Raw genomic sequence first — 56,970 nt, 5'->3', positions numbered from 1 at the left:
GCGCTTGACCGTTGGGCAGGCCGGCGCAATGGCCTTCACCAACGGGGCAAATGTAGAATCGAAAAACAGCGTGGTGTCTTTGGCATGGTTGATGATGTACACCAACTGCTCAGGAAACAGGCGAGGGTTCAGGGTGTGCACCACCGCGCCCATGCCCGAAACCGCGTAATAAACTTCGACGTGGCGGTAGCCGTTCCAGGCCAGAGTGGCGATATTCTCACCGGCCTGCACACCCGCAGACTGAAGCTGACTGGCCAACTGGCGGGAGCGCTTGGCCACCTGCCCCCAGTTCGTTCGATGAATATCACCCTCGGTGCGGCGTGAAACAATCTCAATGGTGGGGTGATGCCGCTCCGCATGGTCCAGAATGGACGAAATCAGCAGGGGCATGTTCATCATCAAACCGTGCATCTTGTGGGTCTCCTCGCAATAAGATGGTCTCTGTGGACATCACACCGGGTCTACAATGACCTCTGGCGGGTCTGCCCATGCATCACGTGCAGACTCCATGTTTGGCACACTATATCGCAGGACTGGAATTTGTTTCGCCTTAACCACACTGTTTTGGTTCATGAATACGCAAGCTTGGGCGCGCCCTTCGTGACCCGCGTCCCGGCCACCCCATGGCGCACGCCAGCACGCTTGCTTCACGCCAACGGCAAACTGGCCGATGAGCTGGGTATTGACGACCTTTTGAGCAACCCCGGCACCTTGGGCGTGCTCAGTGGTTCACACCCACTTGCTGGCTATGACGCACTGGCCAGCGTGTACTGTGGCCACCAGTTTGGCGTGTTTGTTCCGCAGTTGGGTGACGGCCGCGCACTCCTGATCGGCGAGGTACGCAGCCAGGGTGCGTACCACCAACTGCAACTCAAAGGCGCAGGGCCCACCCCCTACTCCCGCCACGCGGACGGCCGAGCCGTGTTGCGCTCATCCATCCGGGAATACCTCGCCAGCCACGCAATGCATCACCTGGGTATTCCCACAACCCGCGCACTGAGCCTGACCGCCAGCCACGACCCGGTGTTCCGCGAAACCACCGAGACTGCGGCCATTGTGTGCCGGGTCAGTGAAAGTTTCCTTCGCTTTGGTCACATTGAATTTTTTGCCTATTCCAACCAGCATGCGGCCCTTCGTGAATTGCTGGTTTGGCACATTGCACAACATCACCCGGAACTGAATGCCCCGGACAACCCTGAAGCCGACATCACTCAAGTGGCCTTGGACTGGTTTGAAACGGTGGCACTGCGCACGGCCCGCATGGTAGCCCTGTGGCAGGCCGTGGGTTTTTGCCATGGGGTGATGAACACGGACAACATGTCCCTGCTGGGTTTAACCATTGATTATGGGCCCTACGGGTTTCTGGACAACTTTGACATCAATCACATCTGTAACCATTCTGATGACCGTGGCCGTTACAGCTACCGCAATCAACCTGCCGTGGCCCACTGGAACCTGCATGCCCTGGCCCACGCGTTGGCGCAGATTGTTCCCGCAGAACAATCCGAGTACCAAGCCCGCCTTGACCGCTTTGCCGAAGAATTCCATCGGGTTCACAGCCAAGTGTTTGCGGCCAAACTCGGCCTGTGGCGGAACACTGACGGCCCAAGGCCCGATTTTTCATCCCACCCTGCGGCGGCCATCGAGTGGGTGCACAGTTTGGCCAATACCCCGGCCAAACCCGAACATGACGAATTCATTGAATACACCTTGAACTGGCTGCATGAAAACACCTTGGACATGACCCGGTTCTTCCGCTCACTCAGTGCCCTGAACCCCCGCTTGCCGATGGCTGAAAACTGGTCCAGTTGGCAGCGGCACGGCGCGTTTGCGCTGAGCCTGGGTAACCAGGCCCATGTTGAAAATGGCCAGGCCTGGCTATCGCGTTGGCTGGCTGCACAGCAGGCTTTCGGTGCAGACAGCACCACCACAGGTGAACAACTTGACCACATCAACCCTGCGGTGGTTGCCCGCAACCATCTGTTGCAGGAAGTGATTGAGGCTGCCCAGCAAGACCAGCTTGAACCACTGAACAAATTGTTTGCTGCGCTGTCAGACCCTTACGGCAACACGCAACCGGACGAATATACGAATGCGCCGCCGGAATGGGCACGCAGCCTGGTGCTGAGCTGTTCGTCCTGAGCAGCCTTAAACAAAGGAAAAACCATGACCGACAAAGTCACCAAAACCGATGCCCAATGGCGCGAAGAGCTTACCCCGATGAGCTACGAAGTCACCCGCAAAAAGGGCACTGAACGGGCCTTCACCGGACACTACTGGGACCATCACGAGCCCGGCATTTACCGATGCATCTGCTGTGGAACCCCTTTGTTCGCCTCCGACACCAAGTTTGACGCTGGTTGCGGATGGCCCAGCTATTTCGCACCTTTGAACCCAAACCATATCGAGGAACACGTGGACCGCAGTTATGGCATGATTCGCACGGAAGTGACTTGCCGCATCTGTGACGCCCACCTTGGGCATGTCTTCAACGACGGACCGCCACCGACTGGGCTGCGTTACTGCATCAACTCCGTCAGCCTTGCTTTCGAACCTTTCGCCAACGACCAGTCAGCCTGACTGGTCCACTATTCAAAATACACCGTGAAATTATTGCTCGATTTTCTACCCATTGTTCTGTTCTTCGTCAGTTTCAAATGGGCCGGCCACCAACCCGATCAAGCCCTGGCACTCATCGCCCCCGTAGTGGGGGCCGTGTCCACAGTCACACTGCAGGCCTCGCAGGTGCCCATCCTGCTGGCCACAGTCGTGGCCATCGCTATCACCGTGGTTCAAATTGTGGTGCAACGCCTGATGGGCAAACCGGTGGAAAACATGCAATGGGTGGGCTTGGCCCTGATTGTCGTTTTTGGGGGTGCCACGCTGGTGTTTCAGAATGAGACCTTCATCAAGCTCAAACCCACCGTGCTTTACGTGGCTATGGCGCTGGGTTTTCTGGTGGCTTATGCCCTGCGGAAAAACCCGGTGGAGTTGATGATGAAGGGTCAGGTTGACCTGCCCCCCGCTGCCTGGGGCAAACTGCTGTGGTCCTGGGTGGCCTTCTTCCTGTTGATGGCGGTGCTCAATGTGTTGGTGGCCTACAATTTTTCAACCGACATCTGGGTGGATTTCAAACTCTTTGGGTCTCTGGGGGCCACCATCCTGTTCGTGGTTGGGCAAGGGGTTTACATGTCCAAACACATGGCAACGCCGGGGGACAACGCCCAATGAGCATCTCCGCAGAGCAGTTGAAAGCCCGTGTCATGGAACGGCTGCAAGCCACTTGGGTTGAAGTGACCGATGAGTCGCATCTGCATGCAGGCCATGAAGGTGCAAAGTCTGGCGGGCGACATTTCCGCATCAAAGTCAAAAGCCCCCGGTTCACCGGGCTGGCCACTTTGGCCCGGCATCGGCTCGTGTATGATGCGGTGTCAGATTGGATGAATCGAGAAATTCACGCGCTGGCCATTGACATGGCTGGAATCGACGACAACACCAAGACAATTTCCTGAGAAGACACAAGGTTTGATTATGTTGAAACACACCCTGAAGGCCACTGTGCTGGCCACATTGATTGCCACTGCAGCCCCAGCGTTTGCTCAAAACGCAGCCTTGGTCAACGGCCAGTCCATCCCCAGCGAAATGCTGGACTTCATCGTGCGCGAGCAAGGCAAACGAGGCCAAGCACCCACGCCTGAGATGCGCTCCATGATTCGTCAGGAACTGATCAAGCAGGAAGTTCTGAAGCAAGAGGCGGTTAAAAAAGGCCTGGCCAGCAAAAATGACGTGAAATATCAGGTTCAAATGATGAACCAAGCCATTTTGGCCAATGCCCTGCGCGAAGACTACTTTGCCAGCAACCGCCCCAGCGATGCTGAAGTGAAAGACCAGTACAAAAAGATCGCTCAAATGATGGGGGGTTCCGAGTACCGCGCCAGCCATATTCTGGTGCCCAGTGAAGACGCAGCCAAAGCACTGATCGCCAAGCTCGACAAAGGTGCAAAGTTTGCGGACCTGGCCAAGGCCGAATCCAAAGACCCAGGTTCAGCACCCAATGGTGGTGATTTGGACTGGGCCAACCCCAACAGCTTTGTGCCCGAGTTCAGCCAAGTCATGGTGACCCTGAAAAAAGGTGAATACACCAAGGCACCGGTCAAGAGCCAATTCGGTTATCACGTTATCCTGTTGGCTGATGTGCGCGACACCCAGCCTCCTGCACTGGAGCAAGTTCGCCCACAACTCGAACAACGCATGATGGAAGAAAAGTGGCAGGCTTATCAGGAAAAACTGATCAGCAGCGCAAAAGTCAAGTAAGCCAAGCAAGTCACAGCAAGCAGCGCTAGCTGTCCAATAAAAAGCCCGCCCGACAGGTGTCGTCGGCGGGCTTTTTCTTTGGAGGCCCAGGCCAGTTGACGGGGCTCCGCAAAAGACCCATCACACCTGTGAAATGCGCTCCAAGGCGGACTGGTAGCTGTAGCTGGACCGCAATTCCGCCCAGTTCATGGAGGGTTGTGCACCCAAAAGGCGGCCCAAGCGGCGCGTGCGCAAAGCCACGTTTTGCTGGGTTTCGGGCACAGGGTCGTTCACAAGTGCTGCGATGTCGTCAAAGTTATTGCACGCCAGCACTGCATCACAGCCGGCCTTCAGGGCCGCCGATGCGCGGGCGCGGATATCACCCTCGCCGTGGGCACCCACCATGTCCAGGTCATCGCTGATCACAGCACCGTCATAACCCAACTTCACGCGCAATACATCCTGAATCCAGATGCGCGAAAAACAGGCCGGCTTGTGATCCACCTCGGAATACACCACATGCGCCGGCATGATGCTGGCCATGTTCAATGCATTGTTGTACAGGTAAGGCAAGGCGTCGGCCGACAGAATGTCGCTGAGCGCCCGGTTGTCTTGAGGCAAGGCAAGGTGACTGTCCAGCTTGACCCACCCATGGCCGGGGAAATGCTTGCCGCAACCCTGCATACCTGCCAGCGCCATGCCATGCATCAGGGCCGAAGCCAGTCGGGACACCACGCGGGGGTCCGAGCTGAATGACCGGTCACCAATGATCTCGCTGTTGCCCCAATCCAGGTCAAGTACAGGCGCAAAACTCATGTCAATCCCGCAGGCCCGCAGTTCTGAAGCCATCACAAAGCCCGCTTCACGCGCCAACTTCAAGCCATCGTCAAAATCGGCCTCCGCACGCCGCCCAATGGCACGCATGGATGGGATGGCTGTGAATCCATCACGGAAACGTTGCACCCGCCCCCCTTCGTGATCGACGAACACGGGCTTGCCAACACCCCCGTGCTGGCGAATGGACTGAACCAACTCGATCAACTGATCACGGGACTGAAAATTGCGCGTGAAGAGAATCAAGCCGCCCACAGAGGGGCTCTGAATACGCTCAATGTCTTGTCCACTCAACTGCGGACCAGTCAAACCGATGATCAAGGGTCCCAGGTTCATTGCTCTTCCTTTCTTGTAGAGAGTTGTTCATGGTTCAATCGAGGCCTGTCCGATTGGGGCACCAACATCACCGTGGCCATCACCATGGTTTGCTCGTCACTCAGGGACACCAGTACCTCACAGCCCCTTTGGGCCAATTTCAACTTCAATGCATCAGCGGGCACACACACAGGGCGCCCTGCCTCGTCGTTCAGAACACTGACATCCTGAAACGACAACTCCTTCCCGATTCCCGTGCCCCACGCCTTGGCCAAGGCTTCCTTGGCTGCATACCGCGTCGCGAGGTACAACACACCACGACGGCTTTGTGCACCGCCGCGCCGCTCAAATTCGCTGCGCTCAGCGTCAGTCAAAATGCGTTGAACAAACCGCTCACCATGGTCGTTCAACAGTGCATCCACCCTCGCTGCGTCCAGCAAATCACACCCCAAGCCGTACAAGGTACTCATAGTCAGCGAGGTCGGATTTTGGCCACCCGGGCCTCGATCATCAACCGCTTCATGGTTTTGATGGCATTCTCCCACCCCATGAACACCGCGTTGGCCACAATGCTGTGCCCAATGTTCAATTCGGAAATCGTTTCAATGGCTGCGACCGGCTGAACATTCTGAAAGTTCAAACCATGCCCCGCATTCACCCGCAAGCCTTCCGATGCCGCAAAGTTGGCAGCTTTCACCAAACGGTCCAGTTCATGTTGCACCTGCCCGCCAACGGCATGCGCATACCGGCCGGTGTGCAACTCAATGGCTTTGGCACCAGTCTTCAAAGCCGCTTCAATTTGCGCCAGGTCTGGGTCGATGAACAGCGACACCCGCATACCCTGGCTCTGCAAACGGGCCACTGCGGCCCCCACGGGGTGGAATCCACCAATCACATCCAGCCCACCTTCGGTGGTGACCTCTTCGCGGCGTTCAGGCACCAGACAAACATCCTGAGGCTGAACTTCCTCAACCAGCCTCAACATTTCCTCCACCACCGCGCATTCAAAATTCATGCGTGTGGCCAACTGGGGACGAATGGCCCGCACATCTACATCCTGCATGTGCCTGCGGTCTTCACGCACATGCACAGTGATTGCGTCTGCACCATACTGCTCGGCCAACAGAGCGGCTTGCAACGGGTCAGGTTCGTGGCCACGCCTTGCTTGGCGAATGGTGGCCACGTGATCGATATTCACACCCAGTTCAATCATGATTTCAACAACTGCTCCATCCAATTCCTGGCCAGCAAACCGTTTGGCGCCACATGGGCGTTCAACAGTTTCCGAGTCACAGGTTTCAGGGCCAAGGCTTCGGTTTTACCCACACCATGCTGCCCTGCATTCACGATGACTTGCCCGGGCACGGCCTGTTCAACGACCAAGGCCTGCTGCTCGTGCACACTTAACCCGTTTGTGGGGGTCCAACCCCGCTCATTGAACCAGACATAGTCTGACTCAGCGCTGATCGGTTGCCCCTGCGCATCGCTCTCCCAATCCAGACCAAACCCCAGTTCCCTGAGCAATTCAATCTCAAAGGTTCGCACGCACACAGTCACATCCACACCCTGACAAAGGTTCGCCAAAGTGTTGGAATACACATCGAACAGCCCTTCATGGCTGTCCTCGCGGCTCAAGCCACGCATCAACAATTCATTGAGGTAGTAGGCGGAGAACAAGGCTTTGTCCACAGGCGGCAACATTCCACCCAGCCATTCGGCATGGGTCAGGGTTTTGACTTCACCACGCCCGCTAAAGCGCACCTGCAAAGGCTGAAAACTCACCAGAACCGAACGCAACGCGGAATGTGGCCTTTTCGCACCTTTGGCCACCACCGGCAAACGGCCATGCTCACGGCAAAACAGCTCCACAATCAGGCTGGTTTCCTTGTAAGGCACACTGTGAAGGACAAATGCCGTGTCAGCGCCCTGCAAAGCCACGATCGCACCCCGGGTCAAACCGCTTATTCATAACCCAGGCTCTGAAGCAAACCGGCGTTGTCGGCCCAACCGCTGCGCACCTTCACCCAGGTTTCAAGGTGTACAGACCCATCGAACAGGCGTTCCATGTCGGCGCGTGCTTCCGACGCAATGCGTTTGAGCTTTTCTCCACCTTTGCCGATGATCATGGCTTTGTGGTTGTCGCGGTCCACCAGAATAGACGCATGAATAACCCGACGCCCTTCTTCGATGACAAATTGGTCAATCACCACCGTGCAGGTGTAAGGCAACTCGTCGCCCACCAAACGAAACAGTTTCTCGCGAATACGCTCGGCGGCCAAAAACTTCTCGGGCCTGTCTGTCAGCATGTCTTCTTCAAAGAAGAACGGCTGTTCCGGCAGCTCTTTGGCAATCGCACTGCGCAGGCTGTCCAGATTTTTTTCGGCTTGTGCACTCACCGGAACAATGGCGGCAAACTCACGCAACCCACTGATCTTTTGCAGAAAGGGCAACACCTCGCCTTTGTCTTTGAGCAGGTCAACCTTGTTGACCACCGCAATCAGCGGCACCGACTTTGGGCACAGCTCCAGCACCTTCAAATCCGCAGGCCCAAGCTTGCCTTGCTCAATAACCCACAGCACCACATTCACATCCGCCAAGGCTGTAAGCACCGAGCGGTTCATGGTTTTATTCAGTGCGTTGGAATGTTTGGTCTGAAAACCAGGCGTGTCTACGAACACAAATTGGGTGGGGGTTCCGTCCACAGGCTCGGTCACTACACCGGTCACTCGGTGACGGGTGGTCTGCGGTTTGGACGAGGTGATGGACAAGTGCTCACCAATCAAGCCATTCATCAGCGTTGATTTGCCCACATTGGGGCGGCCCACCACGGCAATGGCGCCACATTTGCTGGTCGTCTCTGAGTTCAACTTGCCTGTTTTCCTTCCAATTCGTTAAGAACAGCTTGCGCTGCGCTCTGCTCCGCAGTTTTTCGTGAGGTACCTAAGCCCTCCGACTTCAGACCCAAGGCTTGAACGTCACATTCCACCTGGAAATGAGGCGAGCTTTGGGTACCCCCTTCAACAAGCACCCGGTAGACGGGCAACTCCAGTCTGCGGCCCTGAAGCAACTCTTGCAAGCGGGTTTTTGCATCTTTACCCAAGGTGTTCAGCGGGGTCGCATCCAGTACCGGTGTCATCAGTGCCAATACGCACGCGCTGGCCGCGTCAAAACTGCTGTCCAGCGCCACGGCACCAATCAGGGCCTCAAGGCAGTCGGCCACTATGCTGTCTTTGAGCTCAAAACCCTGTCGCCTCTCACCGGCCCCAACGCGCATGCATTCAGGCAGATTCAAACGGCGACCGAGGCTGGCCAGCGTGTCCTGCCGAACCAGATGCGAACGGACACGGGACAACTGCCCTTCGTCAAGATCCACATGACGTCGGTACAACAGGTCCGACACTGCACAGTTCAGAATGCTGTCCCCCAGAAATTCAAGCCGTTCGTAATGAACGGCGCCAAAGCTTCGGTGGGTCAACGCTTGAAGGAAGAGGTCTGTTCGGGCGAACCGGTGGCCCAGGGCCTCCTGCAGCGCCTGTTGGGCTGCATTCAGCAGAGGTTCAGCCACGGTACGCGCCCAAGTTAGTGGAAACGCCCAATGCGGGACAAATCATTGAAGTTCATCCACACCATGAAGGCCTTGCCCACAATCTGGCGATCCTGCACAAAACCCCAAATCCGGCTGTCACTGGAATTGTCCCGGTTGTCGCCCATCATGAAGTACTGCCCTTTGGGCACTACGCAGCGGAACCCGGTGACATCGAATGTGCATTGGTCGCGGTTGGGAAAGTCCTGAGCGCCCATCACGTAAGGTGGAACATCTTCATCGTTCAACACCCGGTGAGTCACCTCGCCCAGTTTTTCTCGGTACTGGATTGAATAAGTGAAGGTGTCCGGGTCGTAATACTTGTCCATGGGCTGTACGGCCAAGGGTTTGCCATTGATCAAAAGCCGCTTGTTTTTGTACTCCACCACATCACCGCCCACACCAACCACGCGCTTGATGTAGTCCAGAGAGGGGTCCATCGGGTAGCGGAACACCACCACATCACCACGCTTGGGGTCGCCCAAGGGCACCACTTTCTTGTCAATGATGGGCAAACGAATGCCGTAGGCGAATTTGTTCACCAGAATCAGGTCACCGATCAGCAGCGTGGGAATCATGGACCCGGAAGGAATCTTGAACGGCTCGACCACGAATGAACGCAACACGAATACAAACAGGATGACGGGGAAAAAACTCGCGCTGTACTCCAGCCACAAGGGCTGGCGCATGTGTTCGCTGACCAAGCGCTTTTCGACATCAGCAGTCATGTTCACGCCACGCGAGGCTGTCTGAACAGCCTGCTGCGCCGCCAGCCGCCGACGGGGCTTGAACACCATCAGGTCCAACACATAGAAGAACCCGGTGAACAGAACCAGCGTGAACAGGATCAGGGAAAAATTCATGTTTACTTGTCTTCCACTTGAAGAATGGCCAGGAATGCTTCCTGAGGAATTTCAACGTTACCCACCTGCTTCATGCGTTTTTTACCCGCCTTCTGCTTCTCAAGCAGCTTCTTCTTGCGGGAAATATCGCCGCCATAACACTTGGCCAGCACGTTCTTGCGCAAGGCTTTTACGGTTTCACGGGCGATGATGTTGGCACCGATGGCCGCTTGAATCGCCACATCAAACATCTGACGGGAAATGATTTCACGCATTTTCGCGGCCACGGCCCGGCCACGGAACTGCGAGTTGGCCCGGTGAACCATGATGGACAATGCATCCACTTTTTCACCGTTAATCAGCATGTCCACCTTCACAATGTCGGCAGCCCGGTATTCCTTGAACGCGTAGTCCATGGAGGCATAGCCCCTTGAAGTGGACTTCAGCTTGTCAAAAAAGTCCAGGACGATCTCCGCCATGGGCATGTCAAAGGTCAGACGAACCTGCCGGCCGTGGTACACCATGTTGGTTTGAACCCCACGGCGCTGCTGGCACAGTGTCATCACCGAGCCAACGTACTCTTGAGGCATCAACAGATTCACCGTCACGATAGGCTCGCGAATTTCATCAAGGCGGCTCAGGTCTGGCATTTTTGAGGGGTTGTCCACACGAACGATGGTACCGTCTCGCTGCACCACCTCATACACCACAGTGGGGGCTGTGGTAATCAGGTCCATGTCGAACTCACGTTCCAGGCGTTCCTGAACAATGTCCATGTGAAGCATGCCCAGAAAGCCGCAACGGAAGCCAAAGCCCAGCGCCTGCGACACTTCAGGTTCGTAATTCAGGGCAGCGTCGTTCAGTTTGAGCTTGTCGAGCGCCTCCCGCAGCGCTTCATACTGGTTCGCTTCCACGGGAAACAAACCTGCAAACACCTGAGACTGCACCTCCTTAAAGCCGGGCAAAGGCTCTTTTGCGGGGTGCTGGGCCAATGTGACTGTGTCCCCCACCTTGGCGCTGGCCAATTCCTTGATGCCTGCGTTGATGTAGCCCACTTCGCCGGCAGACAGGCTGTCACGGGCGACCGACTTGGGCGTGAACACACCCAAATCCTCGGCCAGGTAGGTGTCGCCTGTGGCCATCAGTTTGATCTTGTCTTTGCGGTTCAGCACACCGTTGACCACACGGACCAACATGACCACGCCCACGTAGTTGTCAAACCAGCTGTCGATAATTAGGGCTTGCAGGGGCGCCTCGCGTGAACCACGGGCCGGGGGTACCTTGTTGACCACCAGCTCCAACACATCTTCAATGCCCATGCCGGTTTTGGCGGAAATGGGCACAGCCTCAAGGGCATCAATACCGATCACATCCTCAATCTCGGTTTTGGCAGTGTCAGGGTCCGCTTGAGGCAAATCCATCTTGTTCAACACAGGCAACACCTCTACACCCAACTCAATGGCGGTGTAGCAATTGGCCACCGTTTGTGCCTCCACGCCTTGGGACGCATCCACCACCAGCAATGCCCCCTCACACGCCGACAGAGAACGGCTGACTTCGTAGGAAAAGTCCACGTGCCCCGGGGTGTCGATCAGGTTGAGCAAATAAGTGTTGCCGTCCTTGGCCTTGTAGGTCAAAGCCGCAGTCTGTGCCTTGATGGTGATGCCGCGCTCTCGCTCAATGTCCATCGAATCAAGCACCTGCTCGTCCATTTCGCGGTCGCTCAAGCCACCACATTTTTGAATCAAGCGGTCGGCCAGCGTCGACTTGCCGTGGTCGATGTGGGCAATGATGGAAAAATTCCGGATGTGCTGCATCTGCATCATGAAGAAAGGGGCATTGCTGCCCCCAAAGAATCTCGAAAACTCTTTATTTTACTCGATCCCAGCCATTCACGGGGTCACGACCACAAAGAAAGAGTTGTCACCACGGCGCACCAGAACCGGGACGGGTTGCCCTTTGGCCAGGCCTTTGACTACCTCATTGAATTGTTTGGCCGAGGCAATGTCCTGCCGCCCCAACTGAAGGATCAAATCACCCGAGTTGATGCCTGCCGCAGCCGCTGCGCCTTGCACAGCGCGCACCACAACCCCGCCCGTGGCGTTCAAGGCTTTGCGTTCTGCATCGGTTGGGTCAGTGACCGACAAGCCCAAGCGGTCAGCCTCGGCAGGCTCAGGCTTTTTGGGTGTTGCAGCAGCCTTGGCAGTGTCCGTTTCAAACTCGGCCACAGTGATGGGCAGGGTCTTTTCAGACCCTTTACGCCACACAGTGATGGTCACCTTGGAACCAGGCTTCGTGTCCCCAACAATTCTCGGCAAATCAGAGGCTTTGTCCACTTTCTTGCCATCGAATCGAGTAATGATGTCCCCTGCAATCACGCCGGCTTTGTCAGCCGGACTGTCCTTGGTGACCGAGCCTACCAAGGCACCTTGAGCATTGGCCAAGCCCAGTGCCTTGGCAACATCTTTGTCCACTTCACCGATTCCCACACCAATGCGGCCACGGCTCACCTTCCCGGTTTCACGCAATTGCTTGGCCACACGCATCGCTTCATCGATGGGAATCGCGAAAGAAATGCCCATGAAGCCGCCGGTTCGACTGTAGATCTGGCTGTTGATACCAATCACATCGCCATCCAGGTTCAACAAGGGGCCGCCGGAGTTACCGGGGTTCACCGCCACATCGGTTTGAATGAAGGGCAAATACTCCCCGGTGTCCCGCCCTTTGGCACTGATAATGCCCGCGGTCACTGAACTTTCCAGACCAAAAGGCGAGCCGATCGCCACCACCCATTGACCTACTTTCGTCTTGGTGACATCGCCAATGCGCAAGGTTGGAAAGCCTTTGCCTTCAATCTTCACCAAAGCCACGTCGGTGCGCTGGTCCGACCCAATCACTTTGGCTTTGAATTCCCGCTTGTCTGGAAAGGTCACGATGATGGATTCCGCACCATCGACCACATGGTGGTTGGTCAGCACATAGCCTTCGGCATCAATGACAAACCCCGACCCTACCCCGCTGGGCACCTCACGCTCTTGACGGCCGCCACGAGGGGCCTGCTGCGCACCAGGGGGCATGAAACGACGGAAAAATTCGAAAAACGGGTCATTGGGGTCCATGCCCGGGATGTTGGGTACCGCTCCCCGGGGGTTCTCGGCCATTTTCTGCGTGGTGCGAATGTTCACCACAGCAGGGCCAACACGCTCCACCAAATCGGCAAAATCGGGCAGGTCACGGGCTGCGGCCTGAACGGGCTCAGGAATGGCCATGGTCAAGCCAGTCAGGGCAACGGCCTGCATCAAACAGGCGCCCAGTACAACACGTCGAATCTGAAACATGAATGTGATCCTTATTCTTATTGGGACTTCCAACGCACTGATTTCATGAATAAATTGATGGTTTTTTCCGGCACTTCACCCATCACCGTCACCCGGTGCTGGGATTGAACCTCGGATTTTGAATTCACAGCACCGTGACTCATCGGCGCAGTGGGTGCAGCCTGACCGTCGGGGGCCCGCTGCACGAACACCGACAAAGACGACAGGCCATCACTGAACACGGTCTGTTGAACCTGCTTGTCCGAACCCTTGATGCGGCACAAGGTGCTGGCCCTTTTGAAACCCGCCAAAATGTCAGGCAGGGAGTAAGCCAGTTCAGCATCCTTCACGGGAACCACTTCAGTCGTGGCCGTCCTCCAGCCTTGGCCAGCAGGAAACTTCTCGGGCTTGAGCGTTTCATCAGGCTCAAAGTCAATCTCGGTGAAGCCCACATGCTCAAGCAGATCACCGCGAGACGAATAGAGTTCAGTGCGCATCAGCAGGCTTTTCTGACGGTCCAGATAAAAACGGTACTCATAACGCATGTCATCCCGGGGTTTAAGTTGAATGACTCGGGATGAACGCCCTGCCACGCGCCGAGAGGGCAACTCGGAAATGGTGTACAGCTTGTCCAGCTCGGAAATTGAATCTTTCAGGGATGTAAGCCGTGGAAACAAAGACGCACTGCTCTGCCGGCGTTCGGTCAGCACCAACTTTCGGTCGGGCAATACGCATTGAATCTCGTCGTTCTGACGGATCCAGCGGGCAGGCTGACCATCCAACCGTTCTAGCACCTCAAACTCACCGGTCTGGGTCACTTGATGGTGCAACTTGCTGGATTGAGAAAACTCGCCGGACTGGTTGAGCAGCAAACCCGAGTAATTCAGGGCCTTCGCCTGCTCCTGACTTTGGAGAAGAACCACCCACAAATCGGGCTGAGCATGCGCAGGGGCCACAAGCGTGACCAGCGCAAGCACACCGGCCGACAGAGACACTCTCAAGGCAGACATGATCATGGATTTACTGCCCAAAAGCCGCCGGACGAATCTGCGGGCCAGCCGATGCAGTCGAGTTGGCTTGCCACACATTCATCCAGTCAGCCGACTCGTCGGGGGCGGCGCTGCTTGCCCGGCCGCCCTGAAATTGTGGGTTTTCAGCCTCAGCCCGAGCGATGGGAGACACCACAGCCAAGCCACCACGTGCACCGTAATGCTGGTGCGCCAGGAAGTATTCCTGCCACAGGGCCAATTCATCGTCTGACACCGTCTGCTGGACAGCCACGTGGCCGTGTGCCGCGACGGATTGATTGTCCAGTGTGGGCACAAACTGATGAACAGCCAGCGACACAAAACCGACGGCTGCCACAGTGGCCACTGCACGGGCATTCAGCCAGTTGCGGCGAACACCAGTCAAAAAACGGGACCGCAGCCTGTTGCGGGCCTCCGGGGCAATGACCACGGGTTCTTGGGCCAAACGCGCCTCAAACCGGCTCATGAAACCTGCGTCATCGAACTGGGCCAGTTCAGTGGATCGCAGCAGATCAGCGGTTAAAGCCATGGTACGCCACACTTCGTCGCACTCAGTATCCCATCGGCTCAACAGCCCGTCCAACTGAGAATCGTCCAGCTCGCCATCCAGCAAAGCGGAAACCATTTCCTGAGTGCTCATGTTCAATCCAACCTTCACCAACGCTTGCCCCCCTTGGGGTCCAACAGGGGCTTGATTCGTTCGGCAATTGCCTCTCGCGCCCTGAAAATACGTGACCGCACAGTGCCTATGGGGCACCCCATAACCTGAGCAATCTCGTCATAACTTAAACCATCTATCTCGCGCATGACAATTGCCGTCCGTAAGTCCTCTGGCAAATCTTCCATGGCCGCATTGACCGCCTCACCGATCTGCTTCGTTTGGTAGAGCGATTCTGGCGTGTCTATGTTGCTAAGAGCGAGATTGTCTTCAAAAGTTTCACCATCCTCATCAACCCCCTCTTTTAAGGTGGTTGGCCGCTTGCCCTGGTTGACGAGCAGGTTTTTGGCCGTGTTGATGGCGATGCGGTAAATCCAGGTGTAGAAAGCGCTGTCACCCCGGAAATTACCAATCGCGCGGTAAGCCTTAATGAAGGTCTCCTGGACGACTTCTTCAATGTCTTCCTGATTTTTAACCATGCGGCTGAGCAAACGCCCAACCCGTCTGTGGTACTTGGAGACCAAGAGGTTGAAGGCCTTTTGATCACCCGCCTGCACCCGTTGAACAATCAGGAAGTCTTCGTCTTTATCGGAGGACATGCAAGCCCTCCCAGACACGCAAACCCCATGAGGTGTTTGACTCATGGCGTTCGAATTGGCGGGACAACAAACGCAGGCGACCACTCACGCCCCGGGAGGCCGGGACGTGGAGAAGACCTAGGGAAGTGGAGACAAAAGTGTGGCCTGCGACGAACCAGAACCCGTTCAGGCGGATTCTGCTCCACACTGACGCACGGTGAGACGGGGCAACAAAAAGCTTGGGACTCAAACCACCGCCCCACTCAAAGCGCAGGTGTCTGGAACGCAAGCCAACCTGAATGCCCAAGGGAGCCAACGCCCAGCCCGCCAACCGGCGGACTGCAGACCATTGATCCATCTGGATTTCCAGAAACTCAGGGGGTAGAGGGTCCAGGGTGTCAATGGTCACAGTCAACAACAATCAAACGCGAGCCACGGCCAAAGTACCGTTGGTACCACCGAAACCAAAAGAGTTGGACAAAGCCAGCTTGATGGTCATGTCACGCGCAGTGTTGGCGCAATAGTCCAAATCACACCCTTCGCCAGCCTCCAGCAGGTTGATGGTGGGGGGCGACACTTGGTGATACACGGCCAGGCTGGTGAACACAGCCTCAATACCGCCCGCAGCACCCAACAGGTGACCGGTCATGCTCTTGGTTGAATTGACCACGGTCTTGTAGGCATGGTCACCCAAAGCCCTCTTGACGGCCATGGTTTCAGCCACGTCGCCGAGCGGCGTTGAGGTGCCATGCGCATTCAGGTAATGCACGTCCTGCGGATTCATGCCGGCATCGCGAAGTGCAGCCGACATGCAACGCGCAGCGCCATCACCGTCAGCGCAGGGCGCCGTCATGTGGCTGGCGTCTGCACTCATGCCGTAGCCAACCAATTCACCGTAAATGCGCGCACCCCGGGCTTTCGCATGCTCATACTCTTCAAGCACCACCACGCCTGCGCCCTCGCCCAGCACAAAACCGTCACGGTCTTTGTCCCACGGGCGGCTGGCGGCCGCCGGGTCGTCATTGCGTGTGGAAAGCGCCCGCATGGCCGCAAACCCACCAATGCCCAAGGGTGATACGGTCGACTCAGCACCACCGGCAACCATCACGTCGGCATCGCCGTACTTGATGATTCGGGCCGCTTCGCCAATCGAATGGGTACCTGTGGTACAGGCCGTCACCATCGCAATGTTGGGCCCTTTCAGCCCGTGCATGATGGACATGTGACCGGAGATCATGTTGATGATGCTGCCGGGAACAAAGAAAGGGGAAATGCGGCGATAGCCTTTGTTGATCAATTCAGAATGGGTGTCTTCAATCATGGGAAGACCACCAATGCCCGAGCCAATGCTCACGCCAATGCGTTCTGCATTCAGCTCAGTTACTTCAAGGCCAGAGTCCTTGAACGCTTGAATGCCTGCGGCAAGCCCGTAGTGGATGAAGGTATCCATCCGCCCGGCTTCCTTGCCCGGAATGTATTGAGCCACATCGAAATTGCGGACTTCACCCGCGATTTTGACGCCCAAAGGCTCAACATCGAATTTGGAAATGGTTGAAATGCCAGAACGACCTTCTACGAGGTTCTTCCAGGCTTCATCCACGCTGTTACCGACCGGACTGACTATACCCAAGCCCGTAATTACTACACGTCTACGGCTCACAGTCCCTCCCGTGTTTTTACGTGTATCAATAGCAACAAACCCGACCTGTTCAGGCCGGGTTTGGACACCACAAAGCCGAAATCAGGCTTTGGAGTTGGATTTGACGTAATCAATCGCCTGTTGAACGGTCGTGATTTTCTCGGCTTCTTCGTCAGGGATCTCGGTCTCAAACTCTTCTTCCAGAGCCATTACCAGTTCCACTGTGTCCAAGGAATCAGCGCCCAGATCATCGACGAAAGAGGATTCGTTCTTGATTTCCTCTTCTTTGACGCCGAGCTGCTCGGCCACAATCTTTTTAACGCGCTGTTCAATGTTTTCCATTACGGAGCCTCCGTGGGTTTAAATAAAAATCGAAAGAGTGTAACCAAGCAATGTGACGTTTCTTATTCCACCGCCTGGCCATCAGCCCATCCACATGCCGCCATTGACGTGCAACGTGGTGCCTGTGACATACCCCGCCTGGTCACTGGCCAAGTACAACACCGCTGCTGCGATGTCTCCAACCTGCCCCATCCGACCCAACGGAATTTGTTGTTTCAACTGCTCCACCTGATTCTCGGACAGCGCATCAGTCATGTCTGTCTGGATAAACCCGGGTGCGACACAGTTTACAGTGATATTGCGGCTTCCAAGCTCACGGGCCAACGCTTTTGTCATTCCCGTGACACCAGCTTTGGCCGCCGCGTAATTGGCTTGCCCCGGATTACCCGAGGTGCCAACCACCGAAGTGATGTTGATGATCCGCCCATGACGCTGCTTCATCATGGGCTTCATGGCCAACTTGGCCAACCTAAAATTGGCCGTCAAATTGGTTTGAATGACAGCATCCCAATCGTCGTCTTTCATTCGCATGGCCAACTGGTCACGGGTGATGCCCGCATTGTTGACCAAAATGGCCAAAGGCCCGAATTCCGCCGCAATGCGTTCAAACAGCGCTTCAACTTGGGCTGGGTCAGTCACATTCATGACCGCGCCAACCCCTTTGAAACCCTGCCCTTGCAGGGCTTCGGTGATCGACGCTGCGCCGCTTTCCGAGGTTGCGGTGCCGACGACCACAGCACCAGCTTTGGCCAGTGTCATGGCTATTTCACGCCCAATGCCCCGACTTGCGCCGGAGACCAGAGCAACCTTGCCGTTCAAATCAAACATGGATCAGATTCTCCTGAATTGGGCGGTCCGCTTACGCGAACAAAGCAGCTTGAATACTGGCGGGGTCATTGATGCTGACCACAGGCACTTGGCTGATGCGCTTGACCAGACCGGCCAGCACTTTGCCAGGGCCGCACTCGACAAACAAGGTGGCTCCCGCTTTCTCCATGGCCTGAATGGTTTCAACCCAACGCACAGGGCCGTAGGCTTGGCGCACCAAAGCGTCGCGGATTTGCTCCGGCACTGAGGGCGTGGCCACGTCGATGTTGTTGACCACAGGGTACGCTGGGGAGCTGATTTCAACACCTGCCAAATGCACGGCAAGGCGGTCTGCGGCAGGCTTCATCAAACTTGAATGAAAGGGGGCAGACACCGGCAACTCCAAGGCACGCTTGGCTCCTAGGGCCTTCGAAGCTTCGCAGGCCACTTTCACGCCTTGTGCACATCCAGCAATCACGACCTGACTGGGTGCATTGAAGTTAACGGCCTGAGCCACCAACCCACGCTCAACGGCTTGCGCACAAGCCTGAATCACTTGCTCATCACTCAACCCAAGAATGGCTGCCATGCCACCTTCACCAACCGGCACTGCATCCTGCATGGCCTGGGCACGTACGCGTACTGTGCGCAGCCCCGCATCCAAAGTAATGGCCCCAGCGGCCACCAAAGCAGCGTACTCACCCAGAGAGTGACCTGCCACCATCGCGGGCAGCGAACCGCCAGCCAGCTTCCAGGCTTCGAACACCAGCACATCAGCCAGCAACATGGCCGGCTGGGTGTTCACTGTCAGATTCAGGGTTTCTGCGGGGCCTTGCTCAATCAGGGCAAGCAAGTCTTGACCCAATGCACTTGAGGCGGTTGAACCCAATTGTTGAAGCAGGCCAGAATATTCCGGCGCTGCGGCAAATGCCCCCAGCATACCCACCGATTGGGAGCCCTGCCCGGGAAAAAGAAACGCGATGCGTTGACTCATGCTTTTGAGGATGTGAATTTAGTCATTTATTGTGGCACTATTTTACATGCGAACGAGGACACTTCCCCATGTGAAGCCCCCTCCCACGCCTTGCAACAGCACATGGTGACCCTTCTGAATTCGTCCCGAACGCACGGCGACGTCCAAGGCCAACGGCACAGAAGCTGCCGAGGTGTTGCCATGCTGATCGACCGTGACCACCACTTGCTCAGGCCTTAGGCTCAGCTTCTTGGCCACGGATTGCAGGATACGTACGTTGGCTTGATGAGGCACAATGAAATCAAGGCTTTGCAGCGGAAAATTAAGGCTCTCGCAAAGCGTTGTAGCGCTGTTGCCCAGCACCGACACCGCCTGCTTAAACACAGCCTGACCATCCATTCGCAGGAAAGGGTCTCCCACAACTTGTCCGCCTTCGACGCGACCGTCCGCATTCAGAATACAGCCCAGCTCGCCATTGGCATGCAGGTCACAGCCCAGAATGCCAGGCTCGGGGGTGGCCTGAAGGTACACGGCCCCGGCGCCATCTCCAAACAGAACACAGGTTGTCCTGTCGCTCCAGTCCATCAGGCGGGTAAACACCTCAGAACCGATGACCAGGGCATTGGCGACCTGGCCAGAGCGAATCATGGCGTTGGCCACGGTCAGCGCATAAACAAACCCACTGCACACAGCCTGCAGATCAAAGGCCATGGCTCGGCGCGCGCCCAAGGCGGCTTGCACACCACAGGCGGCTGAGGGAAAAATTTGATCGGCCGTAGAGGTGGCCAAGACGATGAGATCGACGTTGGCAACATCGGCCCCAGCACTGGCTAACGCACGCTTGGCCGCTTCTGTGGCCATGAATACATTGCTCTCATCGGCAGCTGCAATGTGCCTCTGCTCGATACCAGTGCGAGTTTTGATCCATTCGGCGCTGGTTTCAACGCCACGGGCGGCCAACTCATCAGTTAAAGCCTGATTGCTAACCACCCTCCTCGGCAGGTAAGACCCCGTGCCAAGGATAGAACTGTATGAAGGCATTCAAACACTTTTTGGTTTATGCCTCGGCTGAAGCCAATGCTTCTCCCTCTCCGGCTGAATCAGGCTTGGACACAGCATAGTGCGACATGGTGGTACGAATACTGTCCAACAAACTGGAGTTGGAGGCGTCGTAAGCCCGTTTGATCGCATGGTAAAAGGCGTAAGCATCGGCTGAACCGTGGCTTTTGATCACAATCCCTTTAAGCCCAAGCAGGGCGGCTCCGTTGTAGCGGCGGTGGTCCACCCTTTTTTTGAATCGAAGCAGCACTGGCGCGGCAAACACCGCAGCAATCTTGGGCCACAGGCCTTTCTTGAACTCCGTCTTGATGATGTCGCCCAACATGCGGGCCAGCCCCTCCGAGGTTTTGAGGGCCACATTGCCCACAAATCCATCGCACACCACGACATCGGTGGTGCCTTCGTAGATGTTATTGCCTTCGACGTTGCCGTAGAAGTTCAGCTCGCTGGCGCGCAACAGCTCGGCCGCGCGCTTGACCACATCGTTGCCTTTGATCACCTCTTCGCCGATGTTCAACAGCCCAACGGTGGGCTTGTCAATCGAATCGGTGGCACGAACAAAGGCGGAACCCATGACCGCAAACTGGAAAAGATGTTCTGGATCACAATCCACGTTGGCACCCAAGTCCAACATCAAAGTACCGGAACCTTTCTGGTTGGGCAACGATGAGGCAATGGCAGGACGATCAATTCCGTCCAGGGTTTTGAGCACGAAACGGGAAATAGCCATGAGCGCACCGGTGTTACCGGCACTGACGAATGCACTGGCCAGCTCTTCCTTGACCAGATTGGCACTGACGCGAATGGAAGAATCTTTTTTGTTGCGCAGGGCTTGAGCGGGAGGCTCATCCATGGCAACAACCTCACTGGCGTGTCGAATGGTGATGCGAGGATGCTCCAGCGCCTTTTTGCGCTGGAGTGCTGATTCCACCTCGGCTTGACGACCGACGAGGATGAGCTCGACGTCGTCAAATTCCTTGAGGAAACGCAAACAAGCCGGCACAGTCACGGAAAGTCCGTGGTCTCCACCCATGCAATCAATCGCAATGCGAACCATTCGTTCTAGCCCTTATGGTTTCACGGCAACAGACTGCAGTTGCCTGTTTGTTTTTTATTGGTTTTATTCGTCAGCTTTGGTTTTAACAACCTTTTTTCCACGGTACATGCCGTTGGGGCTGATGTGGTGACGCAGGTGTGTTTCACCGGAACCGGAGTCAGCGGACAAAGTAGGCGCTGACAAGTGTTGGTGCGAACGGTGCATACCGCGCTTGGACGGGGACTTTTTGTTTTGTTGAACGGCCATGATTGAGCTCCAAACAATTTAAATTACTTTTTGCGGGCCTTGAGCAGATCGCTCAAGTTTGCAAAGGGACGCTGTACGTCAAGCGCTTGTTCTTCAGCAGTGTCCTCCTGAAGCGCGCGAATCTCGGGTGGCTGACTTTGGGCCACATGCTCGCATGTTTCATGACGCGAAAACATGGGGCAAGCCAGCAACATTTCGTCTTCTAACCAATCGCGTAAGTTTACAGCACCTGCGCAGCAAACCACGTCGGTGTCGTCGTCCAAGGCGTCCTGATCATAGGCATCTGCTTCGGATTCCGAAGTTTTCAGGATCAGGTTTCGAAAAAACCGGATTTGATCATGAACCGGGCCATTGCAAATCACGCAAGGAAACTGCGCGGCAAAGTGACCGCTGAAGGTCAGAACACATTCGGATTTCGCGTTCACACGACCCCGAACTTCCCATTCGGACACTTCGGCACCCAACAAGGGCCCAGAGGGGTCGGTCAGACGCGGAAACTGCAGCAGATGCCCCTGGCTGCCCAGAATTCCACCGGTCTTGCAAAAGGACCAAGCATCGAATTCCTGCAGATCTTTTTCAAAGGCTTTGGCCCGCATGCAGAATAGAAAAGCGACGAAACGCGCGATAATACCGTGCTAAACGCGCCATGTCAAAATTTCAACCGCAATTTCAAGGCCATCATGCAACTCATCCTGGCATCCAGCTCACGTTATCGCCGAGAAATGCTGGAACGTCTGCGCCTGCCCTTCCAGTGCATCTCCCCTTCGATCGATGAAACACCGCTGCCGGGTGAGTCCCCAGTTCAGACCTGCGAACGCCTGGGCCTGTTGAAAGCCAAGGCAGTGGCTAACCTTCACCCGAATGCGATTGTGATTGGTTCAGACCAGGTTGCCGACGTGAACGGGGAGGCCATCAGCAAACCCGGCCATCACGAGGCTGCCGTCGCCCAGTTGACAGCCATGAGCGGCAAGAGCATTACCTTTCATTCAGCGGTGTCCGTCGTTCATCAAGCGTCAGGCAAGGAAGTGTCGTTCTGTGTGCCCACTGTGGTTGAATTCCGGACACTGAGCGCCCAGGAAATTGAACGCTACTTGCTGGCAGAGCAACCCTACGACTGCGCAGGCTCGGCCAAAAGCGAAGGCTTGGGCATCACTTTGCTGAACAGGATTGAATCCTGTGACCCAACCGCGCTGATTGGCCTTCCTTTGATCGAACTGTCCAAGGCCTTGCGCAAACTTGGCGTTTCCCTGCCCTGAACTGGACGCAAACCCATGCTGATTCTGGTGCCCACGCCACTGAGCCAAACCACACCCAAGCTCCCCGTGTTAAGCGCTGACCTACCCTTGCTTCGAGACTGCAGCACTTGGGTGGTGGAAAACGCAAAACCTGCCAGGGCTGCGCTGGGCATGCTAAACCTGGCTAGACCGACGAGAGATTTGACCATCCTCGAACTGGACAAACTGGACCGCCCCGAGCGCATCAAACTGATTCAGCGCGCCGCTGCTGGTGAACCCATCGGCTTAATGAGCGATGCGGGTTGCCCTGCCGTTGCCGACCCCGGTGCCAGCCTTGTGCGATTGGCACACGAGCACGCATGCCCGGTTCGGCCCTTGGTCGGCCCAAGTTCAATCATGCTGGCTTTGATGGGCAGTGGGCTGGAGGGGCAACGCTTCCAATTCCACGGCTACCCGCCTTTGGATGCGACAGAACGACAACGTTGGATATCTACAACAGAATCCGCATCCAAGAGCCAAGCCTGCACGCAACTGTGCATAGAAACACCGTTCAGAAACGACAAATGGATCGAAGCACTGCTGACCCACCTGAAGCCCACCACACGGGTGTGCGTGGGGTGGGACTTGACCGGCGATGCAGAACACCTGACCACCAAAACAGTGGCAGACTGGCGAAAAAACCCACCCAAGCCCGGCAAGCAGCCCTGCATATTTGCCTGGCTGGCCTAACCACGGGCAACGTAGCGGGTTAAATACCGTTTACTTGAACAGGGGCTCGCCCCAGCCGACTGAGGGCATCACGCTGCGCATGCCCGAGGCAAACTGCACACCAACGCGCTTGGCAAAACGCTCGGCGAAGCTCTCCTGCTCGGTGTAGTCCAGAATTTCCTCAGCCTTCAACACATCCCGGGCAACCCCCTCAAGGGACCCAAGCTCATCGGCCAAGCCCATTTCCACCCCGGTCTGCCCGGTCCACACAAGGCCCGAGAAGGTGTCTGGCCCTGACTTCAGACGCTCGCCACGGCCATCTTTCACAGCCTGAATAAACTGCTTGTGAATTTCCTGCGCCATTTGACGGGCAAACTCAGTTTGGTAGGCATTTTGCTCGGTGAACGGGTCCAAAAAGGCTTTATTGTCACCGGCAGTGATCAAGCGACGCTCCACACCGACCTTCTTCATGGCTTCGGTGAATCCAAAACCATTCATGATGACCCCAATGGAGCCGATCAGACTGGCTTTGTCCACATAGATTTTGTCAGCAGCAGCCGCAACGTAGTAACCGCCGGAGGCGCATACCTCCTCCACAACGGCGTACAGGGGTTTGTCAGGGTACTTGGCCCGCAGGCGTTTCATTTCGTCATAAATCAAGCCGGCCTGAACCGGGCTGCCACCCGGGCTGTTGATGCGCAACACCACACCCACAGAGTCTTTGGATTCAAACGCGGCTTTCAGGCTGCTGTTGATTCGGTCCGCACTGGCCAAAGAGTCTGAGGCGATCACGCCATTGAGCTGCACCAACGCCGTGTGTTTGGTGACCTCCAGAGTTTGGGGTGCAGCCAAACCAAGAGCACTCAGAATAATGACACCGACATATACAAAACCGAGGCATTTGAAGAAAATGCCCCAGCGGCGCTTTCTACGCTGCTCAACCAACGCCTCGGAGGCCAACTTCTCCAGCAGAGCGCGTTCCCAGTTCTGTTCTGACATAACACTCAATCCTCTATGCCGTCGACCGGCACGGTTACAAGGCCCTCAGGCTGCCAATACACTTCCCCATCCCGCTCACTGACCGCAAGGCGCACCAACGGGTTGCCTGAACAAGGCCCACCGAGACACTGCCCATCCGTTGCGTCATAGCTGGCGCCATGGGTTGCACACACAATGATTCGACCTGAATCATCCAGAAACTCGCCGTAATTCCAGTCCATTTCCACGGGAACATGGCTGCAGCGGTTCAAAAAACTGCGCACCTCATTGTCCACGCGCACAACAAAGGCGCTGGTCTCTTCGCCGTTGTACAACACCTTGAAGCGAAACCCCATCCCCCCTTCGGTCAAATCACTGGAGGCACATACTTTAATGTCTGACATATTGATTCAAGCTTGCTCTAAATAGTCCAATAGCCAAGGCGCCATTTCATTCACCGACAGGAAACTCTTGAAGTGTGGCACTTGGGCCAACAGACGGGGCGGATGAGCCCCGGTTTCCACTGCAATCGCCCTGACCCCAGCCGCTTGAGCCATGTTGAGGTCGTGTGTGGTATCACCCACCATCACGACCTCCGAAGGCTCGAGACCAAATTCATCCATTAATTCCAACAACATTTGAGGATGCGGCTTGCTGTGGCACTCGTCAGCGCAGCGCGACCCCATGAAGAAACGCGCTGTGTCTGAATGGGCCATGGCCCGATTCAAACCCTGACGGCTCTTTCCAGTGGCCACTGTGCAAATGACGCCACGGTCATTGAGCGCCTGCAACAGGGGCACGACACCCTCGAACAGGGACAACTCATGGTCATTGCTTAGATAATGCGTGCGATAGCTTTCAACCAGCTTGCGGATTTGATCATCAGAAGCTGCCGGAGCCGCGTGCCGCAGTGCGTCAGCCAGCCCTAAACCGATCACGTAAGATGCAATTTCAGCCCCAGGGTCGGCCAACCCGGCGTCCACGCAAGCTTGCCGAATGGCCCTGGTGATCGCCCCTGTGGAATCCAGCAAAGTGCCATCCCAATCAAACACCACCATCTTGAATGTCATGGCAACACCTGCAAACTCCGTAAGAAAGTATCCAATTCGGGCGCCAACGGCGCTTCCAGTACTATAGGTGCATTCGTTGCCGGGTGCGTGAACTGAACCCGGGCGGCGTGCAAAAACATGCGCTTCAACCCCAAACGGGTCAGCCGCTTGTTCAACTCGAAGTCGCCGTACCGGTCATCACCTGCCAAGGCATGCTTGTTGGCACTGGTGTGCACACGGATTTGGTGAGTGCGCCCGGTCATCAATTGCGCCTGAAGTAAAGAAAACTCTAAAGAGTCCAGCTTAAACCGTTGCAAAACCTTGAATTTGGTCAGCGAGGCATCGCCCTCCGGATGGACAAACACCCTAGCCTCCTTTTCTGAGGCTTGGGTCTTCAGCAAGGGCAGATCAACCTGCTTTAGACCCGAAGGCCAGTGACCTACAGCGAGCGCGAAGTAGAACTTCTTCCAAGACCTGGCTCGAAGTTGTTCTTGCAACGTTCTGAGTGCGCTACGTTTTTTGGCAAGAACCAACACTCCGGACGTCTCCCGGTCCAGACGGTGCACCAACTCAATATGCCGCGCAATGTCCACTCGATGGGCCCGAAGCGATTCAACCACTCCGAACGAGGCGCCGGAGCCACCATGCACCGCCATTCCGCTGGGTTTGTTGACGACTAGCAGATGCTCATCTTCAAAAAGCACCGGAATGGACTGACCTGAAACAGCCGCCTTTCTTGATAAATCGGGCGAATTTACCGCATCAACCAACTGATTTTCTTTAACTTTAATCGGCGGAACCCGAACCACATCACCAATCTGCAACTTGGTTTTGGCCTCGGCCCGGCCTTTGTTGACTCGAACCTCGCCAGAGCGAATGATGCGAAATATATGACTGCGTGGCACACCCTTGCACACGACGTGCAGGAAATTATCCAGCCGCTGATCTTGATGGCGTTCATCAATTGTGATGACTACCGCTTTGTCTGGATTAGGTTTTATGGGTGAATTCACAGTGCAGGTTTGTGTTATGGGTCACGATGCGCCTATAATGCACATTATCGCTCGTGTAGCGCCGAGGGTTCCCAAGGACTGTGGCTTGCGCGGTGAAAAAAATCAAAAGGGTGCGTCGCCAACCCTGGAAGGCGACACTGTTGGACAAGCTGTAGGCGTGTGGCCGTGTGGCCCGCCATTTAGACGAATTTGAGCAACCAGCACGTCACACGTGTCTGCTGGTCGCCACCCAGAACGACGTGCTTTCACCTTCACTGGTGCTAATTTGATCCCAATCGCCTTGTATTTTGAATCGTTTGGTTTAAATCCGCGCTGATTGCTCAGCATGTGGGCGCATCATCGCGCCCTTGTGCCCGTCGTTTCCCCTGTTCCGTCTACTCAGGCCGCCATTCCGCTTGACCACACTTTTTGCACTGCGGTGCGTTTGGAGTGTGCATGAAGCGCATGTTATTTAACGCGACTCACGCTGAAGAGTTGCGTGTCGCCATCGTTGATGGCCAGAAACTGATTGACATCGACATCGAAACAGCCGGTCGTGAACAACGCAAAAGCAATATTTACAAAGGCGTAGTCACTCGGGTCGAACCCAGTCTGGAAGCCTGTTTTGTCAACTACGGCGAAGACCGCCACGGTTTTCTACCCTTCAAGGAAATCTCCCGCCAGTACTTCAAGGAAGGCGTCGAGGCTGGTAAAGCCCGCATTCAGGACGTCATCAAGGAAGGACAGGAAATGTTCGTCCAGGTTGAAAAGGAAGAACGCGGCAACAAGGGCGCAGCCCTGACCACCTTCATTTCCCTGGCCGGCCGTTACTTGGTGCTGATGCCCAACAACCCTCGCGGGGGCGGTGTTTCCCGCCGCATCGAAGGCGAAGAGCGCCAAGAACTGCGTGATGCGCTGGACAAACTTGAGTACCCCAAGGGCATGAGCATCATTGCCCGCACAGCAGGCATTGGACGCTCGGTCGAAGAACTTCAGTGGGACTTGAACTACCTGCTGCAACTCTGGACAGCCATCGACAGCGCTGGCAAATCGGCCAACGGTGCTTTCCTGATTTACCAGGAAAGCAGCTTGGTGATTCGCGCCATCCGTGACTACTTCAGCCCGGACATTGGCGAAGTGCTGATCGACACGGATGACATTTACGAACAGGCTCGTCAGTTCATGCAGCACGTGATGCCTGACATGATGAATCTGGTGAAACGCTACCGGGATGACATCCCCCTGTTCAGCCGCTTCCAGATTGAACACCAGATTGAAACGGCCTACAGCCGCATGGTACCCCTGCCCTCCGGCGGCGCCATCGTGATTGATCACACCGAGGCCTTGGTGTCGATTGACGTGAACTCGGCTCGGGCCACTCGCGGTTCCGACATTGAAGACACTGCCTTGCGCACCAACCTGGAAGCCGCTGAGGAAGCGGCCCGCCAATTGCGCCTGCGCGACCTGGGCGGCCTGATCGTGATCGACTTCATCGACATGGAAAAGGCCAGCAACCAGAAGGAAGTTGAGCAACGCGTGAAGGACTCGCTGCACTTTGACCGTGCACGGGTTCAAATGGGCAAGATCAGCCGTTTCGGGTTGATGGAGTTGTCCCGTCAGCGAATTCGCCCGGCCCTGAACGAAGGCTCACACACCACATGCCCGCGCTGTAACGGCACCGGTGTGATTCGCGACACTGAAAGCTCTGCCCTGCATGTGCTGCGCATCATTCAGGAAGAAGCCATGAAGGAAGGCACCGCCAGCGTGCACACCCAAGTGCCTGTGGATGTTGCCACATTCCTGCTCAACGAAAAGCGTTCCGAGATTCACAAGCTTGAGGCTCGCCTGAAGGTTCACATCCTTCTGATCCCCAACAAGCATCTGGAGACGCCGCACTATGAAGTGACCCGACTGCGTCACGATGATGAGCGTCTGGACGATTCACGCCCCAGTTTCGAACTGGTCAACGCCCAACCCGAACAAGGCTATTACGACAAAAAGGCCAGCGTTGAGTCAGTCAAACGTCAAGAAGCGGTAATTAAAGGCGTGCTGCCAACGCAGCCCGCCCCTGTGCATGTTGAACGCAAACCCAAATCTGAACTGGCACCAGTTGCCGCAGCAGCCACAGCCGCACCGCTGACGCTGTTCGAGCGCATCCTTGCCTGGTTCCGCCGACCCAAAGCGGCTGAAGCACCCGCGATTGTGATCGAACAGGCCAGCAGCGAAAAGCCCCGTTCCGGACGCGGCCAAGACCGCCGCCACGGCAGCCGCCAAGGTGCTCGCGGGGAAGGCAGGGATGGCGAACGTGAAGGCCGCGGAGGCCGCAATCGCCGTGGCCCGCGCGACGGTGAAGCACGACCAGCGCGTAACGCTGACAGCGGTCAGCAGGCCCCGCAAGCCGAACAACGTGACACCCAGACAGAAGCCTCTCCAGCACGCGAAGGGCGTCAGGGCGGACGTGGTGGTCGCGGCCAACGGGACAACAACCGTGAGCAAGCCAGCCAGAAAGAAGTTTTGGCAGCCACCGAGGAATTGAACGCTCAAGGCATTCAAACCGACACTGCTGCCGAGGACTCCGAACAAAGCGAGCGCCAAGGTGGCCGACGCCGCCGTCGTCGTGGACGTGGTGGACGGGCTCAGGGTGAAGGCGAGAATGGTCAGTTGTTGGCTGAAGGCGGCCTCGATACAGGTGCCGAGTCAACACCAGCCGATGCTCCTGAAACCTTGGCACTTGACGAAGCGGAATTGGCGGACAAGATCGTACAAACCATGGCCTATGGTGATCAAGGGTCCGAAGATGAAGCCTCTGGTGCGGCGGATGGAAACCGCCGCCGTCGCCGTCGCCGCCGTGGTGGCCAACGTGGGCAAGGCGCTGACACTGCTGAATTGGCTGAAGGCCTTGAAGGCTCCGACCAAACGGATTCGGACGCGATTGCAGACGCAACTGATGTGCAACCCATCGAAAGCCAGACATCGGCCCAAACCAACACCCCTGAGGCTGAAGCCTCAAGCGCAGTAGCGCCGGAAACCGCATCGGAGGTTGCAGTCGAAGCCGCACCAGTAGACGCTGTTGAGGCTAGCAGCCCTGTGGTTGAAACCACGGTTGCAGCCCCACAAACAGAACCGGCCGAAGCTGCCTTGCCCACTGTGGTTGAGGTTGCGGTTGCTCCAGAGCCAGTGCAGGCTGCTCAGCCGAAGCCGGTTGTTCAAGCCATATTCAGCCAAGAAGCGCTGAATGCAGTGGTGACCAACGCTGGCATGCTTTGGGTGGAAACAGACCGCGAGAAGTGGAATGTTGTTCAAAACGCTCTGGCCAGCCAGCCGGCAGCGGTGCGCACTCCCCGAGTGCGCAAACCTGCACCGGTGATCGACAACAGCAATCTTGTGCTGGTTGAAACCCGGCCCGAGTTCCGGAATTAACCGGACTTGCTGAAAGATACCCCACCGATTGTGCAATCGGTGGGGTTTTTCGGTGTAAGCCCTAGTGCAGCGCACCGTCCAAGAAGGTTAGATTACCAAGGTCTGAGTTGTAACGACCGCGAAACGGGGCGAAGGCTCCGGCAGTAGCCCATGACCGAACGCGTTATTCACCTTCATCCTCTCGCCAGCCCTCCCCGGGCGCTGCCGCTGAATACTGCTGTCCCAAGTTCACCCCTGCTATACCCACTGACTGACGCCCTTGGCCGTCGCCTGCACGACCTGCGCATTTCCGTGACAGACCGTTGCAACTTCAGGTGCGTGTACTGCATGCCCAAAGAAGTGTTTGATCAGAATCACGTTTACCTTCCCCAGGCGGCGTTGCTTAACTTTGAAGAAATCGAGCGAATTGCCCGGGTTTTTGTGGGCCATGGGGTAGAAAAGCTGCGTCTGACCGGCGGCGAGCCGCTGCTGCGCAAGCACATCGAACGCCTGGTTGAAAAATTGGCCTCACTTCGAACACCGTCTGGCCGTGCACCGGAAATTGCAATGACCACCAATGGCACCCTGCTGCGTAAAAAGGCGCGCAGCCTTGCAGACGCCGGCCTGAACAGGGTCACAGTCAGTCTTGACGCCATGACCAACACCACCTTCAAAGCCATGAATGATGTCGACTTTGAGGTTGAGCAGGTGCTGGATGGCATTGAGGCTGCAGCCGAGGCAGGCCTGGGGCCGGTGAAGGTGAACATGGTCGTGAAACAAAGCTTGAACGTGGACGAAATTGTCCCCATGGCACGTTACTTCAAAGGCAGCCCCCATATTCTGCGTTTTATCGAGTTCATGGACGTCGGCGCCAGCAACGGCTGGAAGCTCGATGAAGTAGTGCCGTCTGCCCGCGTCATCAACCTGATCAATGAACAGGTGGGCCAGTTAGCCCCATTGGACGCCAACTACCCGGGCGAAGTCGCTAAACGATGGCAATATGCCGACGGAAGTGGGGAAATTGGTGTTATTTCCTCGGTCACCCAAGCCTTTTGTGGGGATTGCTCTCGTATCCGCTTATCGACAGAAGGATTGCTATTCACCTGCCTGTTTGCCAGCAGAGGCCATGATTTGCGCAGCTTGGTCAGGGGTGACTCTGCCAACACAGATGAGCAACTTGGACACGCCATTGCCAACCTGTGGTCATTGCGATCGGACCGGTACAGTGAGATTCGCACGGGAAACACCCCGCAACCGGCCGATCGAATTGAAATGTCGTACATCGGCGGATAATCCAGCGAATGGTGAACCCTCACACCCTCGATCAAACCCACAAAGTCTCAGGCCTGGTCTTGGCTGGTGGACAAAGCCGCCGAATGGGTGGCTTGGACAAAGGGCTCCAGCAATTTCAAGGCACCCCGCTGGCCAAGCTCGCTTGGAACCAGTTAAGCCCCCACGTGGCCGACATGTGGATCGTCGCCAACCGCCATCTGAACGACTACGCCGCCCTCTTTCCCCAAAACTCGATTCTTCAAGATTCAATCACCGGTTTCGCTGGCCCATTGGCGGGCATGCATGCGGGCCTATTGGCCATGGAAGGAGACATTCTGGTCTGCGTACCCTGTGACACGCCGAACTTCCCTGAGGACTTGGTTCACCGACTGATTGAACCCTTGAAGCAGCGACCGGAGCTCACACTGACCGTGGCACAGGCAGGCGACCGGATTCACCCGGTCTTCTGTGCTTTGCGTGCCAGCGCGAAGCTATCCATTGAGTACGCCCTCAATGAAGGGCAGCGAGGGGTCTATCAGTGGTTGACCAGACAATCCCATCAGGTGGTGACGTTTGAAAACCCACACCAGTTTACCAACCTGAATACACTCGACGACTTGCTGAAATTTCAATCAGGCGCTTGACCCCTCCTTCGAGTGAGTGAGCCAGTTGAGTGATTTTCAGGCGTAGCCAGCAGAAGTACCATGGGCCCATTTTTCCATTCTTGGTGCCAACATGCTTGCAGACCCACCGGGCCGCCTGGGCAATGCCGACGGACGAGACGCCCTTGAGCGGGCACTGACCCAACACGGTCTGGACTTCCTGCCGGCCGTCTGGGACCAGCACCCAGAAGCTGCCGACAAGCAGCCCTCGGACCGCCATTTGGCCCGCTTAATCAGTTATTTGACCGCCTGCGGACACTCTTACCAAGTGTTCAAAGACATCAAACCCAATGAACGCGGGCTGATTGACGACTGGTCACTGTGCGTCAGCCAGGAAGGTCGGGTACTGCTGGCCTCGGACTGGAAAGCCCTTCAATCCAGCATCCCGCTGTACGCCGTTCTGGCGCTTGATCTACAGAAAAGCAAATCCGCCAATCAAGCTCCAGACCACAGCTCCAAGGGGTTGATGGCGTTCTGGGCCGCCCTAAAAAACAGCACGTGGCTGCGCCAGACACTGGAGCAGTCATTCACCCATTTTAAGCCGGTGGTTCATGCGTCCATCATCATCAACATTTTGGCCTTGGCGGGTCCGTTCTTTTCAATTCAAATTTACGATCGAATCATTCCCAACTCGGCCTATGCCTCGCTGTTCGCATTGGCCCTTGGTGTGTTTCTCTGCTTGGGGCTTGAACACGCGCTGAAGAAGGCTCGCCATCATTTTCTGGAACATGCAGCAACTCGGGCCGACGCAGCCTGCTCCGACTTGCTCTCCAATGCCCTGCTCAACACACGCACCCACACCACGGAGCCAGCAGCCCTTCTTCAACACCTGAGGTCGTTTGAACAACTGCGTGAATTGGTGTCTGGCCTATTTCTTGTTGCGTTGATTGACCTGCCCTTTCTGCTGATTTATCTGGCCGTGATTGCAGTCATACACCCGCTTTTTATCCTGATCGCTGGCGTTGCCATCCTGCTGACCAGTGCAATCACCGTGGTGTCCCACCGAGCCCTGAGTGCACACAGCAAAGCCCACGCCAATCAATTCCGGTTGGCGCATGGGCAGTGGCTGGATGCACTGGCCAATCTGGACATGATTCAAGCACAGGGCATTCAGTCCCACCATTCCAGGTCTTTGAACAGCATTCAACTTCAAGCCCGGCTTTCTCAAAACGGCGTTCGTGACTTGTTGTTCAACAGTCAGCAAATCGTCCACGTCATATCCCAGAGTGCGTGGGTGCTCACCGTGTGCCTTGGGGTGTACCTGACCGTGAACCTGGAACTGAGTGTGGGTGGCCTGATCGCTGTGTCGATGCTGACAATGCGCTGTTTCACACCCATCCAAAAGCTGCAAAGCCATGTGCTGCACATGCACTCAGCGCAGTCCGGTTTTGAAGACTTGGACAAGTTTTTATCGGCTGCCCCGCCCTTGAACCCGAAAGCGTTGCCGCTTCAGACGCTGGACAGTATTGACCTCGATGAAGCGAGCGTCAGGAAACCCAAAGCCAACAAAAACAGTCAATTACCCTCCGATTACCTGCTCCGGCAAATCAGTTTGAACCTTAAACGCGGCGACAGACTTGGGGTGATTGGGGCCATGGGCTCTGGGAAAACATCTCTTTTGCGCTTGCTGGCTGGCCAACTTGAACCGAGCGATGGAAGCCAGCGGATCAATCAGCTTAACCGAACACATTACAACGCCACGGAAATAGCGCGGCATCTGGGTGTGGCGCTTCAGCCGCCCCAACTGGCCAAAGGCACTTTGCTGGACAACATCCGTTGGTACCGGCCCTGGGTCAGCCTGGACGATTGCAAAGCTGCCTTGGAATCTTTGGGGGCATTTGAGTGGATTGCGCGTCACCCCGATGGCCTGCACATGCAAATCGAAGCACTGGGCAGCAACTTGTCCACTGGCCAAAAACAGGTGGTTTCACTCGCAAGAGCACTGGCAGGACGACCTTCCCTGCTGTTGTTGGACGAGCCCAGCATTGGGCTTGATCAGCAGGGTGAAACGCACCTGATGAGCATGCTGCGGGAGTTGCCTGAGTCCACAACCCTGGTGATGACGACACACAAACCGAGCTTGCTCAGCGTTACGCCTAACCTGGTGTTGATGCACGAATCCAGGATTGCAAGCCAAGGCCCCAAGGCCGATGTGATTGCCCATGCCGCCGAAATGATGCAACTGAACTCAAGCGGGGGCCGCTCATGAACAAAGCCGCCCTGATCTCCAAGCTGCGCCCACTGCTGGATCGCCTTCAAGTTTGGGCGACCGCCTCAGATGCGGAGTGGAAAACCTTGCCCGGTGCAGGCCTGCGTCTGGACCAAGCCCGTGCCATGGAACACCAGCTTCGCCTGACCCTGAAACTGACCCGGCTAATGACCGCAGGTTTTCTGATTCTTCTGGTGTGGGCGGCTGTCGCCAAAGTGCCTCAAGCAGCCCACGGTGAAGCCAGAGTCGTGCCCTCCCAGCGGCTACAGGTGATTCAAGCAGTGGATGGAGGCATCATCACCGATGTATTGGTTCGCGAGGGTGCGCAGGTGAAAGCCGGGCAAACTTTGCTGCAGATCGACACCACCCGCTTCTCCTCTAGCCTGAAAGAGAAACAGGCCGTTGATGCGTCGTTGCAATTGAAAGAGGCAAGGCTGAAGGCCCAATTGAACCGCACAGCGCTCAACGCAAGCGATGCCCTGATCAGCCAATACCCAGACCTGTACCAGCAGGAAATGAAACTGCTGGACAGCAAGATGCAAGAATGGCGGGCCCAACTGGACATTTATGACCAACAGTTGCAACAGCGCCAAAGGGAGCTCGACGAAGCCCAGAGCCGGGCCAGCGCAGCGAAACTGACCCTTTCCAGCGCACAACAGGAACTGGACAGTACCCGCCCTTTGCTCAAAAGCGGTGCGGTGTCCCCGGTCGAGGTGCTCCGCCTTGAACGTGAGGTGGTAAAAGCCAAGGGCGACTATGAAGCCTCCACTGCCCAAAGTAGCCGCTTGGCCTCGGCTGTGAGCGAAGCGCGCCAGAAAATTCAGGAAACCCGCCTGAAACAGGAGAACGAGGCACGCAGTGAACTGGCCGAAGTCAAAGGGCGCTTGGCCAGTCTGGAACAAAACCAGATTGAACTGTCTGATCGGGTTAATCAAGCCACACTGAAGGCACCGGTCGATGGATTGGTTCAGCGCATCCTTTACAACACAAAAGGTGCCGTCGTCCCTGCCGGCAAAGAAGTCATCGAAATCGTGCCGATGGATGAGCAACTGGTGTTTGAAACCCGGATCAACCCCAAAGACGTGGCCTTCATACGCCCCAGCCAAAAAGCCAATGTCAGAGTGACTGCTTACGACTACTCCATCTATGGCGCCCTGCGCGGCGTGGTAGACAACGTGTCCGCAGACAGCTTGAGCGATGACACAGGACGCCCGTATTTTGTCGTCAAGGTAACGGTGCCACGCTCTGCTGTGCCTGAATCGGTGAGACTGCTGCCGGGGATGGTGGCCAATGTAAGCATCGAAACCGAAGAACGCTCTGTTCTGTCCTACCTGAGCAAGCCCATTCTTCGAGGGACCACCGAGGTGTTCACCGAACGTTGACCCGTTCAAACTAAGCTCTACTGGATTGTACCTCGTGGTGCAATCCCCCTCATACCCCCCTTGGGGTAACTCCACCCAATCAGACCGAACCCATCGCTTTCTCCATCATCCCGATGGAACCAAACTGCCTGCTTGTTCACACACCTGTATCAGACTGGACTCGAGGACAAGCATGAGCGACAAGAAACCCCTGCCCCCACAAAACTGTGACCCAAGCACACTGGGTGCACCCCGCAAGCCTGCCAAGAGCCTGCGCAAGCGGCCTGAAGTGGAATGGGTAGTGCAGCTGGGTCCATTCACCGATGGTCAGATTTCAGCCCCTGAACTGGTGCGGCCACTTGAAGGACCGACGGACTGGATTATCAAACCCAAAAACGGTGAGATTCAGCCATTCGATGCCAACAAACCGCCCGAAAAGAACGTCATCCGCAAATACCTGAATGTGGGCGCGCTGGACCAAGACACCCCCAACGACTTGCCTAAACTCGGTGACAGCTATTTCGTAGACCGGGTGAAGTCGGATGTTGTAGTGGACTTAGACCGCCGCGTCAGCGACAACGAGGGCCCTAGGGTGGTCGAATTCCGTGACCGCATTGCTACGGAAACCGTGACCAAGATCGAGGTACGCACCATTCCCAATGATGGCGAGCCAGGCGGCAATGAGTGCCCCCCCTGCCCACCTTGTCATCCTGAGCCTCCCAAGTGCGAAGAGCCTCCTAAGTGCGAAGAGCCTCCTAAGTGCGAGGAGCCTCCCAAGTGCGAAGAGCCTCCCAAGTGCGAAGAGCCTCCCAAGTGCGAAGAGCCTCCCAAGTGCGAGGAGCCTCCCAAGTGCGAAGAGCCTCCCAAGTGCGAGGAGCCTCCCAAGTGCGAAGAGCCTCCCAAGTGCGAGGAGCCTCCGAAGTGTGACGACCACCGAGGGCCAGACGCCAACAACGACCACGCCAAGACCAAGGAAGACACGTCCATCACTATCGACGTATTGAAGAACGACAACGGTTGGGGCATGTTGAGCATCAAGAGCGCCGAGGCTGAACACGGCACGGTTGAAATCAAAAACAACAAGCTTGTGTACACCCCGGATGAGGGTTTCACGGGCAAGGATGTCATCACTTACACCATGGGTGATAAGTCTTGCCTAACCGATGACGCGTGCGTCACCGTGACCGTCAAGGAAAAGCCAGAAAGCTGCGAACCAACACCCTCGCCCTGCACACCAACCACCACACCCTGCAACACGGGTTGCGACGATCACACCGCTGAGTCAAGCAGCGGGTCCGGCCGCACCCACGACCACGAATACACCGGAAAAATTCTGGACTTGGACTCAATCATGGATCACAGCAAAGGGTCGATGGTTGCCCAAGTGCTGAATTCCATGTCAAGCAGCATGGGTGGCTCAATGGGGGATTCCGGCTCTGGCCATTGGGGTGCATCCTGTTACAGCCATGACGCATGTGCGCCGTGCTCGCCCAGCCCAGCCCATCACGAGGCCTGTGCGGTGGCGTGATCCGCCACGACATGCGATCCAGTAATTTGTAGGTTGACTGACATTCATGAAAAATAGTTACACCCTGAAAGCGATTCCAGCCACATTGGCTTTGCTGTTTGCCGGCGTTTTGCCACTTCACGCACAAGTTGAAGCGCCAACCGAGGCCCCCCAAGCCACCGATGACACCGCAAGCGGCCCTAATCCGCTTCGCGACAGTGTGATCAAAGGGCTGAACAACAACCCAATGCTCAACGCTGAGATCAATGGTTTGTCCGCTCAGATTGAAGAGTCGAATGTGCGGTTTGGCGGCTTGCTACCCACTGTGGACATTCGGGGTTCGGCCGGCCGCGAACGGAGCAAAATTCAGGACGGCCCAACACGAACCTACAACGCCAGTTCCTATGGCATTGAAGCGCGTCAGAATATTTTCAGCGGATTTGCCGGTCAGGCCAAATACTTGGCGTCCTATTCTGATGCGATGGCTGGGTACTACAGGTACTTGAACAAGGCCAACCAAGTGGCATTTGAAGCCTCTGGTGCTCACGTGGATGTGTCGCGTGCTCAAGCCTTGACCAAGCTGGCCGAGAGCAATCTGAAGGTTCACCAGGACCTAATGGCCCGTATTGAAGACAAAGTCAAAAGTGGCGTAACCCGTGAATCGGATCTGGAGCAAGCCAAGAGCCGTTACACCTTGGCCCTGAGTAATTTGGCGACTGAGAAAGCCAACACCTTCACCGCCATGTCGAATTACCAGCGCGTGACCGACACCGTCTGGCCAATTAACCAGATGGGCGAATATGTCGTTCAAGCCAACTTCGAGGTTGAGAACCTTGAACGGCTGGTGTTTGCACTGAACACCCACCCCCTGCTGATGGCAGCCAATGCCCAGATTGAAAGCGCAAAACAGCAGGTGACCGCATCTGCCGAGGGCTTTTACCCACGCTTCGACCTACGTGCCAAATCGGACAACTACAGCAATTACCTCTCCACCTTCGATGATCGAACCATCACCTCGATCGATCTGCTGGCCAGCATGAATTTGTACCGTGGTGGTTCCGACTCCGCCTCCAGAAACGCCGCCATCAAGCGAAAAATGCGCTCTTTTGACGACAAGCTGGTGGTGTGCCGCGGTATTCGACAAAACAGCCAAAACGCACTCTACGACGTGGTGAACCTGCAAAAAAGGGTCAATTACTTCCGCGCCCAAGCGCAAGCTATTTCGAAAGCCAGAGCGGCCTATGAGCAACAGTTCAATGTAGGGCGACGTAGCCTGCTGGATTTGCTGACCGCCGAGAATGAGTATTACCAAGCCCAACGCGGTTTGATCAATGTGGAAGCTGACTTGAGCGTGGCCAAGCTGCGTTTGCTGTCAGCAACTGGCCAGTTGATCAACCTGTTCGCGGTGGACGATCTGGTTAGGGCTGACGAACCCGTGAAAAAACAGGTGCTGTTCTACAAGGAGCAGGTGTCTGAGGGTGCTGAATCCGAAGGATGCCCCGCCGAACTGATCAACATCCAAGACTTTCAAATGCCGGCAATCGGGTTTGATGAAAGCTACAAGTCGGTCCAAACCCTGCCGGTCGCCCCAAGCACTTCTGGCCAAGCCGGTGCCGCTGAACCTGCTCCAGCGTCTGCCAAACTGTTGCCACCTGGCACAGCGGCTGCCGATTTCAAAGAGGGCATGATGCCGGTCAACCAACCGGCGACTGGAACTGCCAAACCAGGTACGTCACTACGCAGCGATCAAAGCGCATCGATTGGTGACCCTGCCCATGTGTCCAGGAACCTGATTGAGCGCACACGGCTTTGGGCGCAGGCCTGGATGGAGCGTGACGTGAATGCCTACATCGGCTTTTACTCGCCAACCTTCAAGCCCGAACAAGGCAGCTATGAAAGCTGGGAAGCCAATCGCCGTGACCGCCTGCGTGGTGCCTCCAAAATCGAAATCGACATTGCCGATATTCAGGTGGTGCCCAGCTTCGACGACCCAAGCCTGTACGAATTGAGCTTTACCCAAAGCTACCGTTCAAACAATTATCAGGAAAAGTCGCGCAAAACCTTGGTCTGGAAACAGATCTCCGGAAAATGGCAGATCATTCGTGAGAAGAATGCGCCAATCAACACCGCTGCGAAACCGTCCAGTAGCAGCAAGGCCATTGAGGCTCAGTCTCAACCGGTGAATATGGCGTTGGTACTCAGCCAAAGTTTGCAACAGTAAGCCCTAAGCGGGCCGACGAACGCAAGCCCAATCAAGCGCCCGAGCAGCAACACTGTCGGGCGCTTTTTTTGACACCAGGCTGGGCGATCAAGCAAGCCATGCTGTCAGTTACTGGCTGACGTTCAACATTTCCTGAATGACCAATTTGGGTAGCGTTAAATCACCGGCTTCTGCGTACAACCCTTTGGCCTTGTAAGACTCGAAAAGGTCAAACTCTCCACCAGTGCCTACCCCCCCTTCTTCGGCGCGACTGGCCCGAACAACCCGAACCCCTTTGTTCAAGGCCGAGCTCAGCAACTCAATACAGGCTTCGGGGATGTTGCCGTGCCCGGGCGCGGCCACAATCAGGGATTGGACCGGGGAACTGAGCAAAGCGGACAACTGGGCCGCCAACCCGGCGTTTGGCGTGCAGTACAGAACGGCCACATTGGCGCGCAAAAAGCGGGTCTGATTGAAGTGGGCGAATGTGCCCCCGGGATGGGCCAAGAGCAAGTCCTTCAACAAGGCTTGTTGATCATCCGCGCTGTACCCTTTGCAAAGGAAGGCCTCGCCACCCAAAGTACTTCGTTTGTGAACCAAAGGGGCCGGAATAAACTGACCATGTACGCACAAACCAAGGCGACTGCAGTCATTGTTGGACGCAGGGTGCTCGGACTGGCCAAGCCGCTGAATGTGGTTGACCGCGGCCAAGGCGTTTGTTTGTCCGTCGGACAATGGGTGGTCCATTGGGTACATGGCTGCAACGCACACCACAGGCACCCTCAATTGCGCTGGGCTCAGCGTTTGATGCAAAAACCAGAGGGTGTCCTCGGCGGTGTCCGTGCCGTGGCTGACGATGATGCCCTGCACTTCGGGATTGGCCAAGGCCTGAACCACGCTGTTGCGCAGTTTGATCATGTGGCTTGGGGTTAAGTCTTGACTGCCAATGCTGTACACCTGTTCGGCCGACCAATCTGCGGCAGACAGCACATCGGGCATGCCCTGCAACAATTGCTCCACGGGCACCTGCGCCGCTGCATAAGCCCAAGGCCCAGAGGCACCATCCCCGTTGGCCTGTACCGACAGGCCCGCAATGGTGCCCCCAGTGGCAACCCAGTGCAGGCGCATCATGGTTGCCCACCTGCCGGGGCGTCAACGCCATCGGCCTCGTCGTCCATCAGGTTGTCATTCAGGCCCAACAAGGCCTGGGCATTCGGCTCGGGCAATTGGTCAATGCCTTTGAGTTTGCGGTGCATTGCCCTCGTACGCACTTCGGCACTTTCAATATTCTTGGCCGCACGCTCCAGTGTTTCTTTGGTTTTGGCCAGCACATCGCCAAACTTGGAGAACTCTGTTTTTACGGCACTCAACAGTGTCCACACCTCGCTGGACCGTTGTTCAAGCGCCAAGGTTTTGAAGCCCAGTTGCAGCGCGTTGAGCAAGGTAGTCAATGTGATTGGGCCTGCCACTGTCACCCGGTACTGGCGCTGCAGGTCATCTACAAGGCCAGGGCGTTTGACAACCTCGGCATACAAGCCTTCGGTGGGCAAAAACAAAATACCAAAATCTGTGGTGTGGGGCGGCGAGAGGTACTTCTCGGCAATGCTCTTGGCCTCCAGCCTCACGGCCTGCTCCAGTGCCTTTGAGGCTTGGGCAACGCCGTCTGGGTCGGCCCGGTCGAAGGCGTCCAGCAGGCGCTCGTATTGGTCTTTCGGAAACTTGGAATCGATGGGCAGCCAAACCGGTTTGTCGTCGTCTTTACCCGGCAGACGCACTGCAAATTCAACAATGTTGCTGCTCCCCGGCACTGGCTTGATGTTTTGACCGAACTGACTGGGCGTGAGCATCTGTTCAAGCAGGGCTTGAAGTTGAACTTCGCCCCAAGTGCCGCGCGTTTTGACGTTGGTGAGCACGCGTTTTAAGTCGCCTACCCCTGTGGCCAGAGTCTGCATTTCACCCAAGCCTTTGTAGACCTGCTCAAGCCGGTCACTGACCAATTTGAAGGACTGACCAAGGCGCTGCTCCAGCGTGGCGTGCAGTTTTTCATCAACTGTCTGGCGCATCTCATCCAGTTTTTTGGCATTGTCCGCTTGCAGAGACTGAATTTTCTGTTCAAGCGACTGACGAATCTGGTTGAACTGATCGTTCAGCAAACTGCTGGTTTTGTGGAGCACATCGGAGAAGTTACGCAACTGCTCAGCCTGGGCTTGCTGGCCTTGCCCGAGAGATTGGGTCAGGTTCTGCTGAATGCCGATCAGCGCAGATTGGCTGTCCTGGCGGTTTTGCGCAAAGGCTTGGGTCAGGTCTTGAGACAAGCCACGTACGTGCTTGGACAATTCATCAGCCAGCGTGTTCTGCTGAATGGTTTGCTCACTCAGGCGGGTCAGTTGGCTCTGCAGGTGGGCCATGGTTTGCTGGGTGACCATGTCAGGCTCATTGCTTGAGCCTGAGCGACGCAACACAACAAGCAACAACACCATTTGCACTGCGGTCAGCAGGCCCAAGGCAATCAGACCATTGAACAGGCTTGACTCAGTCATTGGAGTCCTCCGGTGGATGGGCCACAGACGAATGGCCGCCCCGCGCATCGGTCAACGGCGTATCCGGTTTGTTGCGCATCCAGTCTGCGGTGCGGTAGAACGACATCATGAGACCTTCCACCAAGCGTTCGTCAAAGCCCATTTGGCGCAGCGCGATCAGCATGCAGGATAACCACTGGTCCCTGTCAACGCTGTTGATGGGAAAAGGCATGTGGCGCATTTTCAGGCGGGGGTGACCATACTTGGACACATACAGGTCGGGCCCACCCAACCACCCTGCGAGGAACTCATAAAACTTCTCTCGGGAGTGGGCCAAGTCCGCAGGGTGCAATGCCCGGATTCGAGCGAACTCGGGGTTGCTGTGCATTTCGTCGTAAAACAGGTCAACCAGTTGACGCACACGAACCAACTGGCTGGGCGTGTCGGCCCCAAAGTATTCAATGGCGCGTTTGGGTTCCTGCCCGGTTGTTGGGGAGGTCGGGTCTTGTGTGGACATGGGCGGTCGTACTTTAAGAATGGCCTGAACGCTTGCATTGTATGCCAGCCGGGTTGAGCGGACTGAGCCCTTAATCGGCCTGCCGCAGACTTTGCATCACAGGCACGGTACACACACGGTATACCGCACGACCACCAAACAACAGGGACACCACCGCCCCCAAGCCTGCCCCCCCCAACCACAACCAAGGTGTCATCCAATAATCGAACTCGAACACAAACCGGGCAGCCGACCAGCCCAATGCCTGTGCTGCGCTGGCGGCGATGAGGCCAGACAACCCGCCAATCAGCGCAAGTTCAAGCCAGGCCGCACGCAGCAGTTGTTGGCTGGATGCACCCAAGGCCCTGAAGATGGCTGTTTCCCGGGCACGGGCCTGAGCACCAACAAGCACGCAGGCCACGACGACAAGCCCACCGGCCAGCACCGTAAAACCAAACACAAACTGCACCGCTTGGCTGACTTGGGCCAGTATGCGGCGGGCTTGGCTCATGATGACTTCAGTGTCCAGAACAGTGAGGTTGGGATGATCACGCACCAGCTGGCGAGACACCGCTGCTGCAGTGGAGACCGGAAGGTGCACCGAAGTGATCCAGGTTTGCGGGTAGGCACTCAGCGCTTGCCCGGGGAAAAGGACGAAGAAGTTGACGTCTAGACTGTCCCAGCGAAGGTCGCGGATGCTGGTGACTTTGGCCCTCACTGGCGTGCCTGCAATGTCGAACTCCAGCGTGTCGCCCAGCGTGAGGCCCAAGCGCTGGGCCATGGACGATTCGATGGAAAGTTCTTCACGGGCATCAGCCGTGAACCAGCGCCCTTGAATGACTGTGTTGCGACGGGGCAATTCATCCGCGAAGCTGAGGTTGAACTCGCGTTGCACCAGATTGCGCGCGCGCTGCTCGGTGAACGTCTCGGCGGTGACTGGATTGCCGTTGATGGACGTCAACCGGCCACGAACCATGGGATAGAGGCGCACTGGGACCTCTGTGGCCTGCTGAAGACTTGCGCGCACCGAGTCGACCTGATCGGGCTGGATGTTGAAGACGAAGCGATTGGGGGCATTGTCAGGCACTGCGGCACGCCAACGGTCCATGAGGTCGCCCTGAACAACGGCGAGCATGAGCAAGGCGCTTAAACCCATGGTCAGGGACACACCTTGCAGCACCAACAATGACTTTCTTTGAGCCATGCTTCGCATGACACTGCCCCACAGGCTAGCACCTGCGCTGCGTTGGACGGATTGACCTGCCAAGGTCAACAAAACCCACAGAGCCGCCGCAAACACGAACCCGCAGGCTAAAAACCCTGAAAACAGGAGCAAAGCCAACGTGGTGTTGCTGACCAGCAGCAGGCACACGGCCATTCCGCAACACACCCCAAAGGCGATTGTCAGTGCCCACTCCACACGCGTATTGGCAAGGCGTTGGTTACGAATGACCGCAATGGCAGGGGCTTTGAGAGCGATCACCGCGGGCACACCGGCAAACCCCAACAGCAAGCCCACAGCCAACAGCACACCCACGAACACAAAATGAACCCCTGCCATGGGCAAGGCCACGCCGAGCAGCTTGGACAGCATCAGGACCAATACCCAATGTGCCCCCCACCCCAAAGCCACGCCCAACAAACCAGCCGCCAGTGCCAAGCCGAGTAGCCCACCCAGCCACAAGCGGCCCAATTGCCCAGGGGTGTAACCCAAACTTTTGAGAATGGCCAATTCAGAAGCCAGTTCCCGCGCAAACACATGGGCAACCAAGCCAATACCTACGCAGGCGACCAGGGTACCGATGAGCGCCGCCATGGCCAGAAAATCTCGGGCTCGGGTCAAGGTGCCGTTGACTTCAGGACGGCCTGATTCCAGAGTGGCGACTTGGTCCACCGGTGTGAGCTGGGGTTTGACCTGCCCTTGCAATTGGGATAGCAGGCCTTGATCACCGGCGAAATAAACCCGCCATGTGGCCCGGGAACCCAAGCCCAGCAGGCCGCTGGCCTGAAGGTCAGCGCGGTTGAATAGCACCCGCGGAGCAAAATTCACAAAGCCAGCCGAACGATCGGGTTCGATCAGGATGGTCGCGGTGACCGGTAAGTGAAGCGCACCCAACTCAATGGAGTCGCCCAACCGGATATTCAAACTGCCCAGCACGCCGGAATCCACCCACACCTGCCCGGGAGGTGGCCCGTGTTTGACGGCTTGTTCAGCGGCTTGAGACGACTGAATTCGAAGCTGCCCACGCAGGGGGTAGGTGTCGTCCACCACCTTGACGGAAACCAGCAGGTCACGCTCGCCCGCCTGCAACACACTGGGAAACTCAACGCTTTCAGAGCGGCTTAAACCCTTGTACTGAGGCTGGCTGAGGGTGGACCACCAGGGCGCAAGGTCAGGCTTGCGTTTGGTTTCCAGCACGAAGTCGCCACCCAGCATCTGACTGGCGTCGCGCAGCAAAGCCGATTCGATGCGGGCGGAAAACACGCCAACCGAGGTGATGGCGGCCACCGCCAACACCAAAGCCAGTACAAGCACGCGAAAAGCCGGGCGGCGCCATTGAGTGCGCCAGAAAGTCCAAACAGGCATGAAACGAACACGGAGGGTGCAACTGCAACCAGTGTAGGACAAGGCGGCCCGCCGTGCGGTTCCCGATGGTGCAGCGCGCCATGCTTTTTTCCGGTTCGATGGCCGGATAAGGGCTCCGGAAAATGACCGATCGTGCTATTTTGTGGTTCATGAATTTTGGAGCAGTCACTCCAAACTTTCCGGTTACCCCAAAGTAACATGAGCAGGCTAATTACATAAAACTGCACGATTATCAGGAGACAGTAAGGTGACAGACCTTTATCCCCATTTGAATGCCCCGCTGGACCTTGGGTTCACCACGCTGCGCAACCGAATCATGATGGGTTCGATGCACACAGGCATTGAGGACAAGTACAAGGATTTTGACAAGCTGGCCGCCTATTTTGAGGCCCGCTCCAAGGGCGGCACGGCCTTGATTGTCACCGGCGGCTTTTCGCCGAACCTGGAAGGCTGGCTGTACCCATTTGCATCGAAGATGAGCAGCAGCAGTGCTGTGAAACCCCACCAGAAAATCACGGAGGCCGTTCACCGCCATGGTGGCAAGATTGTGATGCAGTTGCTGCACGCGGGCCGTTACGCCTACCACCCGCTGAGTGTGTCCGCCTCCAACCGCAAAAGCCCGATCAATCCTTTCAAACCTCGCGAAATTGGTGACTTTGGTATCCGCCGTACCATTGCAGCATTTGCCAAGGCGGCCAAGCTGGCCCAACAGGCAGGCTATGACGGTGTGGAGGTAATGGGTTCGGAAGGCTATTTGCTGAACCAGTTCATCTGCAAACGCGTGAACCAGCGCACCGACCGTTGGGGTGGCAGCGTGGAAAACCGCGCCCGCCTGTCGGTTGAAATTGTCCGCCGTATTCGCGAGGCTGTGGGCCCCAACTTCATCATCATTTACCGCCATTCACTGTTGGATTTGGTGGAGGGTGGTAACACATGGGACGAAGTGGAATACATCGCCAAAGCCGTTCAGGACGCCGGCGCAACATTGCTGAACACGGGTATTGGCTGGCACGAAGCCAAGGTGCCGACCATCGTGACGTCGGTGCCACGCGCAGCGTTTGCGGAGCTGACAGGCCGACTGAAAAAGACACTGCGTATTCCGGTGATTGCGTCCAACCGCATCAACAAACCCGATGTGGCTGACCGCCTGATTGCCGAGGGGCAATGCGACATGGTGTCCATGGCGCGCCCACTGCTGGCCGACCCGGATTTCGCCATCAAGGCCAAAGAGGGTCGCGGTGATGAGATCAACGTGTGTATCGCGTGTAACCAGGCTTGCTTGGACCACGCCTTCGGCGGCAAACGGGTGAGTTGCTTGGTCAACCCCCGTGCCTGTCATGAAACCGAGATTGTCGATGCGCCAGTAACCCGCCGCAAAAAAGTGGCCGTGGTCGGCGCGGGCATGGCGGGCTTGTCGGCTTCGATTGAATTGGCACGCCGTGGCCACCAGGTGGTGGTGTTCGAGCAGAGCCATCAAATCGGTGGACAGTTCAACATGGCCAAGGTCATTCCCGGCAAAGAAGAGTTTTACGAAACGCTGACCTACTTCAACACCATGCTGAAGAAGACCGGTGTTGAGCTGCGCCTGAACACCCGCGTGACCCCTGAATTGATCAAGGAAGGTGCATTTGATGAGGTCATTCTGGCCAGTGGAATCAAACCCCGGACCCCGGACATCGAAGGCGTGAACCACCCCAAGGTGCTCAGCTACGTGGACGTGCTGCTGCACAAAAAACCGGTGGGCAAAAAAGTGGCAGTGATTGGTGCAGGCGGCATTGGTTTTGATGTGTCGGAATACCTGACCCACGACGAGCGCCACCCCTCGCCCACGCTGGACCTTGAAACCTGGAAAAAAGAGTGGGGCATCACCTTTGACCCCAACAATGCAGGCGGTATCGACCGCGTGATGCCTGAGCCCCCTGCCCCTGCCCGAGAAATCTGGCTGTGCCAACGCAAGGACGAACCCTTGGGCAAACGCTTGGGGAAAACCTCGGGCTGGGTTCACAAGGCCTCGCTGGAAAGCCGTCGCGTTCACTTCATGCAAGGTGTGGAATACCTGCGCATTGATGACCGTGGTTTGCACATCATGAGTGCACACGGCCCGGAAATTCTGGAAGTGGACAACGTCATTCTGTGCGCTGGGCAAGACCCACTGCGTGAGTTGGAAGCCCCCTTGAAAGCCTTGGGTATTCCAGTGCATTTGGTGGGTGGTGCCGATGTGGCTGCCGAACTGGATGCCAAGCGCGCCATCAACCAAGCCACCCGGTTGGCCGTTGCCCTGTAACCTTTTGAAGAGCACACCACAATGACTCAGAAATCAATGCTTCAAAAAGTGTACGCACAGGTGGACCGCCTGCCCGCGTCCCTCAAAGCCAAAGCCTTCACGGTGGTTTTCGGGAGGGCTGTGAAGTTCTTCCGCACCACGGGTTGCCGATTCGAATGGATTGAAACCAACCACGCCATCGTGAGCATCAAAAACAAATCTGCAATGCAGAACCACATTGGTGGTTTGCATGCCGTGGTAATGCTGATGACTGCCGAGTCCGCAACCGGTGCTTTGGTGGGCTTGAATGTGCCCGCCAACTCGATTCCGGTGATCAAGCGCATGGAAGTGGACTACCGCAAACGTTGTAGCGGTGACCTGCGTGCTGAAGCCATGCTGACGCCGGAACAGATTACCCAGATGCAGACACAAGAGAAAGGTGAAGTGGACGTTGCAGTGACTGTGACGGACAGCGAAAGCAAGGAACCGATCTTCGTGCGGGCTGTGTGGGCCTGGACCCCAAAACGCTGAGGAACACACCGCCATGGCCCCTTTTGAGTTTCGTACTGTCAACCGCATCATTTGTGAATCAGGCAGCTCTTTGAAATTGCCTGCGCTACTGGCGCCGACATTTGCTGAAAAGGGGCTGAGCCATGCGCGTGTCTTTCTGTTGGTGGACCCTTTCATCGCGGGCACCGCGGCCTTCAAAACCATCGTGGCGCAGTTTGAAGAACACGGCCACGCGGTCCTGGTCAGCCATGATGTTGAGCCGGACCCCCCTGAAGCCTTGGTGCTTCGGGTGACCGAACAGGCCAAACAATTCGGTGCGCAGGCGGTGGTGGCCATTGGTGGCGGTTCCACACTGGATGTGGCCAAACTGATTGCGGTGCTGGTTCAAGGAAAACAGGCACTTCAACAAATGTACGGCGTGGGCAATGTTCAGAGTGACCGCCTTCCCTTGGTTTTGGTGCCCACAACGGCAGGCACAGGCAGCGAAGTGACCCCGATTTCGATCGTGACCACTGGGGTTGACACAAAAATGGGCGTGGTGTCGCCGGTGTTGTATGGCGACGTTGCGGTGCTGGATGCGGACTGGACCCTAAGCCTGCCCAAGCATGTCACTGCGGCCACCGGCATTGACGCCATGGTGCACGCGATAGAGTCCTACACCTCAATCCGGCTGAAGAACCCCTACTCTGACTTTTTGGCGGTCAAGGCCCTGCAGTTGCTTGCCGCCAACCTGAACATAGTGTGTGAACAGCCCGACCATCGGGAGGCCCGACAGGCCATGATGCTGGGCGCGTGCCTGGCTGGCCAAGCCTTTGCCAATGCGCCGGTGGGTGCTGTGCATGCGCTGGCTTACCCAATCGGCGGAATTTTTCACGTGCCGCATGGTTTGAGCAATTCGCTGGTACTGCCCCATGTACTGAAGTTCAATATGCCCGCTGCGCAACGCTGGTATGCAGAGTTGGCGGTGCAACTCGGGCTAGGTGCAACGCGGGATGGCGATGAAACACTGTCGGCACGTTTTGTGGAATGGACCGCCAACCTCTCCCCTTCAACAGGCCTGCCAGTTCGCTTGCGTGAAGTGAAGATTGATGAACCGTCACTGCCAGTCATGGCCAAAGCGGCGATGCTGCAAACCCGTTTGTTGTCCAACAACCCAAGGCCAGTCTCCGAAGAGGACGCGCTGGCTATTTACACCGAGGCCTACTAAACCATGGCCGTTGAATCCAGCAAAACAGACTTTCCTCACCTGTGTACCGTGCAGACACGCTGGCACGACAACGACATCTACGGCCATGTGAACAATGTGGTGTACTACAGCTACTTCGACAGCGTGGTGAACCGTTACTTGATTGAACAAGGTGGCTTGGACATCCACAACGGCCAAGTGGTGGGTTTTGTGGTGGAAAGCCAATGCAATTATCTCAAGCCGCTGGCTTACCCCGATGCGATCACCGCTGGACTGCGTGTGGGTAAATTGGGCAACAGCTCGGTGCGCTATGAGCTTGCGCTGTTCAACCAACACGATCAATTGTGCGCACAAGGCCACTTTGTGCATGTGTTTGTCGACAAGGCAAGCAACAAACCCGCCCCGATTCCCGAGCTTACCCGGCGGGCACTGGCCTTGTTGATACCCGCGACGCCGTGACTTGCAACTTCAAGCCAGTCCCTCTATAGTCCAGCCTCCTGCAGCCTGAATCTGTGCCCATGGCCCCAGACACTCCCACAGTCATCACCGACACCACTGGCGTTGAAGCTTTGTGCCAAAGTTGCGGTGTGTGTTGCGCCACCTTCCGCATCAGCTTTTACTGGGGCGAAACCACGGCGGCGGAAGGCGGTTTTGTGCCTGAGGAGTTGACTCAGCAAATGAACCCTTACAGGGCCTGCATGAAAGGTACTTCTCAAAGCAACCCGCGTTGCATTGCCTTGGGTGGCGAGTTGGGTGATTCGGTGACTTGCACCATTTATGCCAATCGGCCCTCGCCCTGCCGGGAATACGATGTGTTCGATGCGCAGGGCCAACTTAACCCACGCTGTAACCAGGCCCGTGCCAAGCATGGCATGAGCCCACTGAATGTGGTGTTCAAGGCTGACTGATCAAGGCTGACTGACAACGGCCCTCACCAACCGGGCATTGCGCAGCGCATGGGTGGTGTCGCCATGCACACACAAGGTGTTGGCCCTCACCACCACAGGCTCACCACTGGCTGAAGCGAAAGGCAAAGCCCTAACCATGGCCTTGGTTTGGAGCGTCAGCACGTCCTCATTGTCAATCAATGCGCCGGTTTGGCTTCTGGGCACCAAGGTTCCCATCGGGGTGTACGCACGGTCCGGAAACGCTTCTTCCAGCACTGTGATTCCCGCAGAACGGCTTAGGCTTACCTGAGGGCTTGCGGCCAAGGCCAACAGGGCCAAATGCGGAAAGTGACGGGCCACATCAATCAACAACAAGGCCAGGGCCTCATCCACAGCGGCATCGTTGTACAACTGCCCGTGGGGTTTGAAATGCTGAGGGGCCAGGCCCACGGAACGGGCCACCGCTTCGAAAGCCTCCACCTGACGGCAAATTTCATCCAGCAAGGCTGAATGGTTCAAATGGCTGGGCCGGCGACGTCCAAAACCGTCACGATCGGGGTAACTGGGATGTGCACCCACCGAAACCCCGTGTGCCAGGGCCAACTCGCAAGCACGGCGCATGGTGCTTTCGTCACCTGCATGGCCACCACAAGCGATGTTGGCGAGGTCGACACACCCAAACAACGCTTCGTCGTTGGCACCCCCCTCGCCCAAATCAGCGTTGATGGAAATGCTGTTCGACCAATTGAAGGAATTCGATGCGTTCGCGTTCATGCGCTTGGTTCAGAGAAATCGCCTGCTCAAAGTCTACCAGCTTGAAGCGCACCCGCTGACCGGGGGCCATTTGGCCTAACTTCCACATCTGGCTGGACAGGACACTGGCCACTCTGGGATAGCCCCCCGTGGCTTGTGCGTCCGGCATCAACACAATCGGCTGCCCGTCAGGGGGCAATTGAATCAAGCCCGGGTGCACGGCATGTGACTTCATCGCTGGCATTCGGTGCGTGGGCAGTGCGCGATGGGCCTTCAGGCGGAAAGCCTGTCGATTACTTTGAGCTTGAACGGTGTAGATTTGCTGAAAAAGCAGGTGCAGCCCCTCGTCGCCCACCTGCGGCAATTCCGGGCCGGGCAGGCAGGCAATGTCCACGGGCACCTTGCGGGGGTCTCCCTGGGTGGCGTGCGCCAATGGCATGGCCAATCCAATGGCTGTGGTCCTCGCATTTCGGTCAAACCGGTCGTGTTCGGCCGGGTGGGTGTGAATGACATCGCCCACCTTCAATGCACGCCCCTCCAGACCACCAAACTGGCCCGCCATGCAAGTGCTTCGGGAACCTAACACCTCGGGCACCCGTACACCGCCTCGAAGCGCCAGCACGGTCCACCAGGCCAGATGCGCGGGTTGAATGTCGATAATGTCGCCAACGTCGGTCCAGACAACACGACCAGGCATGACGGCAGCCTTGTTCACCAACACTCGCCCGCTTCGGGTACCCACCATCAACGACCCGGGTTTACTGACCACCAACTCGAAAGTGCCCATGCATTCCAGCACAGCGTCGTGTGAGGCATTGCCCAATGCGGCGTTGGCCAAAACCATGCTGTAAGTGTCCATGGCACCGGCGATGGGAACTCCTTGCCCGAGATAACCCGGGCGCCCCAAATCACTGACCAACCCGATGCCTTGCGCCTTAACCACTTTAAGCATGGGACGCCTCTACAAATCGCACCACATCGCCAGGCTGAAGCTGTGCAGGAGGATTGTGATTCGGATCAAACAAGGTGTGATTGGTGACCCCCAAGAGATGCCAGCCGCCGGGGCAGGCTTGTGGGTAGACTGCACAATAACCCGCTGCCACAGCGACTGAACCCGCGGGCACTCGACTGCGGGGGGTGGACATGCGGGGCAAATGGAGTGCGCTTGCTGTGCCGGACAGGTAGGCGAACCCGGGCAGAAAGCCCAGAAACTCCACCGTGTACATGGCTGAGGTATGCAGGCTCACCAAGTGTTCAGGAGAGCAGTTCAGGTGCTTGCACACCGCACTGAAATCAGCGCCGAATTCTGGGCCATAACGCACTGCAATCACATGTTCACGTGGGGCAGCCTGACTCACACCGGGCGCCAAAGGTTGCGCAAGGCTGTGGTCCAACACCGACCGCAGTAATGCAGCGTATTGCTGAAAGTCACTGTGTGACTTGATGCCTTCATTGAACACACAGGTGAGCGAGCAATCAGCCAGCATCCATTCATGCGCTGGCCATTGGGCTTCGTGGGTTGCTGTGTTCAGCGCATCTTGAACAACTATGATCAAGCTGGCCGACCAGCCGCCCCCAGTGAGGTCAATGTGCAGCGCGCGGTCAGACAGCCAGAATATCTGGCCATCTGACTTGGCGGACTTGGCTGTCCGCACAGGGCGATCAGGCCGCCTTGTCGGCATCGATGGTGCGCAATGTGGTGCTGCCAATCGGCACGCGGCGCGGCTTCATCTGATCAGGAATCACCTTGAGCAGTTCAACCACCAACAGTCCATTCTTCAACGCAGCACCCTCCACCTGAACATGGTCAGCCAGGTTGAACTTCCGCTCGAAACTGCGAAACGCGATGCCCTTGTGCAGGTAGCGCTTGTTCTCGTCGTCGGCCTTGCGTCCGCGCACAGTCAACACGCCCCCTTCCACTTCGATTTCCAGTTCCTGTTCTTCAAAGCCGGCCACGGCCAAGCTGATCTGGTAGCGGTTTTCTTCAACCACTTCGATGTTATAGGGAGGATAGCCGTTGGAGTTGTCGGCGCGCAAGGCTGCGTCAAGAATACTGGCCATGCGGTCAAAGCCAATGGTGCTGCGGTACAAGGGGGTCAGGTCAATGGTTGCCATGATTATTCTCCATCAGAAGCAATGAATCAGTGAAAATGAACCGGGCAACTCTCTCAGAGACACTGCCCGTACCCCTTACATGGGAATTCACCCGAGAATTTCAAGGCCCGAAATACGCATTCAACTTTCAGGATTCGTACAAATCACCGTCCACGTAAAACCATTGACGCTCCTCCCTCACGAAGCGACTGCGTTCGTGCAGGCGAGTTGCAGCGCCAACCTTCGGTTTGTAACGCGCGACAAACTCCACTTCAGCCTTGTTCTCGCCAGTCAACCGGGCTTGGCGCACATCCAGCCCTATCCACCGGCCTTGCCCCTGCTCTGCTGCCAGGTTCAATTCCGCGGGGCGGGTTGAAGGGTGCCAAGTTCGCGACACGTAACCATCAAGGCCCAGTGCATAAGCGCTGTAGCGGGATTTCATCAATGCCTGCGCGTCAGGGGCCACAGCCTGCCCGGTGTGAAAGGGTTGGCAGCAGGCGGAATAACTGGGCGATCCGCAGGGGCAGCTTGTGTCTTGTATTTTTTTCATGAAGAAACCCACTTGAACAACTCAGGATTGTGCCAAAATCGGGCGCACCGGTGCCAAGACGCCGGACCAAATCAAAAGACAGAGCAACCGAGACTATGCCACCCAGCCAAACCACACCAGTTCATGCCTTCAATCACAACGATGCCTTGGGCAATCACGATGCTGTTGGGCTGTCCGCCTTGTTGCAGCAAGGCAAGGTGAGCGCAACGGAGCTTGCCACTGCAGCCCTGACACGGCTGGAGCAGGTGAACACAACCCTGACAGCCACCACCTGCATCAGTGCAGAAAAGGCGTTGGAAAAGGCCCGGTTAATCGACAAGGGCGGCAATTATCAAGGTTTCCGGGGCCTGCCCAGCCTGCTCAAAGACAACATCGACTGGCGTGGCCACCCCACTCGCCACGGCAGCCGGGCCACCACCGCCGAGATGAAAAACAAAAACAGTGAGGTGGCCAACCTGTTTGAAGGCCTTGGGCTGGTGCTGTTGGGAAAAACAAAAACACCCGAATTTGGCCTGACCGCCACCACAGAATTCACCCGTGGAGAACCCGCACGCAACCCATGGAACCCGGCCCACAGCACCGGGGGTTCATCGGGTGGGTCGGCTGCCTTGGTGGCTGCCGGTGTCGTTCCCTTGGCCCACGCCAATGACGGCGGGGGTTCCATCCGCATTCCTGCAGCATGCTGCGGGCTGGTGGGTTTCAAGCCAAGCCGGGGGCGGCTGGCCCCCAATGAAATGGCCAAAGACCTGCCAATCAACCTGGTGTCTGACGGTGTGGTCGTTCGCAGTGTGCGCGATGCGGCAACGTTCCTGCACTTGGGCGAAGGCCTTTACCCGCCCTCTCAGGGGCTTAAACCGGTGGGTTTGGTCAGTGCACCAAGCACCCAGCGTTTGAGAATCGGGGTGTTTACCCGGTCTATTGAAGGTCGCGAAGCGCCTGCACCCGTTATTCAGGCGGTGCAGGATGCGGCTGAACTGTGTCGCTCACTGGGCCATCAAGTTAAAGAAATTGATATTCCGATCGACCGCCAATTTGCCGACGACTTCCTGCTGTACTGGGCCATGCTGGCATTTTCCTTACACCGCGCGGGCCGTTTTGTCATGGGGCGCGGCTTCGATGCAAGCCAGTTGGAGCCGCTGACCTTGGGGCTCTCCACGCATTTCCTGAACAACCTGTGGCGCCTTCCCATGGCCATGCGGCGCTTGCGCCGCTTTGGTGAGGCGTATCAAACAGCGTTCAACGATGTTGATGTATTGCTCAGCCCCGTCGTGGGCCATGAAGTTCCAGCCATTGGGCACCTGGCGCTGGACCTGCCGTTTGAAGAGGCGCGCCTGCGCCTGACACGGTTCGCCGGTTTTACCGCTGCACAAAACATTGCTGGCGCCCCAGCCATGAGCCTGCCCATGGCCGTAGACCCCAGCGGCCTGCCGATTGGCGTGCATTTCGCAGGGCCGGTGGGCAGCGAAGCCGCCCTGCTCGGCTTGGCCTACGAGTTGGAATCGGCCCAAGCGTTTCACCTACTGAACCCATTGGCCAACGAGCCTCAGGCGGTCAAAAAAGCCCGATAAGCCTTGGCCACTGGGCCAGACCTGTCCGCCATGGGGCAATGGCCCGTGTTTTCCATCATCAGGGTGTGAATGGCTGGGTTGGCCTGCTTCAGCAAGCCCAGGCCGCTGCTGTGCACCAGTTGGTCTTGCTCGCCCCAAACCACCATCTCGGGCACTGTCGTGCGGGCAACCAGGTCATTGAGAGTCGGGTTGCTGTCGGGGTCCACAAATTCCCGAAACACACGCCTGAGTAGCGCTTGGTTGCGAATGGAGATTCCTGCGAAGTACTTCAGCAAAAAGCCCGGCATGGCAGGGGGTTGACCGTTGAAACACAGGTTGGAAATCCACCGGAAATCGTCCACGCTGGTGGGCACCAGTTTGATGGCGCCGTCCTCTTTGAATGCCTTGATCAACTCAGTGTCTTCCGCGCCTTTCACGCCAGCGGGGTTCAACAAACAGGCCGATAATACGCGGCAGTCTTTGTGATCCGCGTAGTCGGCGGCCAGCACCCCCGCCAAAAAGCCCCCCATTGAATTGCCCATCACATGAAACTCGCGCACGCCCAGTGACGTGGCCAGGCGATGCACACGGGCAGCCTGTTCTTCAATGTGGTATTGGGCCTGTTCTGGCCGGTCAGATTCGCCAAAACCAATCAGGTCGGGAATCCACACGGTGTGGTGTTTCATCAGCTTGGGCGCCAGCGCCAGCCAGTTCTCTTTGTTGGCGCCGAAACCGTGGATCATGAACAGGTCGGGGCCTTGGCCACCCTTGTACAACACCCAACGGCCATCCTGGGTTTTATGCCGCACTTTCCTGAGCCCCATTTTTCGGGTCTTGCTGTCAATCAGGGCACGGCTTATCCAATTCATCAAGAAATTGCTCATCGTTTCATGTCTCCGTTGTCAGGCATTTTCCTACACTCGATTGGGTGAATTCCCGTCCTGAACTGTGGCGTTTGCCCGGCTTAATTTTCTTCTGAGCAAGAGAATAATTCACTCATGGCAACGACAACGTGTGGGACGTTACGAAGCCGGCCAAAAACAGCATTGGCCAGTCAATCAGGGAGGATATTGACCATGAAAACCGCTGCACTGCTTGAACAAATTCGCGAAACCAACCTGTCCTATCTTCTGCTGGCCAAGCAGATGATCAATGAGGACCGCGCTGAGGCCTTGATTCGCTTGGGTATTGACGAACAAACCGCCGACCTGCTGGCCGACCTGAGCACCGCTCAACTCTTGAAAGTCGCCCAAACCAATGTGCCCCTGTGCAGCCTACGCTTTCCGGACACGCAAGTGTGGAAACTGGCCGCCGACCAAGGCAAAGACAAAACCATTTCCGGCATGCACGCCGCCATCCTCATGGCTGGCCGCAGCGTTCAGATCGGGCAGTAACGCAGCAGAACAGCCACACATTCAAAGACAGGGGAACACATCATGGCCAAACTCAAATCACTGATCACCGAAGCCGAACAAATTCAGTTGGCAACCCAATTGATTCACATGGATGCCCGCTTGCAGGTGCTGGAATCGGAAACTCAGTTGTCCCGCGAACGCCTGATTCGCCTGTACAAGGAAATCAAACAGAAATCGCCACCCAAAGGCATGCTGCCATTCTCGACCGAATGGTTCATGACCTGGCAGCCCAACATCCACGGCTCACTGTTCATGAATTTCTACCAGTCCTGCATCAAGGCCACCGACATGGACGATGCCCAAGCGCTGGTGACCTCCTACGGCATGTACCGCGAGCAAATCGCCCAACTGGGCCTGCCAGAAGTGCTGTCCATGACCCGTGCATGGCGACTGGTGAAGTTTTTTGACGCGGGCATGTTGACCACCACCCCCTGCACAAGCTGCGGAGGTCACTTTGTGGTTCACACCTACGATTTGGTCAACCACTATGAATGCGGTCTGTGCAATGTGCCCTCAAGGGCTGGCAAGACCAAACAGGAAAGCCAACCCCGCTTTGTCAACGACGATGCGCTGGAAACGGCCTGAATACCGAACACCCTTTTTGAAGTAGCAGTGCCCGCAGTTCTTGTTGTCACCTCTCCTGGTCCTCGTTGTGGGACCCTTCCAAAACCCGCATCGCGTTGTGATGCGGGTCTTTTTTTGGGCAATCAAGCCATGAAGCGGGCAAGGATCTGACGGCTGCGCGCATCCAGCGTGGCCATGTTCTCGATCAGATATTGCATACCGTTGGCATGGGTCAACACCAGTCTTTGCCCACCCAGCCGCCGAATGCTCTCTTCGGTGGGTAACTCAAACTTCGTGTTGCCACGGTCAGTCACGACGGACCACACACTGGGCGTGGCGTAGGTGTTCACCGAGGTAATTTTCTGAATCACCGGGCGGTATTCACGCCGTGCCAGAAAAGCAGCCACCACCTGCTGTGACTGCGGCTCAAGCTGGCTCAACTTGTCCAGCCACAGA

At 56.7% G+C, this 56,970-nt stretch carries 57 protein-coding genes and 1 pseudogene (2 of these 58 cut by a window edge); 22 read left to right on the top strand and 36 right to left on the bottom strand.

The annotated features are described in order from the left end of the window. A protein-coding gene (locus ACK4FF_RS04475; protein WP_409705054.1) for a 3-(methylthio)propionyl-CoA ligase crosses the window boundary here: on the bottom strand, positions 1–411 show its 5' portion. It extends 1,227 nt beyond the left edge of the window; only the first 411 of its 1,638 coding nucleotides appear in the window; its start codon is at positions 409–411; the stop codon falls past the left edge of the window. On the opposite strand from ACK4FF_RS04475, the gene ACK4FF_RS04470 reads away from it, so the two are divergent. From ACK4FF_RS04470 to ACK4FF_RS04450, 5 genes are read left to right on the top strand one after another with little or no spacing between them, the layout of a single operon-like run. Beyond that, entirely contained in the window at positions 346–2,142 is a 1,797-nt protein-coding gene (locus ACK4FF_RS04470) for a protein adenylyltransferase SelO (protein WP_409705051.1), read from the top strand. The genes ACK4FF_RS04475 and ACK4FF_RS04470 overlap by 66 nt on opposite strands. Positions 2,143–2,166: 24 nt before the next feature. Further along, positions 2,167–2,580 carry a peptide-methionine (R)-S-oxide reductase MsrB gene (gene msrB / locus ACK4FF_RS04465; protein ID WP_409705049.1) on the top strand — a complete coding sequence of 138 codons (414 nt, stop codon included), beginning with the start codon at positions 2,167–2,169 and terminating at the stop codon, positions 2,578–2,580. A gap of 24 nt (positions 2,581–2,604) precedes the next feature. Continuing rightward, a complete protein-coding gene (locus tag ACK4FF_RS04460; RefSeq protein ID WP_409705047.1) occupies positions 2,605–3,231 on the top strand; it encodes a septation protein A in 627 nt (208 codons plus the stop codon). After that, positions 3,228–3,512: a BolA family protein gene (locus tag ACK4FF_RS04455; protein WP_409705045.1), complete on the top strand. Its 285-nt coding sequence runs from the start codon at positions 3,228–3,230 to the stop codon at positions 3,510–3,512. Before ACK4FF_RS04460 ends, ACK4FF_RS04455 begins: the two co-directional genes overlap by 4 nt. A gap of 19 nt (positions 3,513–3,531) precedes the next feature. Continuing rightward, a complete protein-coding gene (locus tag ACK4FF_RS04450; RefSeq protein ID WP_409705043.1) occupies positions 3,532–4,314 on the top strand; it encodes a peptidylprolyl isomerase in 783 nt (260 codons plus the stop codon). Positions 4,315–4,434: 120 nt separating this feature from the next. On the opposite strand, the gene nagZ is transcribed toward ACK4FF_RS04450, so the two are convergent. From nagZ to ACK4FF_RS04350, 20 genes are all read right to left on the bottom strand, one after another. After that, positions 4,435–5,463 carry a beta-N-acetylhexosaminidase gene (nagZ, locus tag ACK4FF_RS04445; RefSeq protein ID WP_409705041.1) on the bottom strand — a complete coding sequence of 343 codons (1,029 nt, stop codon included), beginning with the start codon at positions 5,461–5,463 and terminating at the stop codon, positions 4,435–4,437. Continuing rightward, complete coding sequence (acpS, locus tag ACK4FF_RS04440; protein WP_409705039.1) at positions 5,460–5,912, bottom strand: holo-ACP synthase; 453 nt, start codon at positions 5,910–5,912, stop codon at positions 5,460–5,462. The genes nagZ and acpS overlap by 4 nt, the downstream gene beginning before the upstream one ends. A gap of 2 nt (positions 5,913–5,914) precedes the next feature. Then, a complete protein-coding gene (gene pdxJ / locus ACK4FF_RS04435) occupies positions 5,915–6,655 on the bottom strand; it encodes a pyridoxine 5'-phosphate synthase (protein WP_409705037.1) in 741 nt (246 codons plus the stop codon). Next, positions 6,652–7,380 carry a DNA repair protein RecO gene (gene recO / locus ACK4FF_RS04430; protein WP_409705035.1) on the bottom strand — a complete coding sequence of 243 codons (729 nt, stop codon included), beginning with the start codon at positions 7,378–7,380 and terminating at the stop codon, positions 6,652–6,654. Before recO ends, pdxJ begins: the two co-directional genes overlap by 4 nt. Positions 7,381–7,403: 23 nt before the next feature. Then, complete coding sequence (gene era / locus ACK4FF_RS04425) at positions 7,404–8,309, bottom strand: GTPase Era (RefSeq protein WP_409705033.1); 906 nt, start codon at positions 8,307–8,309, stop codon at positions 7,404–7,406. Next, a complete protein-coding gene (rnc, locus tag ACK4FF_RS04420; RefSeq protein WP_409705031.1) occupies positions 8,306–9,007 on the bottom strand; it encodes a ribonuclease III in 702 nt (233 codons plus the stop codon). Before rnc ends, era begins: the two co-directional genes overlap by 4 nt. A gap of 14 nt (positions 9,008–9,021) precedes the next feature. Then, positions 9,022–9,888, bottom strand: a complete 867-nt coding sequence (gene lepB / locus ACK4FF_RS04415) for a signal peptidase I (RefSeq protein WP_409705029.1) — start codon at positions 9,886–9,888, stop codon at positions 9,022–9,024. A 2-nt stretch (positions 9,889–9,890) separates the two neighbouring features. Next, positions 9,891–11,684: a translation elongation factor 4 gene (gene lepA / locus ACK4FF_RS04410; protein ID WP_409706557.1), complete on the bottom strand. Its 1,794-nt coding sequence runs from the start codon at positions 11,682–11,684 to the stop codon at positions 9,891–9,893. A 75-nt stretch (positions 11,685–11,759) separates the two neighbouring features. Further along, positions 11,760–13,166 (bottom strand): DegQ family serine endoprotease, encoded by a 1,407-nt coding sequence (locus ACK4FF_RS04405; protein WP_409706554.1) that lies wholly within the window; start codon positions 13,164–13,166, stop codon positions 11,760–11,762. A 56-nt stretch (positions 13,167–13,222) separates the two neighbouring features. Next, positions 13,223–14,200: a MucB/RseB C-terminal domain-containing protein gene (locus ACK4FF_RS04400; RefSeq protein WP_409705027.1), complete on the bottom strand. Its 978-nt coding sequence runs from the start codon at positions 14,198–14,200 to the stop codon at positions 13,223–13,225. Between the two features lie 4 nt (positions 14,201–14,204). Continuing rightward, positions 14,205–14,852 (bottom strand): sigma-E factor negative regulatory protein, encoded by a 648-nt coding sequence (locus ACK4FF_RS04395; protein ID WP_409705025.1) that lies wholly within the window; start codon positions 14,850–14,852, stop codon positions 14,205–14,207. 14 nt (positions 14,853–14,866) lie between these two features. Next, entirely contained in the window at positions 14,867–15,469 is a 603-nt protein-coding gene (gene rpoE, locus ACK4FF_RS04390; RefSeq protein ID WP_409705023.1) for an RNA polymerase sigma factor RpoE, read from the bottom strand. A gap of 400 nt (positions 15,470–15,869) precedes the next feature. Continuing rightward, on the bottom strand, positions 15,870–17,108 hold the full coding sequence (fabF, locus tag ACK4FF_RS04385; protein WP_409705021.1) for a beta-ketoacyl-ACP synthase II: 1,239 nt from the start codon (positions 17,106–17,108) through the stop codon (positions 15,870–15,872). 81 nt (positions 17,109–17,189) lie between these two features. Next, positions 17,190–17,429 carry an acyl carrier protein gene (gene acpP, locus ACK4FF_RS04380; protein WP_409705019.1) on the bottom strand — a complete coding sequence of 80 codons (240 nt, stop codon included), beginning with the start codon at positions 17,427–17,429 and terminating at the stop codon, positions 17,190–17,192. An 81-nt stretch (positions 17,430–17,510) separates the two neighbouring features. Then, complete coding sequence (gene fabG / locus ACK4FF_RS04375; protein WP_409705017.1) at positions 17,511–18,257, bottom strand: 3-oxoacyl-ACP reductase FabG; 747 nt, start codon at positions 18,255–18,257, stop codon at positions 17,511–17,513. 31 nt (positions 18,258–18,288) lie between these two features. Then, complete coding sequence (gene fabD, locus ACK4FF_RS04370) at positions 18,289–19,230, bottom strand: ACP S-malonyltransferase (protein ID WP_409705015.1); 942 nt, start codon at positions 19,228–19,230, stop codon at positions 18,289–18,291. A gap of 42 nt (positions 19,231–19,272) precedes the next feature. Beyond that, on the bottom strand, positions 19,273–20,250 hold the full coding sequence (locus ACK4FF_RS04365; protein WP_409705013.1) for a beta-ketoacyl-ACP synthase III: 978 nt from the start codon (positions 20,248–20,250) through the stop codon (positions 19,273–19,275). A 16-nt stretch (positions 20,251–20,266) separates the two neighbouring features. After that, the gene (plsX, locus tag ACK4FF_RS04360; protein WP_409705011.1) at positions 20,267–21,325 is read right to left on the bottom strand and encodes a phosphate acyltransferase PlsX; all 1,059 of its coding nucleotides are present in this window, start codon (positions 21,323–21,325) and stop codon (positions 20,267–20,269) included. A gap of 63 nt (positions 21,326–21,388) precedes the next feature. Beyond that, entirely contained in the window at positions 21,389–21,571 is a 183-nt protein-coding gene (gene rpmF, locus ACK4FF_RS04355; RefSeq protein ID WP_409705009.1) for a 50S ribosomal protein L32, read from the bottom strand. Positions 21,572–21,594: 23 nt separating this feature from the next. Next, positions 21,595–22,035, bottom strand: coding sequence for a YceD family protein (locus ACK4FF_RS04350; protein WP_409705007.1), 441 nt, complete (start codon positions 22,033–22,035; stop codon positions 21,595–21,597). A 216-nt stretch (positions 22,036–22,251) separates the two neighbouring features. On the opposite strand from ACK4FF_RS04350, the gene ACK4FF_RS04345 reads away from it, so the two are divergent. Further along, entirely contained in the window at positions 22,252–22,827 is a 576-nt protein-coding gene (locus ACK4FF_RS04345) for a Maf family protein (RefSeq protein ID WP_409705005.1), read from the top strand. Between the two features lie 15 nt (positions 22,828–22,842). Then, complete coding sequence (locus ACK4FF_RS04340; RefSeq protein WP_409705003.1) at positions 22,843–23,535, top strand: SAM-dependent methyltransferase; 693 nt, start codon at positions 22,843–22,845, stop codon at positions 23,533–23,535. Positions 23,536–23,565: 30 nt separating this feature from the next. Here ACK4FF_RS04340 and ACK4FF_RS04335 read toward each other — a convergent pair whose 3' ends face one another. Genes ACK4FF_RS04335 through ACK4FF_RS04320 form a run of 4 tightly spaced genes read right to left on the bottom strand, consistent with a single transcriptional unit; the run spans position 23,566 to position 26,554 of the window. Further along, positions 23,566–24,513, bottom strand: a complete 948-nt coding sequence (locus tag ACK4FF_RS04335) for a S49 family peptidase (RefSeq protein ID WP_409705001.1) — start codon at positions 24,511–24,513, stop codon at positions 23,566–23,568. Positions 24,514–24,518: 5 nt separating this feature from the next. Then, positions 24,519–24,896, bottom strand: coding sequence for a Rieske (2Fe-2S) protein (locus ACK4FF_RS04330; protein ID WP_409704999.1), 378 nt, complete (start codon positions 24,894–24,896; stop codon positions 24,519–24,521). Between the two features lie 6 nt (positions 24,897–24,902). Continuing rightward, positions 24,903–25,562, bottom strand: coding sequence for an HAD-IIIA family hydrolase (locus ACK4FF_RS04325; protein ID WP_409704997.1), 660 nt, complete (start codon positions 25,560–25,562; stop codon positions 24,903–24,905). After that, the gene (locus tag ACK4FF_RS04320; protein WP_409704995.1) at positions 25,559–26,554 is read right to left on the bottom strand and encodes an RluA family pseudouridine synthase; all 996 of its coding nucleotides are present in this window, start codon (positions 26,552–26,554) and stop codon (positions 25,559–25,561) included. The genes ACK4FF_RS04325 and ACK4FF_RS04320 overlap by 4 nt, the downstream gene beginning before the upstream one ends. 435 nt (positions 26,555–26,989) lie before the next feature. Between ACK4FF_RS04320 and ACK4FF_RS04315 the strand changes: the two genes are divergently transcribed. The 7 genes from ACK4FF_RS04315 (at position 26,990) to ACK4FF_RS04285 (ending at position 39,164) form a co-directional block, all read left to right on the top strand. Then, positions 26,990–29,953, top strand: a complete 2,964-nt coding sequence (locus tag ACK4FF_RS04315) for an Rne/Rng family ribonuclease (RefSeq protein WP_409704993.1) — start codon at positions 26,990–26,992, stop codon at positions 29,951–29,953. Positions 29,954–30,103: 150 nt separating this feature from the next. Then, positions 30,104–31,225, top strand: coding sequence for a GTP 3',8-cyclase MoaA (gene moaA / locus ACK4FF_RS04310; protein ID WP_409704991.1), 1,122 nt, complete (start codon positions 30,104–30,106; stop codon positions 31,223–31,225). Between the two features lie 8 nt (positions 31,226–31,233). Next, a complete protein-coding gene (gene mobA, locus ACK4FF_RS04305; RefSeq protein WP_409704989.1) occupies positions 31,234–31,848 on the top strand; it encodes a molybdenum cofactor guanylyltransferase MobA in 615 nt (204 codons plus the stop codon). 91 nt (positions 31,849–31,939) lie between these two features. Then, entirely contained in the window at positions 31,940–34,075 is a 2,136-nt protein-coding gene (locus ACK4FF_RS04300; protein WP_409704987.1) for a peptidase domain-containing ABC transporter, read from the top strand. Then, entirely contained in the window at positions 34,072–35,457 is a 1,386-nt protein-coding gene (locus ACK4FF_RS04295) for an HlyD family type I secretion periplasmic adaptor subunit (RefSeq protein WP_409704985.1), read from the top strand. The genes ACK4FF_RS04300 and ACK4FF_RS04295 overlap by 4 nt, the downstream gene beginning before the upstream one ends. Before the next feature lie 172 nt (positions 35,458–35,629). Next, the gene (locus tag ACK4FF_RS04290; protein WP_409704983.1) at positions 35,630–36,964 is read left to right on the top strand and encodes an Ig-like domain-containing protein; all 1,335 of its coding nucleotides are present in this window, start codon (positions 35,630–35,632) and stop codon (positions 36,962–36,964) included. Positions 36,965–37,010: 46 nt separating this feature from the next. Further along, the gene (locus ACK4FF_RS04285) at positions 37,011–39,164 is read left to right on the top strand and encodes a TolC family outer membrane protein (RefSeq protein WP_409704981.1); all 2,154 of its coding nucleotides are present in this window, start codon (positions 37,011–37,013) and stop codon (positions 39,162–39,164) included. A 108-nt stretch (positions 39,165–39,272) separates the two neighbouring features. On the opposite strand, the gene ACK4FF_RS04280 is transcribed toward ACK4FF_RS04285, so the two are convergent. The 4 genes and pseudogenes from ACK4FF_RS04280 to ACK4FF_RS04265 form a co-directional block, all read right to left on the bottom strand. Then, positions 39,273–40,274 (bottom strand): asparaginase, encoded by a 1,002-nt coding sequence (locus ACK4FF_RS04280; RefSeq protein WP_409704979.1) that lies wholly within the window; start codon positions 40,272–40,274, stop codon positions 39,273–39,275. Beyond that, a complete protein-coding gene (locus ACK4FF_RS04275; RefSeq protein WP_409704977.1) occupies positions 40,271–41,683 on the bottom strand; it encodes a DNA recombination protein RmuC in 1,413 nt (470 codons plus the stop codon). The genes ACK4FF_RS04280 and ACK4FF_RS04275 overlap by 4 nt, the downstream gene beginning before the upstream one ends. Positions 41,684–41,747: 64 nt before the next feature. Then, positions 41,748–42,179, bottom strand: a pseudogene (locus tag ACK4FF_RS04270) (group II truncated hemoglobin); the annotation flags it as partial. Positions 42,180–42,249: 70 nt separating this feature from the next. Beyond that, positions 42,250–44,745: an ABC transporter permease gene (locus ACK4FF_RS04265; protein WP_409704975.1), complete on the bottom strand. Its 2,496-nt coding sequence runs from the start codon at positions 44,743–44,745 to the stop codon at positions 42,250–42,252. A gap of 247 nt (positions 44,746–44,992) precedes the next feature. Between ACK4FF_RS04265 and ACK4FF_RS04260 the strand changes: the two genes are divergently transcribed. From ACK4FF_RS04260 to ACK4FF_RS04240, 5 genes are read left to right on the top strand one after another with little or no spacing between them, the layout of a single operon-like run. After that, positions 44,993–47,029, top strand: a complete 2,037-nt coding sequence (locus ACK4FF_RS04260) for an FAD-dependent oxidoreductase (protein ID WP_409704973.1) — start codon at positions 44,993–44,995, stop codon at positions 47,027–47,029. Between the two features lie 21 nt (positions 47,030–47,050). After that, entirely contained in the window at positions 47,051–47,539 is a 489-nt protein-coding gene (locus ACK4FF_RS04255; RefSeq protein ID WP_409704971.1) for a DUF4442 domain-containing protein, read from the top strand. Positions 47,540–47,552: 13 nt separating this feature from the next. Beyond that, positions 47,553–48,725: an iron-containing alcohol dehydrogenase gene (locus ACK4FF_RS04250; RefSeq protein ID WP_409704969.1), complete on the top strand. Its 1,173-nt coding sequence runs from the start codon at positions 47,553–47,555 to the stop codon at positions 48,723–48,725. Between the two features lie 3 nt (positions 48,726–48,728). Continuing rightward, positions 48,729–49,163, top strand: a complete 435-nt coding sequence (locus tag ACK4FF_RS04245; RefSeq protein ID WP_409704967.1) for an acyl-CoA thioesterase — start codon at positions 48,729–48,731, stop codon at positions 49,161–49,163. Positions 49,164–49,222: 59 nt separating this feature from the next. Beyond that, positions 49,223–49,612 carry a YkgJ family cysteine cluster protein gene (locus ACK4FF_RS04240; RefSeq protein WP_409704965.1) on the top strand — a complete coding sequence of 130 codons (390 nt, stop codon included), beginning with the start codon at positions 49,223–49,225 and terminating at the stop codon, positions 49,610–49,612. Here ACK4FF_RS04240 and pxpA read toward each other — a convergent pair whose 3' ends face one another. The 5 genes from pxpA to ACK4FF_RS04215 all read right to left on the bottom strand — a co-directional run bounded on the left by pxpA (position 49,613) and on the right by ACK4FF_RS04215 (position 52,988). Continuing rightward, entirely contained in the window at positions 49,613–50,365 is a 753-nt protein-coding gene (pxpA, locus tag ACK4FF_RS04235; RefSeq protein ID WP_409704963.1) for a 5-oxoprolinase subunit PxpA, read from the bottom strand. It lies immediately after the preceding gene. Further along, the gene (locus ACK4FF_RS04230) at positions 50,307–51,296 is read right to left on the bottom strand and encodes a biotin-dependent carboxyltransferase family protein (RefSeq protein WP_409704961.1); all 990 of its coding nucleotides are present in this window, start codon (positions 51,294–51,296) and stop codon (positions 50,307–50,309) included. The genes pxpA and ACK4FF_RS04230 overlap by 59 nt, the downstream gene beginning before the upstream one ends. Continuing rightward, positions 51,289–52,026, bottom strand: coding sequence for a 5-oxoprolinase subunit B family protein (locus ACK4FF_RS04225; RefSeq protein ID WP_409704959.1), 738 nt, complete (start codon positions 52,024–52,026; stop codon positions 51,289–51,291). The genes ACK4FF_RS04230 and ACK4FF_RS04225 overlap by 8 nt, the downstream gene beginning before the upstream one ends. After that, positions 52,007–52,459 (bottom strand): Hsp20 family protein, encoded by a 453-nt coding sequence (locus tag ACK4FF_RS04220; protein ID WP_409704957.1) that lies wholly within the window; start codon positions 52,457–52,459, stop codon positions 52,007–52,009. Before ACK4FF_RS04220 ends, ACK4FF_RS04225 begins: the two co-directional genes overlap by 20 nt. Before the next feature lie 127 nt (positions 52,460–52,586). Then, positions 52,587–52,988 (bottom strand): YchJ family protein, encoded by a 402-nt coding sequence (locus tag ACK4FF_RS04215; protein WP_409704955.1) that lies wholly within the window; start codon positions 52,986–52,988, stop codon positions 52,587–52,589. Between the two features lie 95 nt (positions 52,989–53,083). Here ACK4FF_RS04215 and ACK4FF_RS04210 point away from each other — a divergent pair, with 95 nt between their 5' ends. Beyond that, positions 53,084–54,556, top strand: coding sequence for an amidase (locus ACK4FF_RS04210; RefSeq protein WP_409704953.1), 1,473 nt, complete (start codon positions 53,084–53,086; stop codon positions 54,554–54,556). On the opposite strand, the gene ACK4FF_RS04205 is transcribed toward ACK4FF_RS04210, so the two are convergent. Continuing rightward, positions 54,532–55,419 carry an alpha/beta fold hydrolase gene (locus tag ACK4FF_RS04205; protein WP_409704951.1) on the bottom strand — a complete coding sequence of 296 codons (888 nt, stop codon included), beginning with the start codon at positions 55,417–55,419 and terminating at the stop codon, positions 54,532–54,534. The genes ACK4FF_RS04210 and ACK4FF_RS04205 overlap by 25 nt on opposite strands. Positions 55,420–55,611: 192 nt before the next feature. On the opposite strand from ACK4FF_RS04205, the gene flhD reads away from it, so the two are divergent. Both flhD and flhC read left to right on the top strand, forming a co-directional pair. After that, entirely contained in the window at positions 55,612–55,929 is a 318-nt protein-coding gene (gene flhD, locus ACK4FF_RS04200; protein ID WP_409704949.1) for a flagellar transcriptional regulator FlhD, read from the top strand. A 42-nt stretch (positions 55,930–55,971) separates the two neighbouring features. After that, positions 55,972–56,535: a flagellar transcriptional regulator FlhC gene (flhC, locus tag ACK4FF_RS04195; RefSeq protein WP_409704947.1), complete on the top strand. Its 564-nt coding sequence runs from the start codon at positions 55,972–55,974 to the stop codon at positions 56,533–56,535. A 122-nt stretch (positions 56,536–56,657) separates the two neighbouring features. On the opposite strand, the gene ACK4FF_RS04190 is transcribed toward flhC, so the two are convergent. Beyond that, on the bottom strand, positions 56,658–56,970 hold the 3' portion of the coding sequence (locus ACK4FF_RS04190; protein WP_409704945.1) for a DUF1854 domain-containing protein. 164 nt of this gene lie beyond the right edge of the window; 313 of the gene's 477 nt are visible here — the last part of the coding sequence; its start codon lies off the right edge, out of view — the gene reads right to left on this strand; its stop codon occupies positions 56,658–56,660.

The organism is Limnobacter sp., assembly GCF_046297615.1.
GTDB lineage: Bacteria > Pseudomonadota > Gammaproteobacteria > Burkholderiales > Burkholderiaceae_B > Limnobacter.
This window is presented reverse-complemented; position numbering and strand designations above follow the sequence as displayed.

Bases quoted from the DNA above. Each gene is read 5' to 3' on its own strand.
- ACK4FF_RS04315 (WP_409704993.1), top strand. From the start codon at position 26,990: ATGAAGCGCATGTTATTTAACGCGACTCACGCTGAAGAGTTGCGTGTC.
- msrB (WP_409705049.1), top strand. From the start codon at position 2,167: ATGACCGACAAAGTCACCAAAACCGATGCCCAATGGCGCGAAGAGCTT.
- ACK4FF_RS04340 (WP_409705003.1), top strand. From the start codon at position 22,843: ATGCTGATTCTGGTGCCCACGCCACTGAGCCAAACCACACCCAAGCTC.
- fabD (WP_409705015.1), bottom strand. From the start codon at position 19,230: ATGAGTCAACGCATCGCGTTTCTTTTTCCCGGGCAGGGCTCCCAATCG.
- ACK4FF_RS04455 (WP_409705045.1), top strand. From the start codon at position 3,228: ATGAGCATCTCCGCAGAGCAGTTGAAAGCCCGTGTCATGGAACGGCTG.
- nagZ (WP_409705041.1), bottom strand. From the start codon at position 5,463: ATGAACCTGGGACCCTTGATCATCGGTTTGACTGGTCCGCAGTTGAGT.
- acpP (WP_409705019.1), bottom strand. From the start codon at position 17,429: ATGGAAAACATTGAACAGCGCGTTAAAAAGATTGTGGCCGAGCAGCTC.
- lepA (WP_409706557.1), bottom strand. From the start codon at position 11,684: ATGCAGCACATCCGGAATTTTTCCATCATTGCCCACATCGACCACGGC.
- flhC (WP_409704947.1), top strand. From the start codon at position 55,972: ATGGCCAAACTCAAATCACTGATCACCGAAGCCGAACAAATTCAGTTG.
- ACK4FF_RS04280 (WP_409704979.1), bottom strand. From the start codon at position 40,274: ATGATGCGCCTGCACTGGGTTGCCACTGGGGGCACCATTGCGGGCCTG.
- ACK4FF_RS04220 (WP_409704957.1), bottom strand. From the start codon at position 52,459: ATGGCAACCATTGACCTGACCCCCTTGTACCGCAGCACCATTGGCTTT.
- ACK4FF_RS04265 (WP_409704975.1), bottom strand. From the start codon at position 44,745: ATGCCTGTTTGGACTTTCTGGCGCACTCAATGGCGCCGCCCGGCTTTT.
- ACK4FF_RS04345 (WP_409705005.1), top strand. From the start codon at position 22,252: ATGCAACTCATCCTGGCATCCAGCTCACGTTATCGCCGAGAAATGCTG.
- ACK4FF_RS04285 (WP_409704981.1), top strand. From the start codon at position 37,011: ATGAAAAATAGTTACACCCTGAAAGCGATTCCAGCCACATTGGCTTTG.
- ACK4FF_RS04470 (WP_409705051.1), top strand. From the start codon at position 346: ATGCCGCTCCGCATGGTCCAGAATGGACGAAATCAGCAGGGGCATGTT.
- ACK4FF_RS04300 (WP_409704987.1), top strand. From the start codon at position 31,940: ATGCTTGCAGACCCACCGGGCCGCCTGGGCAATGCCGACGGACGAGAC.
- plsX (WP_409705011.1), bottom strand. From the start codon at position 21,325: ATGGTTCGCATTGCGATTGATTGCATGGGTGGAGACCACGGACTTTCC.
- ACK4FF_RS04405 (WP_409706554.1), bottom strand. From the start codon at position 13,166: ATGCAGGCCGTTGCCCTGACTGGCTTGACCATGGCCATTCCTGAGCCC.
- ACK4FF_RS04400 (WP_409705027.1), bottom strand. From the start codon at position 14,200: ATGATCATGTCTGCCTTGAGAGTGTCTCTGTCGGCCGGTGTGCTTGCG.
- ACK4FF_RS04225 (WP_409704959.1), bottom strand. From the start codon at position 52,026: ATGCCGACAAGGCGGCCTGATCGCCCTGTGCGGACAGCCAAGTCCGCC.
- mobA (WP_409704989.1), top strand. From the start codon at position 31,234: ATGGTGAACCCTCACACCCTCGATCAAACCCACAAAGTCTCAGGCCTG.
- lepB (WP_409705029.1), bottom strand. From the start codon at position 9,888: ATGAATTTTTCCCTGATCCTGTTCACGCTGGTTCTGTTCACCGGGTTC.
- rpmF (WP_409705009.1), bottom strand. From the start codon at position 21,571: ATGGCCGTTCAACAAAACAAAAAGTCCCCGTCCAAGCGCGGTATGCAC.
- ACK4FF_RS04395 (WP_409705025.1), bottom strand. From the start codon at position 14,852: ATGAGCACTCAGGAAATGGTTTCCGCTTTGCTGGATGGCGAGCTGGAC.
- ACK4FF_RS04290 (WP_409704983.1), top strand. From the start codon at position 35,630: ATGAGCGACAAGAAACCCCTGCCCCCACAAAACTGTGACCCAAGCACA.
- ACK4FF_RS04295 (WP_409704985.1), top strand. From the start codon at position 34,072: ATGAACAAAGCCGCCCTGATCTCCAAGCTGCGCCCACTGCTGGATCGC.
- ACK4FF_RS04330 (WP_409704999.1), bottom strand. From the start codon at position 24,896: ATGTCAGACATTAAAGTATGTGCCTCCAGTGATTTGACCGAAGGGGGG.
- ACK4FF_RS04205 (WP_409704951.1), bottom strand. From the start codon at position 55,419: ATGAGCAATTTCTTGATGAATTGGATAAGCCGTGCCCTGATTGACAGC.
- ACK4FF_RS04250 (WP_409704969.1), top strand. From the start codon at position 47,553: ATGGCCCCTTTTGAGTTTCGTACTGTCAACCGCATCATTTGTGAATCA.
- ACK4FF_RS04325 (WP_409704997.1), bottom strand. From the start codon at position 25,562: ATGACATTCAAGATGGTGGTGTTTGATTGGGATGGCACTTTGCTGGAT.
- fabG (WP_409705017.1), bottom strand. From the start codon at position 18,257: ATGTTTGATTTGAACGGCAAGGTTGCTCTGGTCTCCGGCGCAAGTCGG.
- flhD (WP_409704949.1), top strand. From the start codon at position 55,612: ATGAAAACCGCTGCACTGCTTGAACAAATTCGCGAAACCAACCTGTCC.
- pdxJ (WP_409705037.1), bottom strand. From the start codon at position 6,655: ATGATTGAACTGGGTGTGAATATCGATCACGTGGCCACCATTCGCCAA.
- ACK4FF_RS04240 (WP_409704965.1), top strand. From the start codon at position 49,223: ATGGCCCCAGACACTCCCACAGTCATCACCGACACCACTGGCGTTGAA.
- rpoE (WP_409705023.1), bottom strand. From the start codon at position 15,469: ATGTCCTCCGATAAAGACGAAGACTTCCTGATTGTTCAACGGGTGCAG.
- ACK4FF_RS04450 (WP_409705043.1), top strand. From the start codon at position 3,532: ATGTTGAAACACACCCTGAAGGCCACTGTGCTGGCCACATTGATTGCC.
- ACK4FF_RS04245 (WP_409704967.1), top strand. From the start codon at position 48,729: ATGGCCGTTGAATCCAGCAAAACAGACTTTCCTCACCTGTGTACCGTG.
- ACK4FF_RS04255 (WP_409704971.1), top strand. From the start codon at position 47,051: ATGACTCAGAAATCAATGCTTCAAAAAGTGTACGCACAGGTGGACCGC.
- pxpA (WP_409704963.1), bottom strand. From the start codon at position 50,365: ATGAACGCGAACGCATCGAATTCCTTCAATTGGTCGAACAGCATTTCC.
- moaA (WP_409704991.1), top strand. From the start codon at position 30,104: ATGACCGAACGCGTTATTCACCTTCATCCTCTCGCCAGCCCTCCCCGG.
- ACK4FF_RS04210 (WP_409704953.1), top strand. From the start codon at position 53,084: ATGCCACCCAGCCAAACCACACCAGTTCATGCCTTCAATCACAACGAT.
- ACK4FF_RS04335 (WP_409705001.1), bottom strand. From the start codon at position 24,513: ATGTCAGAACAGAACTGGGAACGCGCTCTGCTGGAGAAGTTGGCCTCC.
- ACK4FF_RS04215 (WP_409704955.1), bottom strand. From the start codon at position 52,988: ATGAAAAAAATACAAGACACAAGCTGCCCCTGCGGATCGCCCAGTTAT.
- ACK4FF_RS04365 (WP_409705013.1), bottom strand. From the start codon at position 20,250: ATGCCTTCATACAGTTCTATCCTTGGCACGGGGTCTTACCTGCCGAGG.
- acpS (WP_409705039.1), bottom strand. From the start codon at position 5,912: ATGAGTACCTTGTACGGCTTGGGGTGTGATTTGCTGGACGCAGCGAGG.
- ACK4FF_RS04230 (WP_409704961.1), bottom strand. From the start codon at position 51,296: ATGCTTAAAGTGGTTAAGGCGCAAGGCATCGGGTTGGTCAGTGATTTG.
- ACK4FF_RS04275 (WP_409704977.1), bottom strand. From the start codon at position 41,683: ATGACTGAGTCAAGCCTGTTCAATGGTCTGATTGCCTTGGGCCTGCTG.